This is a genomic window from Mycobacterium sp. NGS34, assembly GCF_059812845.1.
The window spans coordinates 899605-953941 of the sequence record NZ_JCALDM010000001.1; the positions used below are offsets into that span (position 1 = coordinate 899605).

56 protein-coding genes, 2 pseudogenes and 2 riboswitches (2 of these 60 running past the window's edge) are annotated in these 54337 nt (G+C 70.6%); of the genes and pseudogenes, 28 read left to right on the forward strand and 30 right to left on the reverse strand.

Features of this window, described 5'->3' with window-relative positions; translation table 11 throughout:
• On the reverse strand, positions 1 to 203 hold the start of the coding sequence (locus AC5Y7V_RS04345; protein WP_499878789.1) for a DUF1800 domain-containing protein. 1126 nt of this gene lie to the left of the window's left edge; the window shows 203 of its 1329 coding nt (coding positions 1-203); its start codon is at positions 201 to 203; its stop codon lies beyond the left edge, outside the window.
• 187 nt (positions 204 to 390) lie between these two features.
• On the opposite strand from AC5Y7V_RS04345, the gene AC5Y7V_RS04350 reads away from it, so the two are divergent.
• Complete coding sequence (locus AC5Y7V_RS04350) at positions 391 to 1248, forward strand: putative endonuclease domain-containing protein (protein ID WP_499878790.1); 858 nt, start codon at positions 391 to 393, stop codon at positions 1246 to 1248.
• 157 nt (positions 1249 to 1405) lie between these two features.
• Here AC5Y7V_RS04350 and AC5Y7V_RS04355 read toward each other — a convergent pair whose 3' ends face one another.
• The 3 genes from AC5Y7V_RS04355 to glnX are packed head-to-tail and all read right to left on the reverse strand — an operon-like array spanning position 1406 to position 5936.
• Positions 1406 to 3658: a serine/threonine-protein kinase PknG gene (locus AC5Y7V_RS04355; RefSeq protein ID WP_499878924.1), complete on the reverse strand. Its 2253-nt coding sequence runs from the start codon at positions 3656 to 3658 to the stop codon at positions 1406 to 1408.
• The gene (locus AC5Y7V_RS04360) at positions 3658 to 4620 is read right to left on the reverse strand and encodes a glutamate ABC transporter substrate-binding protein (protein WP_499878791.1); all 963 of its coding nucleotides are present in this window, start codon (positions 4618 to 4620) and stop codon (positions 3658 to 3660) included. The genes AC5Y7V_RS04355 and AC5Y7V_RS04360 overlap by 1 nt, the downstream gene beginning before the upstream one ends.
• Positions 4617 to 5936 (reverse strand): protein kinase G-activating protein GlnX, encoded by a 1320-nt coding sequence (gene glnX / locus AC5Y7V_RS04365; RefSeq protein WP_499878792.1) that lies wholly within the window; start codon positions 5934 to 5936, stop codon positions 4617 to 4619. Before glnX ends, AC5Y7V_RS04360 begins: the two co-directional genes overlap by 4 nt.
• Positions 5937 to 6059: 123 nt before the next feature.
• On the opposite strand from glnX, the gene AC5Y7V_RS04370 reads away from it, so the two are divergent.
• Positions 6060 to 6701, forward strand: coding sequence for an NUDIX hydrolase (locus tag AC5Y7V_RS04370; protein ID WP_499878793.1), 642 nt, complete (start codon positions 6060 to 6062; stop codon positions 6699 to 6701).
• Here AC5Y7V_RS04370 and thiE read toward each other — a convergent pair.
• On the reverse strand, positions 6673 to 7341 hold the full coding sequence (thiE, locus tag AC5Y7V_RS04375) for a thiamine phosphate synthase (RefSeq protein ID WP_499878794.1): 669 nt from the start codon (positions 7339 to 7341) through the stop codon (positions 6673 to 6675). The two genes, AC5Y7V_RS04370 and thiE, sit on opposite strands and share 29 nt — an antisense overlap.
• Before the next feature lie 28 nt (positions 7342 to 7369).
• A riboswitch (TPP riboswitch) is annotated at positions 7370 to 7480 on the forward strand.
• On the opposite strand from thiE, the gene thiO reads away from it, so the two are divergent.
• The 4 genes from thiO (at position 7471) to AC5Y7V_RS04395 (ending at position 10199) form a co-directional block, all read left to right on the forward strand.
• Positions 7471 to 8478, forward strand: coding sequence for a glycine oxidase ThiO (gene thiO / locus AC5Y7V_RS04380; RefSeq protein WP_499878795.1), 1008 nt, complete (start codon positions 7471 to 7473; stop codon positions 8476 to 8478). (Overlaps the previous riboswitch by 10 nt.)
• The gene (gene thiS, locus AC5Y7V_RS04385) at positions 8475 to 8684 is read left to right on the forward strand and encodes a sulfur carrier protein ThiS (protein WP_499878796.1); all 210 of its coding nucleotides are present in this window, start codon (positions 8475 to 8477) and stop codon (positions 8682 to 8684) included. Before thiO ends, thiS begins: the two co-directional genes overlap by 4 nt.
• Positions 8677 to 9435: a thiazole synthase gene (locus AC5Y7V_RS04390; protein WP_499878797.1), complete on the forward strand. Its 759-nt coding sequence runs from the start codon at positions 8677 to 8679 to the stop codon at positions 9433 to 9435. Before thiS ends, AC5Y7V_RS04390 begins: the two co-directional genes overlap by 8 nt.
• On the forward strand, positions 9432 to 10199 hold the full coding sequence (locus tag AC5Y7V_RS04395) for an SGNH/GDSL hydrolase family protein (RefSeq protein WP_499878798.1): 768 nt from the start codon (positions 9432 to 9434) through the stop codon (positions 10197 to 10199). The genes AC5Y7V_RS04390 and AC5Y7V_RS04395 overlap by 4 nt, the downstream gene beginning before the upstream one ends.
• A 1-nt stretch (position 10200) precedes the next feature.
• Here AC5Y7V_RS04395 and AC5Y7V_RS04400 read toward each other — a convergent pair whose 3' ends face one another.
• From AC5Y7V_RS04400 to AC5Y7V_RS04410, 3 genes are read right to left on the reverse strand one after another with little or no spacing between them, the layout of a single operon-like run.
• Positions 10201 to 10743, reverse strand: a complete 543-nt coding sequence (locus AC5Y7V_RS04400) for a serine/threonine protein kinase (RefSeq protein ID WP_499878799.1) — start codon at positions 10741 to 10743, stop codon at positions 10201 to 10203.
• Entirely contained in the window at positions 10736 to 11260 is a 525-nt protein-coding gene (locus tag AC5Y7V_RS04405; RefSeq protein ID WP_499878800.1) for a serine/threonine protein kinase, read from the reverse strand. The genes AC5Y7V_RS04400 and AC5Y7V_RS04405 overlap by 8 nt, the downstream gene beginning before the upstream one ends.
• A gap of 53 nt (positions 11261 to 11313) precedes the next feature.
• Positions 11314 to 11841: a serine/threonine protein kinase gene (locus AC5Y7V_RS04410; protein ID WP_499878801.1), complete on the reverse strand. Its 528-nt coding sequence runs from the start codon at positions 11839 to 11841 to the stop codon at positions 11314 to 11316.
• 346 nt (positions 11842 to 12187) lie between these two features.
• Here AC5Y7V_RS04410 and AC5Y7V_RS04415 point away from each other — a divergent pair, with 346 nt between their 5' ends.
• The 6 genes from AC5Y7V_RS04415 to AC5Y7V_RS04440 all read left to right on the forward strand — a co-directional run bounded on the left by AC5Y7V_RS04415 (position 12188) and on the right by AC5Y7V_RS04440 (position 18998).
• Entirely contained in the window at positions 12188 to 12511 is a 324-nt protein-coding gene (locus AC5Y7V_RS04415; protein WP_499878802.1) for a CD225/dispanin family protein, read from the forward strand.
• A 15-nt stretch (positions 12512 to 12526) separates the two neighbouring features.
• A complete protein-coding gene (locus tag AC5Y7V_RS04420) occupies positions 12527 to 12952 on the forward strand; it encodes a DUF2752 domain-containing protein (RefSeq protein ID WP_499878803.1) in 426 nt (141 codons plus the stop codon).
• Positions 12945 to 14432 (forward strand): M28 family metallopeptidase, encoded by a 1488-nt coding sequence (locus tag AC5Y7V_RS04425; protein WP_499878804.1) that lies wholly within the window; start codon positions 12945 to 12947, stop codon positions 14430 to 14432. Before AC5Y7V_RS04420 ends, AC5Y7V_RS04425 begins: the two co-directional genes overlap by 8 nt.
• Positions 14429 to 15898 (forward strand): M28 family peptidase, encoded by a 1470-nt coding sequence (locus AC5Y7V_RS04430; protein ID WP_499878805.1) that lies wholly within the window; start codon positions 14429 to 14431, stop codon positions 15896 to 15898. The genes AC5Y7V_RS04425 and AC5Y7V_RS04430 overlap by 4 nt, the downstream gene beginning before the upstream one ends.
• A 42-nt stretch (positions 15899 to 15940) precedes the next feature.
• A complete protein-coding gene (locus AC5Y7V_RS04435; protein WP_499878806.1) occupies positions 15941 to 17401 on the forward strand; it encodes an HNH endonuclease signature motif containing protein in 1461 nt (486 codons plus the stop codon).
• Positions 17402 to 17540: 139 nt separating this feature from the next.
• On the forward strand, positions 17541 to 18998 hold the full coding sequence (locus AC5Y7V_RS04440; RefSeq protein WP_499878807.1) for a neutral zinc metallopeptidase: 1458 nt from the start codon (positions 17541 to 17543) through the stop codon (positions 18996 to 18998).
• 2 nt (positions 18999 to 19000) lie between these two features.
• On the opposite strand, the gene AC5Y7V_RS04445 is transcribed toward AC5Y7V_RS04440, so the two are convergent.
• From AC5Y7V_RS04445 to thiC, 6 genes are all read right to left on the reverse strand, one after another.
• The gene (locus tag AC5Y7V_RS04445; protein ID WP_499878808.1) at positions 19001 to 19870 is read right to left on the reverse strand and encodes an LLM class F420-dependent oxidoreductase; all 870 of its coding nucleotides are present in this window, start codon (positions 19868 to 19870) and stop codon (positions 19001 to 19003) included.
• A 20-nt stretch (positions 19871 to 19890) separates the two neighbouring features.
• Positions 19891 to 20325 carry a MarR family transcriptional regulator gene (locus AC5Y7V_RS04450; protein WP_499878809.1) on the reverse strand — a complete coding sequence of 145 codons (435 nt, stop codon included), beginning with the start codon at positions 20323 to 20325 and terminating at the stop codon, positions 19891 to 19893.
• Between the two features lie 55 nt (positions 20326 to 20380).
• Positions 20381 to 20605, reverse strand: a complete 225-nt coding sequence (locus AC5Y7V_RS04455; protein ID WP_499878810.1) for a hypothetical protein — start codon at positions 20603 to 20605, stop codon at positions 20381 to 20383.
• A gap of 9 nt (positions 20606 to 20614) precedes the next feature.
• Positions 20615 to 21238, reverse strand: coding sequence for an alpha/beta hydrolase family protein (locus tag AC5Y7V_RS04460; RefSeq protein ID WP_499878811.1), 624 nt, complete (start codon positions 21236 to 21238; stop codon positions 20615 to 20617).
• Positions 21235 to 22071, reverse strand: coding sequence for a bifunctional hydroxymethylpyrimidine kinase/phosphomethylpyrimidine kinase (gene thiD / locus AC5Y7V_RS04465; protein ID WP_499878812.1), 837 nt, complete (start codon positions 22069 to 22071; stop codon positions 21235 to 21237). The genes AC5Y7V_RS04460 and thiD overlap by 4 nt, the downstream gene beginning before the upstream one ends.
• Complete coding sequence (thiC, locus tag AC5Y7V_RS04470; RefSeq protein WP_499878813.1) at positions 22068 to 23684, reverse strand: phosphomethylpyrimidine synthase ThiC; 1617 nt, start codon at positions 23682 to 23684, stop codon at positions 22068 to 22070. Before thiC ends, thiD begins: the two co-directional genes overlap by 4 nt.
• A riboswitch (TPP riboswitch) is annotated at positions 23676 to 23786 on the reverse strand. Its footprint overlaps the gene before it by 9 nt.
• Positions 23787 to 23893: 107 nt before the next feature.
• Here thiC and AC5Y7V_RS04475 point away from each other — a divergent pair.
• From AC5Y7V_RS04475 to AC5Y7V_RS04485, 3 genes are all read left to right on the forward strand, one after another.
• Positions 23894 to 24535, forward strand: a complete 642-nt coding sequence (locus AC5Y7V_RS04475) for a PAS and ANTAR domain-containing protein (protein WP_499878925.1) — start codon at positions 23894 to 23896, stop codon at positions 24533 to 24535.
• 101 nt (positions 24536 to 24636) lie between these two features.
• Positions 24637 to 24999 carry an STAS domain-containing protein gene (locus AC5Y7V_RS04480; RefSeq protein ID WP_499878926.1) on the forward strand — a complete coding sequence of 121 codons (363 nt, stop codon included), beginning with the start codon at positions 24637 to 24639 and terminating at the stop codon, positions 24997 to 24999.
• Positions 24996 to 28802, forward strand: a complete 3807-nt coding sequence (locus AC5Y7V_RS04485) for a SpoIIE family protein phosphatase (RefSeq protein ID WP_499878814.1) — start codon at positions 24996 to 24998, stop codon at positions 28800 to 28802. Before AC5Y7V_RS04480 ends, AC5Y7V_RS04485 begins: the two co-directional genes overlap by 4 nt.
• A 10-nt stretch (positions 28803 to 28812) precedes the next feature.
• On the opposite strand, the gene AC5Y7V_RS04490 is transcribed toward AC5Y7V_RS04485, so the two are convergent.
• Positions 28813 to 29088, reverse strand: coding sequence for a hypothetical protein (locus tag AC5Y7V_RS04490; RefSeq protein ID WP_499878815.1), 276 nt, complete (start codon positions 29086 to 29088; stop codon positions 28813 to 28815).
• A 63-nt stretch (positions 29089 to 29151) separates the two neighbouring features.
• Between AC5Y7V_RS04490 and AC5Y7V_RS04495 the strand changes: the two genes are divergently transcribed.
• A complete protein-coding gene (locus AC5Y7V_RS04495) occupies positions 29152 to 29448 on the forward strand; it encodes an Rv1535 domain-containing protein (protein ID WP_499878927.1) in 297 nt (98 codons plus the stop codon).
• Here the strand turns inward: AC5Y7V_RS04495 and AC5Y7V_RS04500 are convergent.
• The 5 genes and pseudogenes from AC5Y7V_RS04500 to AC5Y7V_RS04520 form a co-directional block, all read right to left on the reverse strand.
• Positions 29414 to 32962, reverse strand: a pseudogene (locus AC5Y7V_RS04500) (cation-translocating P-type ATPase); the annotation flags it as partial. The gene AC5Y7V_RS04495 and the pseudogene AC5Y7V_RS04500 sit on opposite strands and share 35 nt — an antisense overlap.
• A 643-nt stretch (positions 32963 to 33605) precedes the next feature.
• Positions 33606 to 34046, reverse strand: a complete 441-nt coding sequence (locus AC5Y7V_RS04505; protein ID WP_499878816.1) for a hypothetical protein — start codon at positions 34044 to 34046, stop codon at positions 33606 to 33608.
• 177 nt (positions 34047 to 34223) lie between these two features.
• Entirely contained in the window at positions 34224 to 35030 is an 807-nt protein-coding gene (locus tag AC5Y7V_RS04510; protein ID WP_499878928.1) for an exodeoxyribonuclease III, read from the reverse strand.
• Between the two features lie 47 nt (positions 35031 to 35077).
• Positions 35078 to 35653: pseudogene (locus tag AC5Y7V_RS04515) on the reverse strand (GNAT family N-acetyltransferase, cg3035/Rv0428c family); the annotation flags it as partial.
• Complete coding sequence (locus AC5Y7V_RS04520; protein ID WP_499878817.1) at positions 35653 to 36246, reverse strand: peptide deformylase; 594 nt, start codon at positions 36244 to 36246, stop codon at positions 35653 to 35655. The pseudogene AC5Y7V_RS04515 and the gene AC5Y7V_RS04520, both read right to left, overlap by 1 nt.
• A 205-nt stretch (positions 36247 to 36451) precedes the next feature.
• On the opposite strand from AC5Y7V_RS04520, the gene napA reads away from it, so the two are divergent.
• Genes napA through AC5Y7V_RS04550 form a run of 6 tightly spaced genes read left to right on the forward strand, consistent with a single transcriptional unit; the run spans position 36452 to position 40587 of the window.
• A complete protein-coding gene (gene napA / locus AC5Y7V_RS04525) occupies positions 36452 to 36760 on the forward strand; it encodes a nucleoid-associated protein NapA (RefSeq protein WP_066931013.1) in 309 nt (102 codons plus the stop codon).
• Positions 36761 to 36779: 19 nt separating this feature from the next.
• Complete coding sequence (locus AC5Y7V_RS04530; protein ID WP_499878818.1) at positions 36780 to 37253, forward strand: LytR C-terminal domain-containing protein; 474 nt, start codon at positions 36780 to 36782, stop codon at positions 37251 to 37253.
• A 47-nt stretch (positions 37254 to 37300) separates the two neighbouring features.
• The gene (sodC, locus tag AC5Y7V_RS04535; protein WP_499878819.1) at positions 37301 to 37996 is read left to right on the forward strand and encodes a superoxide dismutase[Cu-Zn]; all 696 of its coding nucleotides are present in this window, start codon (positions 37301 to 37303) and stop codon (positions 37994 to 37996) included.
• Entirely contained in the window at positions 37986 to 39116 is a 1131-nt protein-coding gene (locus tag AC5Y7V_RS04540) for a glutamate--cysteine ligase (RefSeq protein ID WP_499878820.1), read from the forward strand. Before sodC ends, AC5Y7V_RS04540 begins: the two co-directional genes overlap by 11 nt.
• Positions 39116 to 39757 carry an LON peptidase substrate-binding domain-containing protein gene (locus AC5Y7V_RS04545; RefSeq protein WP_499878821.1) on the forward strand — a complete coding sequence of 214 codons (642 nt, stop codon included), beginning with the start codon at positions 39116 to 39118 and terminating at the stop codon, positions 39755 to 39757. The genes AC5Y7V_RS04540 and AC5Y7V_RS04545 overlap by 1 nt, the downstream gene beginning before the upstream one ends.
• 11 nt (positions 39758 to 39768) lie before the next feature.
• Positions 39769 to 40587: an enoyl-CoA hydratase-related protein gene (locus AC5Y7V_RS04550; RefSeq protein ID WP_499878822.1), complete on the forward strand. Its 819-nt coding sequence runs from the start codon at positions 39769 to 39771 to the stop codon at positions 40585 to 40587.
• Between the two features lie 33 nt (positions 40588 to 40620).
• On the opposite strand, the gene AC5Y7V_RS04555 is transcribed toward AC5Y7V_RS04550, so the two are convergent.
• The gene (locus tag AC5Y7V_RS04555) at positions 40621 to 41094 is read right to left on the reverse strand and encodes a methyltransferase family protein (RefSeq protein WP_499878823.1); all 474 of its coding nucleotides are present in this window, start codon (positions 41092 to 41094) and stop codon (positions 40621 to 40623) included.
• Positions 41095 to 41229: 135 nt separating this feature from the next.
• On the opposite strand from AC5Y7V_RS04555, the gene AC5Y7V_RS04560 reads away from it, so the two are divergent.
• A complete protein-coding gene (locus AC5Y7V_RS04560) occupies positions 41230 to 41655 on the forward strand; it encodes a MarR family winged helix-turn-helix transcriptional regulator (RefSeq protein ID WP_499878929.1) in 426 nt (141 codons plus the stop codon).
• Between the two features lie 23 nt (positions 41656 to 41678).
• Here AC5Y7V_RS04560 and AC5Y7V_RS04565 read toward each other — a convergent pair whose 3' ends face one another.
• The 3 genes from AC5Y7V_RS04565 to AC5Y7V_RS04575 form a co-directional block, all read right to left on the reverse strand.
• Positions 41679 to 42611 (reverse strand): SDR family NAD(P)-dependent oxidoreductase, encoded by a 933-nt coding sequence (locus AC5Y7V_RS04565; protein WP_499878824.1) that lies wholly within the window; start codon positions 42609 to 42611, stop codon positions 41679 to 41681.
• A gap of 17 nt (positions 42612 to 42628) precedes the next feature.
• Positions 42629 to 44035: an MFS transporter gene (locus AC5Y7V_RS04570; protein WP_499878825.1), complete on the reverse strand. Its 1407-nt coding sequence runs from the start codon at positions 44033 to 44035 to the stop codon at positions 42629 to 42631.
• Positions 44036 to 44128: 93 nt separating this feature from the next.
• The gene (locus AC5Y7V_RS04575) at positions 44129 to 44908 is read right to left on the reverse strand and encodes a DUF2867 domain-containing protein (protein WP_499878826.1); all 780 of its coding nucleotides are present in this window, start codon (positions 44906 to 44908) and stop codon (positions 44129 to 44131) included.
• Positions 44909 to 44929: 21 nt separating this feature from the next.
• Between AC5Y7V_RS04575 and AC5Y7V_RS04580 the strand changes: the two genes are divergently transcribed.
• Positions 44930 to 45526: a helix-turn-helix domain-containing protein gene (locus tag AC5Y7V_RS04580; protein WP_499878827.1), complete on the forward strand. Its 597-nt coding sequence runs from the start codon at positions 44930 to 44932 to the stop codon at positions 45524 to 45526.
• Here AC5Y7V_RS04580 and AC5Y7V_RS04585 read toward each other — a convergent pair.
• The 4 genes from AC5Y7V_RS04585 to moeA are packed head-to-tail and all read right to left on the reverse strand — an operon-like array spanning position 45500 to position 50479.
• On the reverse strand, positions 45500 to 47665 hold the full coding sequence (locus tag AC5Y7V_RS04585; protein WP_499878828.1) for an AAA family ATPase: 2166 nt from the start codon (positions 47663 to 47665) through the stop codon (positions 45500 to 45502). The genes AC5Y7V_RS04580 and AC5Y7V_RS04585 overlap by 27 nt on opposite strands.
• Positions 47662 to 48525, reverse strand: a complete 864-nt coding sequence (gene pssA / locus AC5Y7V_RS04590; protein WP_499878829.1) for a CDP-diacylglycerol--serine O-phosphatidyltransferase — start codon at positions 48523 to 48525, stop codon at positions 47662 to 47664. Before pssA ends, AC5Y7V_RS04585 begins: the two co-directional genes overlap by 4 nt.
• A complete protein-coding gene (locus AC5Y7V_RS04595; protein ID WP_499878830.1) occupies positions 48522 to 49256 on the reverse strand; it encodes a phosphatidylserine decarboxylase in 735 nt (244 codons plus the stop codon). Before AC5Y7V_RS04595 ends, pssA begins: the two co-directional genes overlap by 4 nt.
• Before the next feature lie 17 nt (positions 49257 to 49273).
• A complete protein-coding gene (moeA, locus tag AC5Y7V_RS04600) occupies positions 49274 to 50479 on the reverse strand; it encodes a molybdopterin molybdotransferase MoeA (protein ID WP_499878831.1) in 1206 nt (401 codons plus the stop codon).
• Between the two features lie 53 nt (positions 50480 to 50532).
• Here moeA and AC5Y7V_RS04605 point away from each other — a divergent pair, with 53 nt between their 5' ends.
• The 3 genes from AC5Y7V_RS04605 (at position 50533) to AC5Y7V_RS04615 (ending at position 52735) form a co-directional block, all read left to right on the forward strand.
• Positions 50533 to 51006 (forward strand): VOC family protein, encoded by a 474-nt coding sequence (locus tag AC5Y7V_RS04605; RefSeq protein WP_499878832.1) that lies wholly within the window; start codon positions 50533 to 50535, stop codon positions 51004 to 51006.
• Positions 50997 to 52439 (forward strand): flavin-containing monooxygenase, encoded by a 1443-nt coding sequence (locus tag AC5Y7V_RS04610; RefSeq protein ID WP_499878833.1) that lies wholly within the window; start codon positions 50997 to 50999, stop codon positions 52437 to 52439. The genes AC5Y7V_RS04605 and AC5Y7V_RS04610 overlap by 10 nt, the downstream gene beginning before the upstream one ends.
• 128 nt (positions 52440 to 52567) lie before the next feature.
• Entirely contained in the window at positions 52568 to 52735 is a 168-nt protein-coding gene (locus AC5Y7V_RS04615; RefSeq protein WP_499878834.1) for a hypothetical protein, read from the forward strand.
• A gap of 5 nt (positions 52736 to 52740) precedes the next feature.
• Here AC5Y7V_RS04615 and AC5Y7V_RS04620 read toward each other — a convergent pair whose 3' ends face one another.
• A complete protein-coding gene (locus AC5Y7V_RS04620) occupies positions 52741 to 53235 on the reverse strand; it encodes a cupin domain-containing protein (protein WP_499878835.1) in 495 nt (164 codons plus the stop codon).
• Positions 53236 to 53262: 27 nt separating this feature from the next.
• Positions 53263 to 54177, reverse strand: coding sequence for an SDR family NAD(P)-dependent oxidoreductase (locus AC5Y7V_RS04625; RefSeq protein WP_499878836.1), 915 nt, complete (start codon positions 54175 to 54177; stop codon positions 53263 to 53265).
• Between the two features lie 103 nt (positions 54178 to 54280).
• Here AC5Y7V_RS04625 and AC5Y7V_RS04630 point away from each other — a divergent pair, with 103 nt between their 5' ends.
• Positions 54281 to 54337: the 5' end (the start) of a TetR/AcrR family transcriptional regulator gene (locus AC5Y7V_RS04630; protein WP_499878837.1), read on the forward strand. The gene runs 510 nt beyond the window's last position; only the first 57 of its 567 coding nucleotides appear in the window; its start codon is at positions 54281 to 54283; its stop codon lies beyond the right edge, outside the window.

Consider the following 54337-nt stretch of genomic DNA (forward strand, 5'->3'; position numbering starts at 1 on the left):
CCGGGCGCGTGCGGAACCTCCAGGGCGGGCATCGGGGTTGCCGCGGCGCCGGGGTCCGCGTCGGGGTCGGCGGCCAGGATGGCGTCGACGTGGTCCGGCCAGTCCCGGGCGGCGACCGCGTCGACCTCGGGCCCCGTCACGCCGAACCCGGCCCGGCGCAGCGCGCGGGCCGTGGTGATCCACCGCGTGGACTGCCCCGGCATGCCCATAACTGTGCGGCACCAACCTATGTCTGCGCTGTGCGTGTGCCTGTGGCTTTGCGTGTGAACCTGTGGCGGGATAGCGGCCGGTTTCCCGCCCTCGAGTCACCCGGAAAGCCACCAGTTCACACCCAACCGCCCTGTGGATAGCTGTAAACACCGTCACCCATCGGCGTGCGACCGTTCCGGCATGGAATTGGGGAAACCGTTTATCGGCAGCAAGGCGTTGGCATCGGGGGCGTTGAGCCGGCATCAACTGCGGACCCGTTATCGTGCGGTCTTCCCGAACGTATACCTGTCCAACGGCGCTCAGCTTTCGCTCGAGCGCCGGATCTCCGCCGCCTGGCTGTGGTCTGGAGGGAGGGCGACGATCGTGGGGGCGGCCGCCGCGGCGCTGCACGGGTCCAAGTGGATTCCCGACGACGTGCCGATAGAGCTGAACCACTCCAACACCCGCCCGCCCCGCGGCGTGCTGACGCGGCGCGATGCGCTGGCGGACTGCGAGACACAGGTGATCGACGGGCGCAGGGTCACCACACCCGAGCGGACGGCCTTCGACATCGGCCGCCGCGGCGCCATCCGCTCGGCGGTCGTTCGGCTCGACGCGCTCGCGCGCGCAACGGGTTTTAAGGTCGACGACGTGCTACGCATCGCGAGATGCCATCCCCAAACGCCCGGGCTCCGGCGGCTGGAGACCGCGCTGGAGCTGGTCGACCCTGGCTCCGCGTCGCCGAGGGAAAGCTATCTGCGGCTGTTGCTCATCGATGCCGGATTCCCGTGGCCGCAGACCCAGATCCCGGTGCTCGGCGTGGACGGCATGCCAGTCGCTCACATCGACCTGGGCTGGGAGGAGTACCTGGTGGGCATTGAATACGAGGGCGATCAACACCAGACCGACCGTCGGCGGTACGTCTACGACATCCAGCGCTTGGAGACGCTCGAGCGAATGGGCTGGATCATCGTCCGAGTCGTCGCGGAGGACCCTCGCGCCAGCATCGTGCGCCGCGTCCGGGCGGCGCTGGTCGAACGCGGTTGGGTTGCCGGTTGACTCATTCTGTGTGAGGTGACGGCTTTGAGTGTGCGCCTGAGGCTTTGAGTGTGAGCCGGTGGCGGGATCTGAGCGATTCTCCCGCCCACGATTCACACGCAAAGCCCACGATTCACACGCAGAGCCCAGGATTCACACGCCGAACGCGGCCAACGAACTAGAACGTGCTCGTGGGGCGCACCTTGTTCGCCATGTCCACCAGCGTGTAGCGGTGCCGTTGCGTGGGGGCGACGCGGGCCAGGCTGCGCAGCGACGCCTCGACGCCCAGTCGCAGGCCGTGTTCGGTGAACGGGAAGCCGAGGATGTGATTGGTGCTGGCCTCGTTGTCCTGCAGCCAGTCCATCGCTCCGCCCAGCACCAGGGCCCGGATCTGCAGCACGCGCGGCTCGGTGGGCGGCAGGGCCTCGACACGGCGGGCGGCGTCGCGGATCTGCGCCTCGGTGACCTCGCGGGTGGAGCGGCCGGACATCAGCGTCACCGCGCTGGTCAGCCGCGCGGTGGTGAAATGCCTTGAGGTGGGCGGCACCTCGTCCAGCGTGTTCACCGCGTCCTCGCGATTGCCTTCGGCCGACAGGGATCTGGCCAGCCCGAAGGCGGCGGAGATCACGCCGTCGTTGGTCTTCCACACCGTCTCGTAGAACTTGTGCTCGTCGGGGTTACCGGCCAGCTCGGCGGTGGCGGCCAGCGCCAGCTTGGGCGCAAGCTCGCCGGGGAAGGTGTCCAGCACCTCGGTGAAATGCTTTGTGGCCGACTCGTAGTCGCCGGTCAGCAGCTCGGAGACGGCCCGGTACCACACCAGCCGCCACCGCCAGCCGACCCGCTCGGCGAGGTCTTCGAGCTTGCGGGTGGCCTTGGCCACGTCGCCCAGGTCCAGCAGCGCGCGGACCTCCATCAGCGGCAGCTCGATCGACTCGGCCACCTCGATGCCGTCGGCGTCCAGCGAACCGTGCCGCGCCGCGCGCAACGAGTCCAGCGTCTGCACCGGCTGGGAGAGCACCGTCGCCTGCAGCACCGGGGCGGCGACGTCGGCCGGATCGACCAGCGGCACCGGCAGGGCGGTCACGATCTCCCGGGCGGTCAGCTTCTCCGAGTGGACCTGGCCGTCCAGGTATACGTCGGTGTGCGCCACCAGCAGGTCGACCCCGAACGTCGAACGGCTCGGCGAAAAGATCGTCGACAGGCCGGGCCGCGGGATCCGGGTGTCCTGGGCGACCACCTCGCGCAGCACGCCCATCAGCTGGGCCGACATCTCCTCGGCGGTGGAGAACCGGCGCCGCGGATCGGGGTCGGTCGCGCGGCGCAGCAGCCGGCCGAACGAGTCGTAGTTCTTCAGCACCGGATCGTCGTCCGGCAGCCCGTCCACGTAGCGGCCGTTGCGGGTGCGCAGGTTCAGCGTCAGCGCCGCCAGCGTGCGGCCGACCGTGTAGATGTCGGTGGCTATCGTCGGGCCGGTCCGCACGATCTCGGGCGCCTGGAAACCAGGTGTGCCGTAAAGGTATCCGAACGAGTTGATCCGCGACACCGCGCCCAGGTCGATCAGCTTGAGCTGCTCCTCGGTGAGCATGATGTTCTCCGGCTTGAGGTCGTTGTAGACCAGGCCGATGGAATGCAGGTAGCTCAGCGCGGGCATGATCTCGAGCAGGTAGGCGATGGCCTCGGAGACCGGAAGCTTCTCGGATTTCCCGTGTTTGAGGTTGCGCCGCAGCGACTGCCCGCCGATGTACTCCATGACGATGTAGCCGACCGGCTCCCCGTGCCGGTCGGTGTGCTCGACGAAGTTGAAGATCTGCACGATCTGCGGGTGCACCACCTCGGCGAGGAACTGCCGCTCGGCCATCGCGATCGCCTGCGCCTCCGCGTCGCCGGAATGCACCAGGCCCTTGAGCACCACCGGGCGGTCGTTGACGTTGTGGTCGACGGCCAGGTACACCCAGCCCAGCCCGCCGTGCGCGATGCAGCCCTTCACCTCGTACTGGCCCGCGACCGTGTCCCCCGGATTCAGCTGCGGCAGAAACGAATACGGGCTCCCGCAGGCGGGGCACCAGCCCTCCGACGCGCCCTTGCCCTCGGAGCCGGAGCGGCCGACGGGCTTTCCGCAGTTCCAGCAGAAGCGCTTGGACTCCGGCACCACCGGGTTGGTCATCAGCGCCTCGAGCGGATCGATGTCGCGCACGCGCGGGATCTCGACCAGCCCGCCGCCGAGCTGCCGGGTCGGCGGCAGCACCCGCGTGGCCACCGTCATCCGCTCCGGCGCCTCGGTGTCTATGCCGGGGATGAGGAAGTCGTCGTCGTCATCGTCGTCGAAGTCGGGACGGAACAGCGCCTGCGTGGCCTGCGGCCGCGACTCCGCGGCCGCGCCCGTCTGCACGTCCGGCGGCCGGGACTCTTCGGCATCCATCGGCTCGGCCATCAGTCCACGTACCTCGGCGTGGGTGGGGCGGGCGCCGGCCCCAAGACCGTCAACCACTTGCGGTACAACGTGTTCCACGTCCCGTCGCGGCGGATGCGTTCCAGCGTGCCGTTGACGAACCGGACCAGTCCGGGGTTGTTCAGGTTGACCCCGATGCCGTAGGGCTGGGTGGCCATGTTCGGCCCGACGATGTGCAGGTACGGGTCTTCCTCCACCAGCCCGGCCAGGATCGAGTCGTCGGTGCTGACGGCGTCGATCTCGCGCTGCTGCATGGCCACCAGGCAGTCGGCCCAGTTCACCACCGACACGATGACCGGCGCCGGGTCGATCTGCTGGATCCGGTGCAGCGACGTGGTGCCCCGGGCGACGCAGACGCGCTTGCCGGACAGGTCGGCCGCCCTGGCGATCGGCGAGTCGCGCGGGGCCAGGATGCGCTGGTTGGCGTCGAGGTAGACGGTGGAGAAGTTCACCAGCTTGCGCCGCTCGCAGGTGATGGTCATGGTCTTGACGACGACGTCGACCTCCGAGCGCTGCAGCGCGGTGACCCGCTCGTCCGACGACAGGATGCGGTACTCGACGTGCGAGGGGGCGCCGAAGATGTCGCGCGCGATCTCGCCGGCGATGTCGACGTCGAAGCCGGTGATCTCGCCGGTGATCGGGTCGCGGAAGCTGAACAGGTTGCTGCCGATGTCGAGCCCGACGATCAGCCTGCCGCGGGCGCGGATGTCGGCGACGGCGGCGTCGGCCTCGGCCTTGTTCGGGAAGGGGCGCAGGCTGGCCGTCAGGTCGCAGCCCTGACTCGGGTCGTCCGGCGGCAGCGCCGGCTCCGGGGGCAGCTGCTGCATGCCGACCGGCGTGGGCGGCGGCAGGGTCGGCGCGGTGGCCACGGTCAGCGACTCGGTGTGGCCGCAGCCCGCGAGCAGGCCGACCGCGGCGAGCGCCCCGAGGCAGCGCCTGATCACCGGTACTCCTTGAGCCGCGGCCACAGGCCCAGCGCGACGGCGATGGCGGCACCGAGGGACAGCACCACGCCGCCGACCTGGGCGCCGGACAGCCCGCTGCGCGCGTTGATCACGTCGTTGCGCAGGTGGGTGCGGCTCTGGTCCATGGCCTTGCCGAGCTGATCCTCGAGCTTGTCGAACGCCGGGGTGGAGTCGTCCTCGCCGCTGCCCAGCGCGACCTGCGTGGCGGCGCGGTAGTTGCCCACCGAGATGTAGGAGTTGATCCGGTCGTTGGCCTGCCGCCAGCGCAGCAGCAGCTGATCGGCGCCCTGCAGGTCGGGCTTGTCGACGGCGTCGCTGCGCGACATGTACTGGTCGAGCTGTTCGTGCATGGAGTCGATGCGCTGGTAGAACGACTGCTTGCGCATCTCCTCGTCGCCGCGGCGGATCAGCGACAGCGTCTCGTCGGCCCGCGCCTGCTGCGCGGTGATGGCGACGTTGGTGACGGTCCGCAGGGACTCCGCGGCGGTGTCCTTGGCGCTGCGACTCGCGGCCGTCGAGATGGTCAGCGCGGTTCCCACCCATACCACCATGACGAGGATACCGAGGGCGCCGACGACCAGCCCCGGGTTTATTCGGCGCCGGGTGCGGCGGGCCAGCCAGCGATGCGAGAACGCGCCGAAGACCACCGTGCTGGCGACGACGAGGATCACCGGCGCGGGGAAGTGGGTAGACGCCGTGGTTTCGCTGTCCACCCGATCGGTGGTCGCCTGGTACAGCTGCGCCGCGTCGGGCAGGATGCGCGACTGCATAAGCCCGGAGGCCTCCGACAGGTACGACGACCCGACCGGATTGCCCTCCCGGTTGTTGGTCCGCGCGATCTCGATCAGCCCGGTGTAGACGGCCAACTCGGCGTTGATCCGGCCGAGTAACTGCACCAGCGGTTCGTCGGTCAGCCCGCTCGACGCCCGCGTCACGGCCACCGCGGCGTCGGTGATCGCCTGCTCGTAGCGCTGCCGGACCGGGCGCGGCTCGGCCTGCGCGATGAACGCCGTGGCCGCCGCGGCGTCGGCCACCGACAGCGTGGTGTAGAGCCGTCCCGCGGCGAACGACAGCGGCTCGGTGTGGTTGAGCACCGTCGACAGCACCTGCTGGCGGTGGTTGATCGTCGTCGACGTCGCGAAGGCGCTGGAGACGCCGAGGGCCGCCAGCACGATCCCGATCGTGAGGATGAGCCCCGGCGTCGTGGAGATGAACCACCAGCGGGGATGGGCCGGTTCGGCCGGCGACCGCGACCCCTTCGGTTCGGTCGACGGGTGCGCCAGCTCAACCGTCACGTCTGATCAGCCCTCATAACTTTCGGCCCACGAACCCGGATAAAGGAATTCTAAGAGAATGTTCGGGCGGATGGGGGGAGGCGAGTCAATTGACCGCCGGGGTCGCCTGCATATCCTGATCACGTGCACGGCGACGGTGACGGATGGGTGGTCTCCGACAGCGGCGCCCACTACTGGGGCCGCTTCGGCGCGGCCGGCCTGCTGTTGCGCGCGCCGCGCCCCGACGGCACGCCCGCGGTGCTGCTGCAGCACCGGGCGGTGTGGAGCCATCAGGGCGGGACGTGGGGTCTGCCGGGCGGCGCCCGGGACAGCCACGAGACGCCGGAGCAGACCGCCGTCCGCGAAGCGCACGAGGAGGCCGGCCTGCCGGCCGAGCGGCTCGCCGTGCGCGCCACGGTCGTCACCGCCGAGGTGGCCGGGCTCGGCGGCACCGCCTGGACCTACACCACCGTCGTCGCCGACGCGGCCGAGCTGCTGGACACCGTGCCCAACCGGGAAAGCGCCGAGATGCGCTGGGTCGCCGAGAGCGAGGTGGCCGAGCTGCCGCTGCATCCCGGCTTCGCGGCCAGCTGGCAGCGGTTGCGCACGGAGCCGGCGCTGTTGCCGCTGGACCACGGCGACGAGCGGCGCCATCACCTTCCGCGCACCCTCGAGGTCGAGGCCGGGGTCTTCGTCTGGTGCATGCCGGGCGATCCTTCTCAGGCCGACGGGGAGCCGTCGCACCTGAGCCGGCTGATCAGCTCGCTGCTGCAAGCGCCGACCTGAGCGCCGCGGCCGCCGCCCGCGGATCCTGCGCCGCGGTGATCGCCCGCACCACGACGACGCGGCGCGCGCCGGCGCCGAGCACCTCCGGCAGCCGCTGCGCGTCGATGCCGCCGATCGCGAACCACGGCGTGTCCCCGGGCAGTTCGGCCGCGGCACGCACCAGGTCCAGGCCGGGCGCCGGGCGGCCGGGCTTGGTCGGGGTGGGCCAGCAGGGCCCGACGCAGAAGTAATCGCCCTCGGCGGCGGCAGCGGCGGCCTCGTTACGGTCGTGGCTGGACAGGCCGATCAGCGTCTCCGGCCCGACGATGTCGCGGGCAACCGCCGGCGGCAGGTCGCCCTGGCCCAGGTGCAGCACGTCGGCGCCGGCCGCGCGGGCGATGTCGGCGCGGTCGTTGACCGCGAACAGGGCGCCGTGCCGGCGGGCCGCGTCGGCGAGGATCTCGCACGCGGCCAGCTCGTCGCGGGCCTCTAGGGGACCGAACCGCTGTTCACCCACCGAACCCTTGTCGCGCAGCTGGACGATGTCGACCCCACCGGCCAGGGCGGCGTCGACGAACTCGGCCAGGTCGCCGCGCTCGCGGCGCGCGTCGGTACACAGATACAGCCTCGCCGACGCGAGACGGGTGGACTGTTGGTGCACACCGCGACGCTAGCGCGCTAGCGTGGAACCCGAAGAGCACGGGAGTCCCAGCGACCGGGGGCTGAGAGTGGGCGCGCGCGCCCTTACCGTCACACCTGATCCGGGTCATGCCGGCGAAGGGAGCAAAGGATGCCGGACTCACTGGCCGTTGTAGGCGGCGGCGTGATCGGGCTGTCCGTGGCGCGCCACGCGGCGCGGGCCGGATGGTCGGTGGTGGTGCACCACACCGGCGAGCCGGGCGCGTCCTGGGTGGCCGGCGGCATGCTCGCCCCGCACAGCGAGGGCTGGCCCGGCGAGGAGCGGCTGCTGCGGCTGGGCCTGGAGTCGCTGCGGCTGTGGCGCGAGGGCGGCTTCACCGACGGCTGGCCGTCGGGGGTGATCACCGCCCGCGAGTCGCTGGTGGTGGCCGTCGACCGCGCCGACGTCGCGGACCTGCGCACCGTCGCCGACTGGTTGTCCGGGCAAGGCCATCCGGTGGTGTGGGAGCCGGCCGCCCGCGACGTCGAACCGCTGCTGGCGCAGGGCATCCGCCATGGCTTTCGGGCGCCCACCGAGCTGGCGGTGGACAACCGCGCCGTCCTCGACGCGCTGGGCAGCGACTGCGAACGCCTGGGGGTGCGGCGGGCGGGGCCGGTGACCGACCTCGCGCGGGTCGAGGCCGACGCGGTGGTGATCGCCAACGGCATCGACGCGCCGGCGCTGTGGCCGGGCCTGCCGGTGCGGCCGGTGAAGGGCGAGGTGCTGCGGCTGCGCTGGCGAAAGGGATGTATGCCGTTGCCGCAGCGGGTGATTCGCGCCCGCGTGCACGGGCGGCAGGTGTATCTGGTGCCGCGCCCGGACGGGGTGGTCGTCGGCGCCACCCAATACGAGCACGGGCGCGACACGGCGCCGGCGGTGTCGGGGGTGCGGGACCTGCTCGACGACGCGTGCGCGGTGCTGCCGGCGCTGGGCGAGTACGAGCTGGCCGAGTGCGCCGCCGGGCTGCGCCCGATGACACCCGATAACCTGCCCATCGTGGCGCGCGTGGACGAGCGAACCCTGGTGGCGGTGGGCCACGGCCGGTCCGGGTTCCTGCTGGCGCCGTGGACCGCCGAACAGATTGTGGCGGAGCTGAGCCCGGTCGGAGCGCGGTCATGATCGTGACGGTCAACAAGAAACCGGTCGAGGTCGACGAGCGCACCACCGTCGCCGCGCTGCTGGAATCGCTGGGCTTTCCCGCCCGCGGCATCGCGGTGGCGATGGACGACGCAGTGCTCCCGCGATCCGGCTGGACGGCAAGGCTTTCTGAGCTTTCCGGTGCTCCCGTGCGACTCGAGGTGGTGACGGCGGTGCAGGGTGGCTGATTCGAAACTGACGATCGCGGATCGCAGCTTTGCCTCGCGGCTCATCATGGGCACCGGCGGGGCGACGAACCTGGCGGTGCTGGAAGAGGCGCTGATCGCGTCGGGCACCGAGCTGACCACCGTGGCGATCCGGCGTGTCGACGCCGAGGGCGGCACCGGACTGCTGGACCTGCTCAACCGGCTGGGCATCACGCCGCTGCCCAACACCGCGGGCTGCCGCGGCGCGGCCGAGGCGGTGCTCACCGCGCAGCTTGCCCGCGAGGCGCTGGACACCAACTGGGTCAAGCTCGAGGTGATCGCCGACGAACGCACGCTGCTGCCCGACGGTGTCGAATTAGTCCGCGCGGCAGAACAATTGGTCGACGACGGGTTCGTCGTGCTGCCCTATACCAACGATGACCCGGCGCTGGCCCGCCGGCTCGAAGACGCCGGCTGCGCGGCGGTGATGCCGCTGGGCGCCCCCATCGGCACCGGCCTGGGCATCACCAACCCGCACAACATCGAGATGATCGTCGCGCGGGCCGGCGTCCCGGTCGTGCTCGACGCCGGCATCGGCACCGCGAGCGACGCCGCGCTGGCGATGGAATTGGGTTGCGACGCCGTGCTGTTGGCCACCGCGGTCACCCGCGCCGCCGACCCGCCGGCGATGGCCGCCGCCATGGCCGCGGCCGTCACCGCCGGATACCTGGCGCGGCGGGCCGGGCGGATCCCCAAACGATTCTGGGCGCAGGCGTCCTCGCCCGAACGATGAAACGTTATGTCGCGCTGGGCAGTTCGATGGCCGCCGGCCCCGGCATCCGGCCCCGGGCCGCGGACGCCCCGCGGTTCTCGGGCCGCTCGGCCCGCAACTATGCGCACCTGGTCGCCGAGCGGTTGAGCCTCGAACTGGTCGACGTAACCTTTTCCGGCGCCACCACCGCCCACGTCCTCGCCGAGCGCCAGCACGGCCGGCCGCCACAGATCACCGCCCTGGACGGCTCCGAGGCCATCGTCACGGTGACCGTCGGCGGCAACGACGTCGGCTACGTCCCGCTGTTGATGGCCGCGTCACTGCCGCCCGCTGCGCGGCGCCTGCCGCTGCTGGGCGGGCTGATATCCGAACTGCTGGACCGCGACACGCGCGATCGGGCGCTGGCCGCCGTGTTCGATTCGCTGTGCGCGGTCGGGACCGCCCTGCGGCAGCGCGCGCCGAAGGCCCGGATCGTTTTCGTCGACTACCTGACCATCCTGCCGCCCGCGGGTACGCCGGCCCCGCCGCTGTCGCAGGCGGACGCCGACCTCGGGCGGCACGTCGCCGCGAGCCTGGAACGCCGCACCGCCGACGCGGCCGCGGCGACCGGATGCGAGGTGGTGGGCGCCGCCGCGGCCAGCCGGGAGCACCATGCCTGGTCGGCCGAGCCGTGGACGACAACCCCGGCGCGCTATGTCGTGTCGCTGCCGGGCCGGCCGGCCCCGCTGCACCCCAACGAGGCCGGGATGCGCGCGGTCGCGGATCTACTTGCCGCGCAACTGTAGGTCAGCCGTTGGACTGCCACCATTTGTAGAGCGGGCCGACGTCACTGCCGCGCCCGACTATTTGGCCCAACACCTTCTTGCTGTCGGTGGTCCAATGCACCCCCGCGGCGTTCTGGGTGGTGAGGCACGCCAGCTGTCCACCGGTCTGGCCGTTTTGGGACCATGTCGTGGGTGACGGACGGGTGTCTGCGCTGCAGGTGACCGCCGTGGCGTTCTTGAGGGCGTCGGTGAACGTGGCGGCCATGTCGGTGGCATTGGAGAAGAGGGCGTATTGGGCGTTGACCGGTCCGCTGGAGTCGGGACTTTCCCCGCATTCGATCTCGGCCAGTGCACCCTTGTCGGTCACCGGTTGCGCTTTGCAGTTGTTGAGCCCGTAGCCCTTCGACAGCGACCCGGCCAGGGTGTTGATGTCCGCCGAGCTGCCGGTGTTCGGGTCCGCGGACGCCGGCGCCGCGCCCGCGACCGCGAAGCCGGCCACCAGCGCCGCGGCCGACGCGGCGCGCAGCGCTCCGGCGAGCCGAGACGCCGTGCACCCCTTAGCCATTGGTACGCCACCACTGGTAGAGCGCGTTGACGTCGGTGTTGGACGCGCGGATGTGGCTCAACACGTTCTTGGCGTCGGTGGTCCAGGTGATGACCGCCGCGTTCTTGTAGGTCCCGCACGCCACCTGTCCCGCCGTCGCGCCGGTGCTGCCCGTGTGCCAGGTGCCGGGCGACTGGCCGTTGTCCCCGCAGGGGCTGAGCGAGACGCCGTTGATGCCGCCGGTGAACGCGGCGCCGAGGTCGCTGCCGTTGCTGAAGAGCTGGTAGACGCCGGCGGCCGGGCCGTTGGGGTCGGGGCTCTGCCCGCAGTCGAGCTCGGCCAGGATCGGCCCGGACAGCGGGGCCGGCTGGCAATTGTTGAGGCCGTAGCCCTTCGACAGATTGGCGGCCAGGGTGTTGACGTCCGCCGAGCTACCCGTGCCGGGGTCCGCGGTCGCCGTGGCGGTGCCGACGATGACCGACGCGCCCATCAGCGCCGCACCCGACGCCGCCCGCAGCGCCTTGGTCAGAGGGGACATTCTGAACTCCTTCGTCGAGTTGGAAAACCAAGCAGCCGAGCCCCTTTCGGGCGTCAGCCGTTCGCGCGCCACCATTGGTAAAGCGCCGGGACATCGTTGTTCGCCCCACGAATGAGGCTCAGGACGTTTTTGGCGTCCGTGGTCCAGATGATCTCTGCGGCATTCTGATAGGTCCCGCACGCCACCGATCCGGAGTTGGCGTTGTTGCTGCCCTGGTGCCAGGTCGTGGGCGACTGGCCGGCGTCGCCGCAGGCGGTCAGCACGTCGTCCTTGATGCTGGTCTTGAACGAGCCGGCCAGGTTGTCGGAGTTGTTGAACAGGATGTACCTGGCCTGGACCGGTCCGCCGGGGTCGGGGCTCTGCCCGCAGGTGAGTACGGCGAGTTCACCTGCGTCGAGGTTCCCGGCGGTGCAGTTGTTGAGGCCGTAGCCCTTCGACAGCACGGCGGCCAGCGTGTTGATGTCCGACGAGCTACCGGTATTGGTCGGGTCCGCGGCCGCCGTGGCGGCACCGGCGAACGCGCAACCGCTCGCGGCCACTATGGCGGCCGCGGCGCGCAGCGCCTTGCTGAGATGAGACATCTTTGGCTCCTAACGGTGCGTCGCTCACCGGAAATAGTGCATCCGCTAAAGGGATCGTAGGGCTATGTCCTGTCCATGCAACACATTCCGCTGGAAATTATCTGTGTGGTCATCATTGCCGGCGCCTTCGGTCAAAGGTAGGCGATCGGGAAAGCGGTTGGCAGTGCGCGACTTTCGAACTGCCCGGGGCCCGGTCGCCGCGGTGGCGGCAACGCAGGCGAGGCCGGTGGATCCGTCGCGGCGCCGGCGGAAACGGCGAATTTCGCGGAGATAGTGCCCTCGCGGGCCCGCTCCGGTATGGTAAGCACCGCTCGACGCCAGCTAACTCGCCTCGACTGGAGATTCCATGACACAGCCGCCCCCTCCGCCCGGATACCCGCCACAGCAACCTGCCGGGCAACCGCCGAACAACTACTTGGTGTGGTCGATTCTGGTGACGCTCTTCTGCTGTCTGCCCTTCGGGATTGTGGCAATCGTCAAATCCAGCCAGGTCAATGGTTTGTGGGCGCAGGGCCAATACGCGGAGGCCCAGGCGTCCGCCGACAGCGCCAAGAAATGGGTGATCTGGTCGGTAGTCGCCGGTGTGGTCGTGGGCGTCATCTACGGCATCCTGATGGCGGTTGGTGCGCTGAACGTGAACACGAACACCGCGCTCGCCGCGATGTTCTAAGCCGGCATTGCGATCATGGTGACCCGCCACGGGTCGGCGCGCCTCGGTCTTGGCGCGCCGCTCCTGGTGGCGGCGTCCACCACCCTGGTCTGCGCCGCCACCTGGGTGGGTGATCCGACGACCCCGGGCGGGCCACTGCCGGTGTGCCCCACCAAGGCCCTGTTGGGCATCGACTGCCCGGGGTGTGGCAGCGCCCGGATGTTGTATTCCCTTATGCACGGCAACGTGTCGGCGGCCGTCAGGTTCAACGCGCTGGGCCTGGTCGCGCTGGTGTTGTTGGTGTGGGCGTATGGGGCGTGGACCTACGGCCGGCTGACGGGCCGGCCAGTCCGGGGCTGGCAGCACCAGCGCTGGGCGGCGGCCGTGACGCTGGCGCTGGTCATGGCCTGGTTTGTGGTGCGCAATCTGCCGTTTGCGCCATTCAGCGCGCTGTATGTCTAGCCTGCGGGCGGTGCTCGTCGTCGTCGCCCTGACCGCGTCTCTGACCGGGTGCCATCATCACCGCGACAACTCGCAGCAGGCCACCGGCGACCCCGCCGCGGCCGATTTCGCCAACGCCCTGCACAACAAGGTCACGGCCGACGCGATGATGGCGCACCTAACGAAGCTCCAGGACATCGCCAACGCCAACAACGGCACCCGCGCGGTGGGCACTCCCGGCTACGAAGCCAGCGTCGACTACGTGGTTAACACGTTGCGCAACAGCGGCTTTGACGTCCAGACGCCCGAGTTCTCGGCGAGGGTGTTTCACGGTGACAAGCCGACCGTGACGGTCGGCGGGGTGGCCGTCGAGGCGCGGCCGTTGGACTTCAGCCGCGGCACCCCGCCCGATGGGGTGAGCGGGCCGCTGGTGGCGGTGCCCCCGGCGAACAGCGCGGCCTGCGGCCCCGCCGACTTCGACGGGCTTCGCGTGCAGGGCGCGGTGGTGCTGGTGGACCGCGGCACCTGCCCGTTCGCGCAGAAGGAGGACGCCGCCGTGCAGCGCGGCGCCGTGGCGATGATCGTCGCCGACAACGTCGACGAGCAGCAGATGGGCGGCACCCTGGGCCCCGACACCGACGTGAAGATCCCGGTGGTGAGCGTCACCAAGTCGACCGGATTGCAGCTGCGCGGTCAGCCCGGGCCGACCACCATCAAGCTCAACGCCAGCGTCCAAACCTTCAAGGCCCGCAACATCATCGCCCAGACCAAGACCGGGTCGCCCACCGACGTGGTGATGGCCGGTGCGCACCTGGACAGCGTGCCCGAGGGGCCGGGCATCAACGACAACGGGTCCGGAGTCGCCGCCATCCTGGAAACCGCGGTGCAGCTTGGGAACTCACCGCCGGTGCACAACGCGGTGCGGTTTGGCTTCTGGGGGGCCGAGGAACTCGGGCTGATCGGGTCGCGCAACTACGTCGAGTCGCTGAATCTCGACGGGCTCAAAGACATTGCGCTGTACCTGAACTTCGACATGCTCGCATCGCCGAACCCCGGCTACTTCACCTATGACGGGGACCAGTCGCTGCCCGCGGACGCCCGCGGCCAGCCGGTGGTGCCGGAAGGCTCGGCCGGCATCGAGCGCACCCTGGTCGCCTACCTCAAGTCCGCGGGCAAGACCGCGCAGGACACCTCGTTCGACGGGCGTTCGGACTACGACGGATTCACGCTGGCCGGCATCCCGGCGGGCGGCCTGTTCTCGGGCGCCGAGACCAAGATGTCCGCCGATCAGGCCAAGCTCTGGGGCGGAAACGCGGACCAGCCGTTCGACCCCAACTACCACCAGAAGACCGACACCCTCGACCACATCGACCGCACCTCGCTGGGCATCAACGGTGGCGGCGTGGCCTACGCGGTGGCCCTCTACGCGCAGAACCTCGGCGGCCGAAATGGCGTGCCGGTGCTGGCCGATCGCACCCGCCACACGATCAACAAGCCATGATCCGCCGGCTGGCCGCGGCGCTGACGCTGATCGGGCTGGTGGCGGGGTGCTCGCCGTCACGGCCCGCGCCGCAGGCGGCGCCCCCGGACCTGGCCCGGGGACTGGCGGCAAAAGTGACCTCGGACCGGATGCTCGCGCACCTGCGCGCGCTGCAGGCCGTCGCCAACGCCAACCACGGGAACCGCGCCGACGGCACGCCGGGCTTCGACGCCAGCGTCGACTACGTGGCGAAGGCGTTGCGGGACAGGGGCTTTAAGGTCACGACCCCGCAGTTCGATCGGCTCTACAACGTCTCACCGGGTAAGCCGACGCTGGCGGTGGCCGGCCGCACCTATCCGGTCGACCAGGCGTCGATGCTGGTCCGAACGCCGCCCGGCGGCCTGACCGGGCCGCCGGTCCACCCGGCGCGGCCGTCGGGCTGCGCCGCCGGCGATTACCCGGCCGCCCTGCCCGCCGGCGCGATCGCCGTCGTCGACGACGCGGGCTGCTCGGTGGTCGACAAGCAGAACAGCGCCGTGGCCAAGGGAGCGGCGGGGCTGATCGTGGAGAGCGCGCCCAACGGGCAGGGCGCCCCGCCGGCGCTGTTCGGCCCCGGCTATTTCAAGCAGCTGACCGTGCCGGTCGCCGTCGTCGGCGCCAACGGCGCCGCGGCGCTCGCCCATGACACCGCGCCGGTGCGCCTGGTGCTGGACGCCGAGAACCGCACGATCTCGTCGCGAAACGTGTTGGCGCAGACCGAAACCGGCTCACCGCACGATGCCGTCGTGGTCGGCGCGCATCTGGACGGCCCGCGCGACGGTCCGGGCATCAACGACGACGGGACCGGCGTCGCCGCGGTGCTGGAAACCGCGCTGCAGCTGGGGCCGCTGGCCGCGGTCAACAACGCCGTGCGATTCGTGTTCTGGGGCGCCGACGAGGACGGCATCAACGGCGCGATCGACTACGTCTTCGGGATGGACGGCGATCAGCTCAACGACATCGCGATGTACCTCGACTTCAACATCCTCGGCTCGCCGAACGCCGGCTTCTTCACCGACGACGGCGACCAGTCCGGTCCGCCGTCGCCCGGCATCGCATTCGGCGACGTGCCCGACGGCTCGGCGGGCATCGAGCGCACCCTGGGCGGCTACCTCAACCTGGCCGGCAAGCGGCCCGCCGACATGCCGTTGGGCACCATGACGGACTACCACCCCTTCATGGTCGCGGGCGTGCCCGTCGGGGGACTGACCGCCGGCGCCTCGCAGCTCAAGACCACGGTGCAGGCGCGGCTGTGGGGCGGTCAGGCCGGCGCCCCTTTCGACCCCAACTTCCAGAGCCCGCGGGACACCGTCGACGCCGTCAACCGGGACGCGTTGGCGGTCATGGGTTCTGGCGCGGCGTTCGCGGTGGGCACTTACGCCGAGTCGATCGGCGGCGTCAACGGCGTCCCGCCGCACGACAAGCGGCATCGCACGCGGGTGCCGTAGCGGTTCGGGGGATTGTCAGACCCCCGTTTTATACTCGAACACATGTTCGATACTCGGCTTCATGGGTACTGGGAGCCCCCGGCCACGGAGCGCTCGGCGGCGCTGATCGCGCGCATGTGTGGGGCGGGGCGGGCCGAGGCGCGGGCGGCGGCGGATCGGTTGGACGCGGTCGGGGAGTTGTTCGAGCTGCGCCGCACCCAGCGCGGGGAAGAAGCCGATTGGGCGGTGGACACCTGGGCGGCGGTCGGCGCCGAAGTGGCCGCGGCGTTTCGCACCAGCCTGGCCATGGCGGGCAGCTATCTGCGGTACGCGTTGGCGATGCGCGAGCGGCTCCCGCAGGTGGCCGCAGTCTTTCGGGCCGGCGATATCGATTACCGGATGCTTCAGACGCTGGTGTATCGCACCGATCTGATCACCGACCCAAAGGTCTTGTCCCGGGTGGATGCCCAGTTGGCGGTGCGCGCGCCGCGCTGGCCGTCGATGACGCGGGGCCGGCTGGCCGGAGAGATCGATCGGGTGGTCGCGGTGGCGGACCCGGATGCCGTGCGCCGCAACAAGGACCGCATCAAGCGGCGCGAGGTGTCGATCTGGGAAACCGAGCCGGGGATGTCGGAGATCTACGGCCGGCTGTTCAGCACCGACGCCAACGCGCTCGAGCAGCGGCTGGCTGCCCTGGCCGCCAGTGTGTGCGAGGCCGATCCGCGCACTCGTGATCAGCGGCGCGCCGATGCGCTGGGGGCACTGGCCACCGGGGCCGATCGGCTGGGCTGCCGGTGCGGGACGGCCGATTGCGCCGCGGGTGGGCGTGTCCCGGGTCCGGTGGTGATCCATGTCGTCGCCGAGCGGGCCGCCGTCGAGGGCCGCGGGTCGACGCCGGGGGCCATTTTGGGCGCCGAGGAGCTGATTCCCGCCGAGTTGGTCGCCGAACTGGCCAAAACCGCCACGCTGAGGCCACTTTTCGCCCCGACCGATCCGGAGCCCGGCTACACCCCGTCGACCAAGCTGGCCGATTTCGTGCGCTGCAGGGATCTGACGTGCCGGGCCCCGGGCTGTGATCGCCCCGCCATCGACTGCGACATCGACCACACCATCCCCTACGCGGATGGCGGCGCCACGCACGCCTCGAACCTGAAATGCCTTTGCCGGCTTCATCATTTGCTAAAGACTTTCTGGGGCTGGCGCGAGCAACAGTTGCCCGACGGCACCGTCATCTGGGGGCTACCCGGCGGACACACCTATGTCACCACCCCCGGCAGCGCGCTGCTGTTTCCCGGCCTGTGCGCGCCGACCCCGGCCTGCCACCGGGGCGCATCCGCCGAGCGGCGCGGCGAGCGCACCGCGAAGATGCCGTTGCGCGCCACGACCCGCGCCCAAAACCGGGCGCGTTACGTGGCCACCGAACGCCGACACAACCGCGACGCCCGCGCCGCCCGCCGCGCCGAAACCTGGAGCTACACCGGACCCGCCCCACCCACCGACGACGACGAACCCCCGCCCTTTTAAGGCGCATTCGCGACACCGGGAATTTACGGGATGAATACCGCCCGGCCCGTTTAAATTTGGGCTGTCAGAGTTAGCCAGGCGATCTAGAATGAGATCCCTTTGATGCTGCCCTGCAGCCCGGTCGGGATAGAGGTCTTTCATGAGTGTGCGCGGGCGGGTTCGACGTCTGAAGGCGGCAATCGCCTGCGCGGGGGCGGTGCTCGTGGTGGCGGGCTGCACCACGTTCACCGACGGGCGGGCCCTGTCCATGCTCAACGACCCCTTCCGGGTGGGCGGCCTGCCCGCGACCAGCGGCCCCAGCGGAATCCGCGCCAACGCGCCGGAACCCACCGGCACGGTGGTCAACACCGACAACGGGCCGATCGACAAGCTGTCCCTGCTCTCGATCAACGACATCGAGGACTACTGGAAGTCGGTGTACAGCGAATCGCTGAAGGGGACGTTCATCCCGGTCGCCAAGATGGTGTCCTACGACTCCGACAATCCGAACAGCCCCATCGTTTGCCACAGCGAGACCTACAAGCTCGTCAACGCCTTTTTCACGTCGCGCTGCAACCTCATCGCCTGGGACCGCGGCGTGTTCATGGCCATCGCGCAACGCTATTTCGGTGACATGTCCGTGAACGGCGTGTTGGCGCACGAATTCGGCCACGCATTGCAGCAGATGGCGAAATTGGTGACCAGAACGGACCCGACCATCGTCCGCGAACAGCAGGCCGATTGCTTCGCGGGCGTGTATCTGTTCTGGGTGGCCGACGGCAAGTCGCCGCGCTTCACGCTCAGCACCGCCGACGGGCTCGACCACGTGCTGGCCGGGATCATCACCACCCGCGACCCGGTCCTGGACGCCGACACCACCAACGACGACGAACACGGGTCGGCCCTGGACCGGATCAGCGCCTTCCAGATGGGCTTCATCAACGGTGCCTCGGCGTGCGCGGCGATCAACAAGCAGGAAATCGCCCAGCGCCGCGGCGACCTGCCGACCGCCCTACGGACCGACTCCAGCGGCGATCCCGAGACCGGCGAGGTCCCGATCAACGAGGACACGTTGTCCACGCTGATGGAGCTGCTGGGAAAGATCTTCTCCCCCAAGAGCCCGCCGACGCTGTCCTACAAGCCGGCCGATTGCCCCGACGCCAAGGCCAGCCCGCCGGCGTCGTACTGTCCGGCGACCAACACCATCGTGATCGACCTGCCGGGGCTGGCGAAGGCGGGCAAGGTCGCCGCCGAGAACGAGCACACCCTGCCGCAGGGCGACGACACCGCGCTGTCGATGGTGATGTCGAGGTACGCGCTGGCGGTGCAACACGAACGCGGCCTGCCGATGCAGAGCCCGTGGACCGCGCTGCGCACCGCGTGCCTGACCGGCGTGGTGCATCGCAAGATGGCCGAACCCATCGAGCTGCCGTCCCAGAAGCAGCTGGTGCTGACGGCCGGCGATCTCGACGAGGCCGTCTCCGGCCTGCTGATCAACCACCTGGTCGCCAGTGACGCCGACGGCACCAGCGTGCCGGCCGGCTTCACCCGGATCGCGGCGTTCCGCGGCGGCGTGGCCGGCAACATGGACGCCTGCTACTCGCGCTATCCGGGCTAGTATCAGGCGATTTCGGCGATCCGGGGAATCACCTCGTCGCCGAGCCGGCGGATGAAGCCGACCGGGTCGGGGTTGCCGGGCACGGGACCGGTGTTGATCATCTCGAACCCGAGCGAGGCATAACGCTCGACCGCCTTCAGGTACGCGTCGGTGTCGGTGAACGGATCGTCGAAAAAGCCGACGGTCTTGCGGATCTCGCCGGGATCGCGGCCCACCGCGTCGCAGTGCCGGTTCAGCACGCCGAGCTTGTGCTTCAGCGCCTCGACGTCGGTCGTCGTGCTGTTCCAGACGTCGGCGTATTGGGCGACCATCCGCAGCGTCTTCTTCTCGCCGTCGCCGCCGATCAGGATCGGCGGCCGCCGAATCGGTTGCGGCACACAGATCGTCTCGGCCAGCCGGTAGTGCGCGCCGCTGTAGGGCCCGTCGTTGTCGCTCCACATCTGCAGGCAGATCTGCAGCGTCTCTTCCAGCATCTCGAACCGCGCGCCGAGCGGCGGATACGGAACGCCGAGGCCGGCGTGTTCGCGGTCGTACCACGCCGCGCCGAGGCCCAGCATGGACCGGCCCGCCGACAGCACGTCCAGCGTCGTCACCGTCTTGGCCAGCAGGCCCGGGTAGCGGTAGGTGACCCCGGTGACCAGCAGGGTTAGGTCGATGGTCGTGGTCTGCCCGGCCAGGAACCCCAGCGACGTATAGCCCTCGAGAAACGGATCCTCTGCTCGCCCAACGGCTTCCATCTGAAAGAAGTGGTCGGCCAGGGTGAACAGCGTTGCCCCGCCCTGCTCGGCGGCCCTGGCCGCGTCGGCCAGCGTCGGGCCCAGCTTCGCCGGATCCCCCGGCAGGAAGTCGATGAAGTGAACGCCCAATTCCATTGCGGTTTCCCCTCGTCTCGTCAGTCGGTCAGTCGCTCGAGCAGTGACAGCGCGTCGAGGATGACGCGGCGCTCCCGCTCGGAATACCGCTCCTGGATGGCGCGCGCCAGCCATTCCTCGCGCAACCGACGGTCGCTCTCGGCGCGCCGGCGGCCCTTGACGGTTAACGAAACCACCTGGCGGCGGCCGTCTTCGGGATCGGGCGTGCGGTCGACGAGCCCGCGCTGCTCGAGCGCGGCCACGATCGTGGCCATCGACTGCGGTCGCACCCGTTCGGCGCCGGCCAGCGCGCTGGCCGACGACGCTCCCTCTTTCCAGAGCCGGGTGAGCACCGCGGTCTGGGACGGCGTGAGGTCCTCGTCGACCCCCACACTCCGCAGCCGGCGCCGCAGCCGGCTGAACAGCACCCGCAGATCGCGGGCGGCCGCCACGGCCGAGTCGCTGATGCCGTCCATGACCCAACCATAAATTAGACAGTCAAAACTGTCCAGTTGTAACTGGCTAAATCAGTCACGTCATGCAGACGTTGGCGAAGATCAGGACCGGCCACGACACGATCGATCCCAGGAAGGACACCGCCAGGTCGACGCCCTGCATCTGATGCAGATGCTCGGTGTGGGTCGTCGACCAGATGGTCCCCACCAACAGGTAGGGGGTGCCGAGGATGAGCCCGATCGCCATCAGCTGGGCGATGCTCAGCCGGTATTCGAGCACTCGGCGAAGTTTCTCCAACATGGTTCGAGATTATGGCAATCGAACCAGCCGCAGCGCGGCCTCGACCGCGAGCGCGGGCACGTCGAGGGTCTTGGAGCGCAGGTCGTGGCGCGCGCCGGTGATCTCGACGACCTCGGTCGGCGCGGCGATCAGCGCGGCGGCGTCGCGCAGTTCGTCGGGCGTGCCGAACGGGTCGGATGTCCCGTGGGTGAAGACGGTGGGCACCCGGATGTTCCGAAGGTGCTCGGTGCGCGTGCGCTCCGGCTTGCCCGGGGGGTGAACCGGATACGAGAACAGCGTCAGGACGTCCACCGCGGCCTCGCCGGCCGCCGCCACCATGGACGTCTGCCGGCCGCCGTAGGAATGCCCGCCGGCGATCAGCGGGCCGCCGGAAAGGCCGCGGCACAACGTGATCGCCTCGACGATGCCCTCGCGGTCGCCGGCCGCCGAACCGGACGGCGGGCCCTTGGGCCGGCGGCGGCGGTACGGCAGGTTGTAGCGCACCGCGAGCCAGCCGCGCCGGGCCCATTCGTCGCAAACCTGTTGCAGTAAAAGCGATTCGCGGTCGCCGCCGGCTCCGTGCGTCAGCACCACGACACCAGTCGGTGATCCGTCGGGTTCATGCGCGACGCCCGCGATCCCGTCGAGGTTCATGTGCCCTCCGACAGCCTGAACAGGGGCGAGACGGGGCCGTGGCCACCGCCCAGCGGATAGGACGCGCGCAGGGATTCGGTGACCCAGCGCTTACCGAACCCGACCGCGTCGGGCACGGTGAAGCCGTGCGCCAGCGCGCACGCGACCGCGGCCGCGAGCGTGTCGCCGCCGCCGTGGTCGTTGCCGGTGGGCAGCCGCGGCGAGTCGAACTCGTGGAAGTCGGCGCCGTCATAGAGCAGGTCGCAGCTGCGCTCCGATGAGCGCAGGTGGCCGCCCTTGACCAGCACCCAGCGCGGGCCCAGCGCGTGCAGCGCCTTGGCCGCCGCGCGCTGCGACGCGGCGTCGGTCACCTCGATGTCCACCAGCAGCCGCACCTCGTCGAGGTTCGGTGTCACCAGCGTCGCGAGCGGAAACAATTGGCCGCGCAGCGAATCCAGGGCTGAGGACGCCATAAGCGCGTCGCCGTGCATGGACGCGCACACCGGGTCGACGACGAGCGGCACCGTCAACCCGAGGCGGCGCCAGGTGGCGGCCACCGCCGCGATGATGCCCGACGACGCGAGCATCCCGGTCTTGGCCGCCTGGATGCCGATGTCGGTGACCACGGCCTCGATCTGGCCGGCGACGACGTCGTCGGGAACCTCGTGAAAGCTATTGACCCCCAACGTGTTCTGCACGGTGACCGCGGTGACCGCAACGCAGGCGTGCACGCCCAGCAGCGCCATGGTGCGCATGTCGGCCTGGATGCCCGCGCCGCCGCCGGAGTCCGAGCCGGCGATGGTCAGCACGCGGAACGGCGTGGTGCCGGGCGGCGGCACCGGCAGATAATTCACTGGGTGATCGGCAGATACACCCGATTGCCGTGCTCGGCGAACTCCTGCGACTTTTCCGCCATGGCGGCCTCGATCGCCTCCTCGCTGTCGAGGCCGTGCGCGGCCGCGTAGTCGCGGACATCCTGGGTGATGCGCATCGAGCAGAACTTCGGCCCGCACATCGAGCAGAAGTGCGCGGTCTTGGCGGGCTCGGCCGGCAGCGTCTCGTCGTGGAATTCCCGCGCGGTGTCGGGATCCAGCGACAGCGCGAACTGGTCGTTCCAGCGGAACTCGAAACGCGCTGTGCTCAAAGCGTTGTCGCGCTCCTGGGCGCGGGGGTGCCCCTTGGCCAGGTCCGCCGAGTGGGCGGCGATCTTGTAGGCGATCACGCCGTCCTTGACGTCCTTGCGGTCCGGCAGGCCCAGGTGCTCCTTGGGCGTCACGTAGCACAGCATCGCGGTGCCGGCCTGGGCGATGATCGCCGCGCCGATCGCCGAGGTGATGTGGTCGTAGGCCGGCGCGATGTCGGTGGCCAGCGGGCCCAGCGTGTAGAACGGGGCCTCCTCGCACAGCTCCTCTTCCAGCCGCACGTTCTCGACGATCTTGTGCATCGGGACGTGGCCGGGGCCCTCGATCATCACCTGCGCGCCATGGGCTTTCGCGATCTTGGTCAGCTCGCCCAGGGTGCGTAGCTCGGCGAACTGGGCGGCGTCGTTGGCGTCGGCGATCGAGCCCGGCCGCAGCCCGTCGCCGAGCGAGAAGGTGACGTCGTAGCGCGCGAAGATGTCGCACAGCTCGGCAAAGTTGGTGTACAGGAACGATTCCTGGTGATGGGCCAGGCACCAGGCCGCCATGATCGACCCGCCGCGGGACACGATGCCGGTGACGCGCTTGGCGGTCAGCGGCACATACCGCAGCAGCACGCCGGCGTGCACGGTCATGTAGTCCACGCCCTGCTCGCACTGCTCGATCACGGTGTCGCGGTAGATCTCCCAGGTGAGTTCGGTCGGATCGCCGTTGACCTTCTCCAGCGCCTGGTAGATCGGCACCGTGCCCACCGGCACCGGCGAATTGCGCAGGATCCACTCGCGGGTCTCGTGAATGTTCTTGCCGGTGGACAGGTCCATGATGGTGTCGGCGCCCCAGCGGGTGGCCCACACCATCTTGTCGACCTCCTCGGCGATCGACGACGTCACCGCCGAATTGCCGATGTTGGCGTTGACCTTGACCGCGAACGCCTTGCCGATGATCATCGGCTCGATCTCGGGGTGGTTGTGGTTGGCGGGGATCACCGCGCGGCCCCGGGCGACCTCGTCGCGCACCAGCTCGGCGGGCATGCCCTCGCGGGCCGCGATGAACGCCATCTCGGCCGTGATCTCCCCGGCGCGGGCCCGCTGCAGCTGGGTGCCGCGGTCGCGCACCACGCCGGGCCGCGCCGGCAGCCCGGCCGTCAGGTCGATCGCCACGTCGGGATCGGTGTAGGGCCCGGACGTGTCGTAGAGGTCGAAGTGGTCGCCGGTGGACAGGTTGACCCGGCGGAAGGGCACCCGCGCGCCGCCGTCGATCTCGCGGTAGGCCTTGCTGCTGCCCCAGATGGGTCCGGTGGTGACGGACGGTTCGATAGTGGTGGTCATTTTTCGTCTCCCTACGCCGGCATTACCCGGTCAGGTTCGTACGGTCGACGGCCCCGAGCCGTCCTCTCAGCGCACTCGGCGTGCGCTCCCGCGTCTGATGGATTGGTCCGTCCGCGACGTTACCCCCTGAGCGGTAGCCGCGAGTACCCACCTGGTGGGAGGATGCAAACGTGCAACCCGCCGAGAGCCCGACGCAGCCGACCGGTGCAATCGAGGCCGCGACCAGGTACCTGAACGTCGGCGCCTTCCGCTTCTGGTTCGTCGGTCAGCGCTGGGAGTGGTCCGACGAAGTGGCCAGGATGCACGGCTACGAACCCGGCCAGGTGGTGCCGACGACCGAACTGCTGCTGTCGCACAAGCATCCCGACGACCGGGCCCACGTCCAGGACCTGCTGGACTACGCCCTGCGGTCCGAGGAGTCGTTTTCCAGCCGCCACCGCTTCCTCGACACCGCGGGCAACGTGCACGACGCGATCGTGGTCGCCGACCGCATGCTGAACGACTCCGGCGCCGTGGTGGGCACGGCCGGGTATTACATCGACCTCACCGACACCTTCGACGAGGCGCGCCAGGAAGTGCTCGACGAGGCGCTGCCGGACCTGTTCGAGAACCGCGCGGCCATCGAACAGGCCAAGGGCGTGCTGATGTACGTGTACCGCGTCAGCGCCGAGCAGGCCTTCCGCGTGCTGCAGTGGCGCTCGCAGGAGACCAATGTGAAGCTGCGCTCGCTGGCAAAGCAATTGCTCACCGAGGTCCCGACGCTGCCCGCCCCCAGCGCCGCCACCCAAAGCCAGTTCGACCATTTGCTGCTGACGGTGCACGAACGCATTCCGCCGGAGACTTCCGGGTAATCGCTAGGCTTCGAAACACTCTTTCCTGGGCATGCTGCTGATTCGGGACGTCGCAGCGACGCCCAGGGAAGGTCGTCGGCTTGCTCGAGGTGGTGAAAGGCATGGAGTTGTTGGCGGTTGACCACGAGGCCCGGGAGGACGCTGTACTCGTTCGCGTGAAAGGCGATGTCGATTCCAGCACCGTCGACCAGCTCACCCCCCATCTGGTCGCCGCGCTGCAGGTGGCCGCGAAGCACCCGGCCCGATTGGTGATCGTCGACCTGCAACCGGTGACCTTCTTCGGAAGCGCGGCGTTGAACGCGGTTCTCGATTGCCACGAGGGCGGGAAGGAAGCCGGCACGTCGGTGCGACTGGTGGCCGACAACGACCAGGTGCTGCGGCCGATCCAGGTCACCGAGCTCGATCGCATCCTCGAGGTTTACCCGACGCTTTCCGACGCGCTGCAACGCGAACGCCGGCAATGAACCCGCTGCCGGCCGACCTCGCGGCCGCGGTCGCCCTGGGCGGCGAGATGGGCCGCCGGTTTGCCGAGTTCGATTGGGCCGCACACCCTTTGGGGTCGCCGCAGGGGTGGCCTTCCGAGTTCCGCGCGGCGACGGTGACGGCGCTGACGTCGCGGTTCCCGATCGTGCTGTGGCTGGGGGCGCAGGATCTGTTTCTGGTTTACAACGACGCGTACATCTCGGCGCTGTCCGACAAGCACCCGTCCGCGCTGGGCCGGCCCGGCCGCGAAGTGTGGTGGGACATCTGGGAACCGATCAGCCCCATGCTGGAAAGCGTCGTCGCGACGGGCAAGGCCACCTGGTCCGACGACCTGCTGCTGACGATGGTGGTGGAGGGTCGGCGGCTGGATCGGTATTTCACCTTCACGTACGGCCCGTTGATCGGCGACGGCGGCGACGTCTCCGGGATTTTCTGCGCGGTGAACGAAACGACCGAGCGGGTGTTGGGGGAGCGGCGCCTGCACCTGCTCAACGAAGTGGCATCCGCCGCCATGGGCACCCAGAGCATCGACGACGCCGTGAGCGCGGCCGCCGCGGTGTGCGCGGCACAGCCCGCCGACGTGCCGTTCATGGCCGCCTACGGCGCGGGTGCGGACGGCGAGCTCGCCCTGCGGGGCGCGACGCCGTCGGTGCTGCCGGTCCTGCCGCGATCGCTTCGGGCGCTGACCGATTCGGGGTCGAAGTCGGAGATCGGCGACGTCGCGGCGGCCGTTCCCGGAATCGAGGCGATTCTCGGCGGCGACTGTCCGGAGCGGGCGCTGGTGTTGCCGCTGGGCGAGGGCGCCGGCGCCGGGGCGCTGGTGGTCGGGGTCAATCCGCGCTGCCCGCTCGACGACCAGTACCGCGGCTTCTGCCAGCTGCTGGCCGACCAGCTGTCGGCGACATTCGCGCGGATCAACTCCTACGAACAGCAGCGGCTGCGGGCCGACGCGCTCGCCGAGTTGGACCGCGCCAAGACGGCGTTTTTGACGAACGTCAGCCACGAATTCCGCACGCCGCTAACGCTTTTGCTGGGCCCGCTGGAGGACGCGCTAGCCGATGCGCCACCCCAGAGCACGCTGGAGGATCGGTTGACCACGGCGGCGCGCAACACGCGGCGCCTGCAGCGCCTGGTCGACTCGTTGCTCGATTTCTCCCGCATCGAGGCGGGCCGGGCGAACGCGAAACTGGTGTGCACCGACGTCGGCGCGCTCACCGAGCACATCGCGTCGTCGTTCGTCGAGCTGTGCCAGCGGGCGGGCCTGGACCTCGTATTGGACTGCGGCCCCGCGCTTGCCGACGTCGACCCGGGCATGTGGGAAACCATCGTGCTCAACCTGCTTTCCAACGCCGTCAAGTACACGTTGCGCGGCTCGATCACGGTCGAGGTGCGCGCCGAGCCCGCGGATTGCCGAATCACATTGCGGGACACCGGTGTCGGGATCGGCCCGGAGGACCTGGACCGCCTGTTCGAGCGCTTCTACCGGGCCGACAACATGCGCGGCCGCAGCGTGGAGGGCGCCGGCATCGGGCTGTCGCTGGTGCGCGGCCTCGTCGAGCTGCAACGCGGAACGGTGGAGATCGAGAGCGAGCCGGATCGCGGAACCATGGTCACCATCCGGCTGCCGCGGTCGGTCGCGGGCGCGCCGGTCGAGCCGTTGCCCGACGGGACGCCGGACCCGGGCAACCCGTACGTGGCCGATGCGCGGCAGTGGCTGACGGCCGTCGCGGACCCGGCGGCGTCGCCCGCCGCGCCCGACGGGCCGCGCCAATTGGTGCTTGTCGCCGACGACAACGCCGACATGCGGGCCCACCTAGAACGCGTGCTATCACCCCATTGGCAAACGGTTTTGGTCGCCGACGGGCAGTCGGCGCTGGCCGCGGCGCGGGAGCTGCGCCCGGACGCGATCGTGACCGACATCATGATGCCGGGCCTCAGCGGCTTCGACCTGGTGGCGGCGATTCGGGCGGATCCGGCGCTGGCGGCCACGCCGGTCCTGATGCTCTCGGCGCGGGCCGGCGCGGAGGCCGTCGACGAGGGCTTCGCCGGTGGGGCCGACGACTACCTGCCCAAGCCGTTCCGGTCGCAGGAGCTGGTCGACCGGGTGGCGTCGCGGTTGTCCGCGGTCGCCCGCGAGCGTGACCGTATGCGGCGCGAGGCGCCGCTCGACCTGGCGCCGCTCGACTCCGCGCTGCAGGCGACCGACTCGGTGGCCGGGATTTTGCGCGCGCTGATCGACGCGGGCCCCGGTCCGGCGGATGCCGCGGCCGTGACGATCGGGTTGTTCGACGGCGAGCGCCACGTCCGGTTCGAGTACGACGGCGACGTGCCCGCCGAGGTCCGCGACCGCTACCACGTCGCCGCGCTCGACGCCCCGCTGGTCGGGGTCGACGTGGTGAACACCGGAGAGCCGATGGTCGTCGCCGACACCTTCGACCTGCCCCCGCGCTACGAGCACGCGGTGCGCGACACGGCGGCAAGCGTCCGCGCGTGCGTCGCTCATCCGTTGCGGGACAACGGCGGTCGCGTCATCGGCGTGCTGGCGCTGCTGTGGCCGGCGCCGCGCCAGTTCGACGCGGCCGAACTCGACACGTTCCACCGGATGGCGGTGCTCACCCAGTCGGCGGTGGACCGGGTGCGCGTCATGGCGCGCGAGCACCGGATCGCCGTCGACTTCCAGGAGCACCTGCTCGACCTGGATCGCGGCTCGACCGCGGCCGTCGTGGCGGCCGTCTACCAGCCGGCCGGGGAGGCGATGCGCGTCGGCGGCGACTGGTACTCGGTCACCCCGCTGGGCCGCGCCGGCCAGATCGGCATATCGGTCGGCGACGTCGTCGGGCACGGCCTGGCCGCCGCGATCGTGATGAGCAGGCTGCGCGCCGCGGTGGCGGCCTCGGCGCTCAGCGCGGCCGAGCCGGCCGCGGTGCTGGGCGCGCTGGACCGCTACGCCGCCAGCGTCACGGGCGCCCGCTGCGCGACGGTGGCCTACGCCCTGGTCGATGTCGGCGCGGGCGGCGCCACCGTCAGCTACAGCTGCGCCGGGCACCCGTACCCGTTGCTCGTTCCCCCCGACGGTGATCCGGTCTACCTCGAGTCGGGCCGGCGGCCGCCGGTGGCCGTTGCGGACAGTGGCTCGGACTCCGCCCACGACGCCGCGACGGCCGAGCTGGCGCCGGGCAGCCTGATCCTGCTCTATACCGACGGGCTCATCGAGCGCGCCGGGGAGACGCTCGACGACGGGTTCGCCCGTCTGAAGGCAGCGGCCGCCCTATGCGCCGATCTGCCGGTCGAATCGGTGTGTGCCGAGCTGCTGGCGCGGATGACCCCGCCGGCGGGCTATCACGACGACGTGGTGGTGCTCGCCCTGCGCCCGAGCCACACCGGCGCGCGCAGCTTCGCCACCGTGCTGCCGGCGGTGCCGGCGCAGATCCCCGTCGCGCGCCGCCAGCTGCGGGGGTGGCTGGACAGCATCGCCACGGTGCCGCGCCGCGAGGAGGACATCCTGCTGGCGACCGGGGAGGCGGTCACCAACGCGATCGAACACGGCAGCCGCTGCGAGCCGCGCCGGACGGTGTCCGTCGAGGCCTTCGCGCACGGGGAGACCGTCGTGATCACCGTCAGCGACTCCGGGAGTTGGGTCGGCGATTCGTCCGCCAGCCTGCGCAGCCGCCGGCGCGGGCGCGGGCTCACCCTGATCGGTGGGCTGGCCGACCGCGTCGCGACCGTCCGCACCCCGGGAGGCACCCGGGTCACGCTGGAATTCGAGCACGCGGTGGCCGACTAGACGTGGCCGGCTAGACCTCTTCCATGGCCTCGCCGAGCTCCTCGAGGAGCCGGTTGTGGTGGTTGCTCGCCAGCACGTGGCCGGCGGCGATGACCAGCGCGACCGGCCAGTCGATGAGTTCAAACGCCGCCAGGGCGGCCAGGCCGCCGTAGTAGGCCAGCTGCTCCGGGCGCGGGATTTCCACCTGGCCCACCACCGGCACGTTCACCACGAACGTTTCGCCCTCGCGGATCTTCTCCACGGCGTCGCGCTGCGAGGTCCCCTTGCGCGATTTCTTTTCGGCCATGATTCGCCTTTCGGTAACGAAGGGTTTGCCGCCCCGCCGGGTACTCGGACCAACGTCGGACTTATGTCGACGACCGACTCCGTGTCCGACCCCCTGGTTTCGTCGATCGCTTTGGTGCTGAAGGTGCCCCTGGTGGAACTCTATGCGCTGCTGTGGCGGGTCGGGGTGGTCGAGATTCGGCAGTCCGATCGGCCGGCTCGGCGTTCGTCGAGTCAGGTCCTGGTGGCAGCGTGTGCGGCGTGCCCCAACCGTCCGAAACCCGGTTCAGAACGGCTATCGCGACGGTCGCCCCGGCGGCTGCCCCCAGAGCCTGTCCCCAGCCGATCGGACCAAGCGGTGTGCAGCCGAGCAACTGGCTGACCACCGGGATGCTGATCAGCGTTCCCATCGCGCCGAGCGAGCCCACCGCCGTCAGCACCACCAGCGGGGCGTGAGAATCCAGCAGCGTCTGGCCCAGCTCCGCGCCGACTAGCGCGACCAGCGCCACCGTCGAGGCCCGCTGCGGGCGCCCGGTGACGCTGGCCATCGCCCACGCCACCGTCGTCGCCGCCGCCGTCGTGACGCCGCGGATGGCCACGGCGCGCCACAGCGCGGGCTGGTCGGGGCCTCGAACGCCCGGGTCGATCGGGGTGCTCGGCTCGCTGACCGCCAGGGCGGCGGCCGGCAGCGCGTCGGTCATCATGTTCACCAGCAGCAGTTGCCGGGTGTTCAGCGGCGACGTGCCGGTGATCGCGGCACCGATGACGGCGAACAGCACCTCGCCGGCGTTGCCGCCGAGCAGCACGGACACCGCCGCCTGCACCCGCTGCCAGAGCTGGCGCCCCTCCTCGATGGCCTGCACCAGCGCCTCGATGCGGGCGTCCACCAGCACCACGTCGGCCGCCATGTGGGCCGGGTCGCTGCCCCCAGACACGACGCCGATGCCGACGGTGGCGGCCCGGATGGCGGCCGCGTCATTCGAGCCGTCGCCGACCATCGCGCACAGCACGCCCGCACCCTCCAGCGTCTGGACGACCTGCACCTTGTTCTCGGGCGTCATCCGCGCGAAGATCACCCGCTCGGTCACGACCCGCTCCTGGTCCTTGCGCGACAGCGCGTCCCACTCGGAGCCGCTGATGACCTGCTCGTCGGTCACCGACAGGCCCAGCTCCCGGGCGATGGCCAGCGCGGTGATGGGGTGGTCGCCTGTGATCAGCTTCACGCCGACCCCCTGCCGGCGCAGGTTCGCGAGGAGGCCGACCGCCTCGGGGCGCGGCGTGTCGGACAGGCCGAGGAATCCCGTGAGTGTCAGGCCGTCGCGGCAGAAGTCCGCGATGTCGTCCGGGTCGTCCCGGATCGCCTCGGCCTGTTGCGCCGTCAGCCGGCGCTGCGCCACCGCGATCACCCGCAGGCCGCCGGCGGCCAGTTCGCCGACCGCTTTCTGGATCTTCGGGCCGGTGTTCTCGCAGGCGGCCAGCACCACTTCGGGCGCGCCCTTGACGGTCAGCTCCGTGCCGGTGACCGAGGCCGAGAACGACCGACCGGAGCGGAAGGGCAGGTGCGCGTCCGCCTCCCCGCTGGGGGCCGAGCCGTCGAGCGAACGCAGCGCCGCCTCGACGATGGCCGCGTCGGTGGCGTGCGCCTGCGGGCTGCCGTTGGCGGCCGGGGCGGCGTGCGCGGCGTGGCGCAGCACCTCCTCGGGGGAGTGGCCCGGCGCCGGGCGGACCTCCGCCACCCGCAGGCGGTTCTCGCTGAGGGTTCCGGTCTTGTCGAAGCAGACGACGTCGATGCGGCCCAGCGCCTCGACCGAGCGCGGAACGCGGACCAGCGCGCCGTACTTGGTCAGCCGCCGCGCCGACGCCGACTGCGCCAGCGTCGCCACCAGCGGCATCCCTTCGGGGACCGCGGCGACGGCGATGGCGATGCCGCTGGCCACCGCCTGGCGCAGGCCGGTTCCGCGCAGCAGCCCCAGCCCGCCGACCAGCGCGCCGCCGGTGACGCTGACGGGGAACGCCCGGTTGGTGAGCTGGCTGAGCTGGTGCTGCAGGCCGATGTCGGACGAGGTGTCGCCGGACACCAGTTCGGCGGCGCGGCGCTCCTGGGTGTCGGCCCCGACCGCGGTCACCACGGCGACCGCGGTGCCCGCGACGACGGTGGTCCCGGCGTAGAGCATGCAGCGGCGCTCGGCGAGCTCGGCGCCCGGCGTGGCGTCGACCTGCTTCTCCACCGACAGCGACTCGCCGGTCAGCGTCGACTCATCGACCTCGACGTCGACCTCCTCGAGAATCCGGGCGTCGGCGGGCACCACCTCGTGCGTCCGGATTTCGATGACGTCGCCGGGCCGCAATTCCGCCGCGATGACGTCGGTGTATGTGCGCTCGCCGTCCGGGCCCGTGTCGACCCGGCGGGCCGGCGGGATCTGCTGCGCGAGCAGGCGGTCGAGGCGGTTCTCGGCGCGCAGCCGCTGGCTGGCCGCCAGGATCGAGTTGCCGGTCAGGACCGAAAACACCAGGACGGCGTCGACGGGCGACCCGAGCACCGCGCTGGCGGCGGACCCGAGCGCCAGCACCGGGGTCAGCGGGTCGGTCAGCTCGGCGCGGACGGCCTTGAGGAGCTGCCAGACCGGGTTGGGCGGGGCCGGGGCAGGCCCCGCGGGCGAGGCGTCCGCCTCCGACGGGGGCGGTGGCAGGGCCTTGCGCACCTGCTCGACCGACATCGCGTGCCATTCGTGAACGGCCGCCGGCCGCGGCGCGTCCGCGGTCATGATGCCGCGCGCCAGCAGGTAGCCGGACAGCGCGCCCGCCGCCGCGCCAGTGGTGACCGGGCCGGGCCCGAGGCCGCGGACGCCCGGGATCATCAGCAGCGATCCCATGGCCGTCGCACCGGCCGAAATCCCGACCCCGCGCTGGGTGGCGGCCTTGGCGGCCGGAAGCGCGTGCAGGACCCGCCAGGCGGCCGCCAGGTCGGGCAGCAGGAGGTCCGCGCACCAGGGCGGCGCCCCGGCGCCGGGCCGCGGCAGCACGCCCAGCGCCACGTCCGCGGACGAAAGCGCTTGTGCGCCAGCCGATGACAGCACGGCGACCGTGTGACCCGCCCGTTGCAGCTCGGCGACTGCGCGGGCGAGGGCGTCGTCGATCGAGCCGTGGCCGAGCGGGGTGATCTCGTCGAAGGCGGGCCGCAGCTCGCCCAGCGAATCGACGTCGACCGACACCAGGTCCGCCCCGGTGCGATGCGCCTCGGCGACCACGGCGGACGCCAACGGGTCGTGCGACGGGCGGAAAAGCGCCTCGACCGCCGCGTGTGGCTCGCTGGCCGACATCCCGGGCACCCGGTGCCAGCCCGGCCGCTGGCCGTTGTTCTGCAGCACCAGCTGGGCGCGGTTCCACGCCGCGGACAGCTCGCGCTCGTCGGCGCCGCGGATGCGCGCCACCCGCATGCCGCTGGTGCACAACACCCGGGGGTCGATGACGATCGCGTCGACGCGGTCGAGGCGGCGCAGCGCGTCCGGCCGCAGCGACAGGACGGCGTGCCGGTCGGCCAGGCCGCGTCCCAGGGCGGCGGCGAACGCCTCCGGGGTGGTGCGGCTGGCCTTGGGGGCCGTCACCAGCACGGCGGTGGCGGTCATGTTCGGGTTGCGGGTGGTGACGGCGACCAGCCCGGCGCCGAGCGCCTGGACGAGCGCGAAGCGGCCCGCGCTGCGTTCCACCACCCGCGCCCGCGGCGGCCGCGGCGACGACGCGTCGGTGGGCGGTTGGTCGGCGTGGCGAGCCAGCTCGGGTTCGTGCCGGCGCCAGGCCCGGGCCTCGGCGCGGCATTCAGCGGCCTTCATCGATTGCATCAGCAGACCCACCGACAGCGAAGCCGGTGCGAGGGTGACGGTTTCGGCGGCCGCCATGGCCAGCGTCAGCACGGTGTCCGTCGCGGGCCCGCCGATGCGGTCTTCGATCAGGCGCCGCAACCAGGGCTGGTAGTCGATCGCCACGATGGGCGCCTGGACGCCGATCGGCAACCGCGGCCAGTGCAGCGCGCGCCCGGCCAGCGCGATGCCGAGCCCGGCCGCGTTGGCGGCCACCGTCACGGCCCGCGTCGCCGCCACCACGCCGTCGCCCGGCAAAGCCGTTGCGGGCGCCTTGTTGGTTGAGCGGCAACGCTTTTCGGCGTCGTCGACGACGCGGCACAGGTCACGCAGCGAGGCGTCCGGATCGCCGAGGGTGACGACGACGCGCGACAGGGGATGGTTCAGGCTCACCGACGTGACGCCGGGGTGGTCGCGCAGGCCGTCGAGCACGGCCCGGCCCAGCGCATCCGAGCTCGCGTCCTCGAGGCCGCGCACCTCGATCCAGGCGCGGTCCGGGCCGCGCCAACAGCGCCGGCTCAGCGTTTCGGCGGGAAGGTCGCCGGTGAGCGCCCTGGCGCCCTCGCGCAGCGGAATCGCCGCGATGTGAAGCGCCTCTTGTGCCAGTCCGGTGAGAGCCCGCAGCGGCGTCGATCGTGGTAACGACGTGACAATGCTCAAGGGCTCCCCGGACGATTCTTAGTTAGTTGGTGCTGCGCAATGCGGCGGAACCGGCCCGACGCCCGGCCGTCTTCTTGGCCGCGGGTTTGCTGGCGGCCTTTTGCGGCACCGCCTTTTTCGACGGCTCGGACGGGACCGGCTTGAGGTTCGCCTTCGGCGCCGCGCCGTTGCCGGGCTTGCGATTCATCCTGTGCAACAGGAGCGCCCCGCCCCCGACGGCCAGCAGCACCGGCCACTCGACCAGGCCGGCGACGCCGATCGCGCCGAGCGCCAGCGCGGCCGCCGGCGTCGAGTGACTGCCGCTGCTGATCCCGCGCTTCACGCCCTCAGCGGCTCCCGTGACACCGCCGACGATTCCGTTGACCGCGGCGCCACCCACGGCGCCCGCGGCCGCCGTGGTCGCGTCGGCCGCGCGACCCACCGTTTTGCCCACGCTGCGTACTGCCCCACCGACGACACCCATGATCACTCCCTGGTATCTCATCGCTCTCACTGGGAACCGCGTGGCAACCCGTGTACCCGTTGAACGCGAGGTTAACAGCAACAACGAAATTGTTCTCTGCATCTATAAGGCGAAAGCCTGCCACGTTACAAACGCGCGTACAACGAGCAACTTCTTAAAACCGGGCTCACATGGATCTTAAACCTGGCTCACATCGATCAGCACCGGCGCGTGGTCGCTCGGGGCCTTGCCCTTGCGTTCGTCGCGGACGATCTGCGCGCCGGTCACACGGGCGGCCAGCGCCGGCGATGCGAGGATGAAATCGATGCGCATGCCCCGATTCTTCGGGAACCGCAGCTGGGTGTAGTCCCAGTAGGTGTAGACGGCCGGGCCCGGCGTGAAAGGCCTTACCACGTCGGTGAATTGCGCGTCGACGATCGCGTCGAACGCGCGGCGCTCCGGCTCGGAGACGTGGGTGGCGCCGGCATAGAATTCGGTGCTCCACACGTCCTCGTCCGTCGGGGCGATGTTCCAGTCCCCGACCAGCGCGATCGGTGCCGCGGGGTCGTCGCGCAGCCAACCTTGCGCCGCATCCCGCAGCGCGGCAAGCCAATTCAGCTTGTAGGTGTAATGCGGGTCGCCGACGGCGCGGCCGTTGGGCACGTACAGGCTCCACACCCGCACCCCGCCGCAGGTGGCGCCCAGCGCGCGGGCCTCCGCCGTGGCGGCGACCTCCGGTTTGGACGTCCAGGTGGGCTGGCCGTCGAAGCCGATCGCGACGTCGTCGAGGCCGACGCGCGAGGCGATGGCCACGCCGTTCCACTGGTTGAAGCCGGCGTGCGCGACCTCGTAGCCGAGTTCGAAGAACGGCAGGCTGGGGAACTGTCCGTCGGCGCACTTGGTTTCCTGCATGGCGAGCACGTCAACGTCGGCGCGGGCCAGCCAGTCGAGGACGCGGTCCAGGCGCGTGCGAATCGAATTCACGTTCCAGGTGGCCAGCCGCACCGTCCCGTCGGGCATGGCTAGACGGTATCGATCGCGCGGACGTAGCGGCGGCGGTGGTGCAGCCGGAAGCCGAGGGACGCGGCGAGCGCGACGTTGTCGGCGTCGTCGTCGCCGACCAGCAGCACCTCGCCGGAGAGGTCGCGCACGAGGACCTGCTCGGGGCGTTCGCTGCGCACCCCGGGCGGGAGCCTCAGCAGGCGGTCGGGGATGGCCAGCCAGGGTTCGAGGTTTCGCTCCCGGTACCAGTCGATGATCGCGGGGACGGCGCTCAATTGAGCCGAGATATCAAGCGGCACAGCCGAATTGGTGGATAACCCGGCCCCCGGCTCGGCGCGCAGCAGCCAGCCCTCCACCCAAGCGCTTTCGGCGCCGGGCCAGGCCGCGGCGGCCGCGTGCTCGAGCGCCCGGATGTCGGAGGTGCGCACGGGCGCGTCGGTCAGCGCCCGCAGCGCGACGACGTCGGCGGGCGCGAACTGCACCACCGCGCCCGTTTTCGTGCGCACCCGCACCAGCGGGTCGACGGCCAGCAGGTGGCCGACGGCGTCGGTCAGCGGCGGGACCGATCCGGCGGGGAGCCGGTAGCGAACCGTCACCCGCGTTCCCAGGTCCGGCCACGAGACCATCAGTGACCGAACGGGTCCGGCCCCTCGCCCGGCAGCCACGACAGCCCGGGAACGCCCCAGCCGTGTGACTTCACGGCCCGTTTCGCGGCGCGCGCGTGCCGGCCGATGAGGTGATCCAGGTACAGGAAGCCGTCCAGGTGGCCGGTTTCGTGCTGCAGCATCCGCGCGAACAGCCCGGTGCCCTCGATGGTGATCGGGCTGCCGTCGGCGTCGAGGCCGGTCACCCGCGCCCACTTCGCCCGGCCGGTGGGGAACGACTCGCCGGGGACCGACAGGCAGCCCTCGTCGTCGTCGCCTGGGTCGGGCATGGTTTCGGGGATCTCGGAGGTTTCCAGCACCGGGTTGATGACGACGCCGCGGCGGCGGTCGGTCAGGCCGCGGTCCTCGGAGCAGTCGTAGACGAACAGCCGCAGGCCGTAGCCGATCTGGTTGGCGGCGAGCCCGACGCCGTGCGCGGCGTCCATGGTGTCGTACATCGTGGCGATCAGCTCGGGCAGGTCGGCCGGCAGCGAACCGTCGGCGCCGACGGCCACCGGCGTCGTCGGGGCGTGCAGGACGGGATCTCCGACGATGCGTATGGGTACGACTGCCATGATCGGCTAGCTTATTCGGGGCGACGATGCACGCCGGGGGGAGCCGGGCAATCACAGCCAATCGGCCGACTCGCGGGTCTGGATTACGGCTTGAGGGTTCGCGGCGTGGTTCAATATTCGCGCGCAACATGCCCTTGAAACGCCTATGTAAGTCATGTCATTCGAGCACGTTGAGAATCGCCGGAAGGGTCCAGGGGAAGCGGATATGGACAGCGCCATGGCGCGGGCAAATCGATCGGGGGACGACGCTGAAATCGCCGATGGCCTCACCCGTCGCGAACACGACATCCTGGCGTTCGAGCGCCAGTGGTGGAAGTACGCCGGGGTAAAAGAGGACGCCATCAAGGAGCTGTTCTCGATGTCGGCGACGCGGTACTACCAGGTGCTCAACGCGCTGGTCGATCGGCCCGAGGCGCTGGCCGCCGACCCGATGCTGGTGAAACGGCTGCGGCGGCTGCGCGCGAGCCGGCAGAAGGCGCGGGCCGCCCGCCGACTCGGCTTCGAGGTGACCTGACTCGCTACAGTGGGGCTCGATGAAAGAGCGTGTGCCCGACTCCACGGGCCTTCCCCTTCGGGCCATGGTGATGGTGCTGTTGTTCCTTGGCGTCATCTTCCTGCTGCTCGGGTGGCAGGCGCTCAGTTCCTCCGGCAAGTCCGATGACGAGTCGTCGTCGGCGGCATCCAGCGTCACCAGCACCGCCACCACGTCGGCCGCGACCAGCAGCGCCCCCGCGAACCAGGCCGAGGTGCACATCTACAACATCTCGTCCAAAGAGGGCGTCGCCGCAAAGACCAAGGATCAGCTGACGGCCGCCGGGTTCAAGGTGACCGACGTCGGAAACCTGACGATCCCCGACGTCACCGCCACGACGGTGTACTTCACCGACGCCGAGGGCGAGCACGCCACCGCGGACGCGGTGGGCCAGAAGCTGGGAGCGCCCGTCCAGCCGCGGATTCCGGCGCTCAAGGACCAGCCGCCCGGCGTCATCGTCCTGGTGACGGGCTGAGGACCGCTGCTCGGAGATTCGCCGATGCTCGGGATAGGCTTCTCGCTATGTCCAAGCACCGCAATGCCGCTGCCGCCGCCGTGTCCGCAATCGCATTGGTGGCGGGGTGCGCATCGCCCCAACACGCCTCGACCGTCCCCGGCACCACGCCCGCGGTGTGGACCGGGTCGAGCGCGCCGACGGCGGGCGCGGGCACCGAGGGCGATCAGCAGCAGCAGCCCGCGGGGCGCAGCATCACGACCCTGCTGAAGGGGCCCGACGGCGTCGAGGTGGCGACCGCGAAGTTCGACTTCAGCAACGGCTACGCCACCATCACGATCGCGACGAGCGGCCCCGGCCACCTCTCGCCCGGGTTCCACGGCGTGCACATCCACAAGGTCGGCAAGTGCGAGGCCAATTCGACGGCCCCGACCGGCGGCGCGCCCGGCGACTTTTTGTCCGCCGGCGGGCACTTCCAGTCGCCCGGGCATTCCTCCGAGCCCGCCAGCGGCGACCTGACCTCTCTTCAGGTTCGCAAGGACGGGGTCGGCATGCTGGTGACGACCACGGACGCCTTCGCGATGGAGGACCTGATGACCGGCGAGAAGACCGCGATCGTCATCCACGCCGGCGCCGACAACTTCGCCAACATCCCGTCCGATCGGTACAACCAGGCCAACGGAACGCCGGGCCCCGACCAGATGACGATGACGACGGGTGACGCCGGCAAGCGGGTGGCGTGCGGTGTCATCGGTGCCGGCTAGCAGGTCCCGCGCTCACATCGATTTCGCCCGCTCGCCGCGGCCGACGATCGGCGTGGAGTGGGAGTTCGCGCTCATCGACGCGAAGACCCGCGACCTGAGCAACGAAGCGCCCGCGGTGATCGCCGAGATCGGCCAAAACCCGCGCGTGCACAAGGAGTTGCTGCGCAACACCGTCGAGGTGGTCAGCGGCATCTGTGACTGCGCCGCGCAGGCGATGGAGGATCTGCGCGAAACCCTGGGCCCCGCGCGCAGGATCGTCCGGGACCGCGGCATGGAGCTGTTCTGCGCCGGCACGCACCCGTTCGCCAAGTGGTCGTCGCAGAAGCTCACCGACGCGCCGCGCTACGCCGAGCTGATCAAGCGCACCCAGTGGTGGGGACGGCAGATGCTGATCTGGGGAGTGCATGTGCACGTGGGCATCTCGTCGGCCAACAAGGTGATGCCGATCATGACCTCGCTGCTCAACTACTACCCGCACCTGCTGGCGCTGTCGGCGTCGTCGCCGTGGTGGGCCGGGGAGGACACCGGCTACGCGAGCAATCGCGCGATGATGTTCCAACAGCTGCCGACCGCCGGGCTGCCGTTTCACTTTCAGACCTGGGCGGAGTTCGAAGGCTTCGTCTACGACCAGAAGAAGACCGGCATCATCGATCACATGGACGAGATCCGTTGGGACATCAGGCCGTCGCCGCACCTGGGCACGCTCGAGGTGCGGGTGTGCGACGGCGTGCCCAACCTGCGTGAGCTCGGCGCGCTGGTCGCCCTGACGCATTGCCTGGTCGTGGACCTGGACCGCCGGCTGGACGCCGGCGACTCGCTGCCGATCATGCCGCCCTGGCATGTCCAGGAAAACAAGTGGCGCGCAGCGCGATACGGCCTGGACGCGGTGATCATCCTGGACGCCGAGAGCAACGAGCGGCTGGTCACCGAGGACCTCGACGACGTGTTGAACCGGCTGGAGCCGATCGCCAAGTCGTTGCATTGCGTCGACGAACTGGCCGCGGTTTCCGACATCTACCGCGGCGGCGCGTCGTATCAGCGGCAGCGGCGGGTGGCCGAGGAGCACGACGGCGACCTGCGCGCGGTCGTCGACGCGCTGGTGGCCGAGCTGGACGTCTGATGGGTGACACCGAACCCCTTGAGCGGGCGATGTTTCCGCTCGAGTCGGCGCAGCTGCCCGGGCAGGAGCTGCCGCTGCGCATCTTCGAGCCGCGCTACGGCGCGCTGGTGCGGCGCTGCCTCGACCGCGACGAGCCGTTCGGCGTCGTGCTGATCGCGCAGGGCCGCGAGGTCGGCGGCGGCGACGCGCGTTGCGACGTCGGCGTCCTGTCGCGGATCGATGAACACGCCGACCTCGGCGCCGGCCGGTACGCGCTGCGCTGCCACACCGCCGAACGGATCCGGGTGTGCCAGTGGCTGCCCGACGACCCGTATCCGCGTGCGACCGTGACGCTTTGGCCCGACGACCCGGGTGAGCCGGTCACCGGCGCGCAGCTGCTTGACCTCGAGGATCGGGTGATCGCCCTGTTCGAACGGATCGCGCAGGCGCGTGACGTGCGGCTGCCGGAGCGCGACGTCCTGCTGGGCCCGCGCGAATCCGATCCCGGACAACGCCTGTTCGCGTTGGCATCTCGCATCCCGATCGGCGCCGCCGACCGGTACTCCGTGCTGTCGGCGCCGTCGGCCGCCGATCGCTTCACCGCGCTGAGCGAGGCCGTGGACGCGCTTGCCGACATGGTGGAGTTCCAGCTGTCCGAATAGGAGGCTATGCGATGAGCGCCGACGTGACGATCGACATCGACGGGGGCGTGGCGGTCCTGACGCTGAATCGCCCCGAACACCTCAACGCCTACACCGCCGAGATGGGCCGGCTGCTGAGCCGGGCGTACCGCGACTGCGACGGCGACGACGACGTCCGCGCCATCGTGGTAACCGGTGCGGGCAGCGCCTTTTGCGTCGGGGCGGATTTCTCGGGCAACATCTCGCCGTTCGACGCTCCGGCGGACGACAGCGCGTTCTCGGCGTCGCCGATCGACCCGCCCGCCTTCGAGCTGCGCACGCCGGTGATCGCCGCGCTCAACGGTCACGCGATCGGGATCGGCCTGACGATCGCCCTGCAGGCCGACATCCGCGTGGTCGCCGAGGACGCCAAATACGGTGTGGTGCAGGTGCGCCGGGGTGTGATACCCGACTGCATGTCGCACTGGACGCTGGCGCACCTGGCCACCCTGGGGGTGGCCGCCGAGGTGCTCCTGACGGGGCGCACCTTCACGGGCGCCGAGGCGGTGGCGCTCGGCATCGCCAACCGGGCGCTGCCGGCCGAGCGGGTGCTCGACCACGCGGTGGAGATTGCCCGCGACATCGCGGCCCACGTGGCGCCGATGTCCGCCGCGCTGTGCAAGCGACTGCTGTGGGACAGTGCCATCCACGACTACACCCCGCGACAGGTGGCGTCGCTGGAAACTCAGCTGCACCACCGCGTGATGGGCACCGCGGACGCCCGCGAGGGGGTCAGCGCCTTCCTGGATCGCCGGGCGCCGCGGTTCAGCTCACGGGTGTCGGCCGACTGGACGCCGCTGCCTGAACCCTGATCGATAGCGATCGGGTTGGCTCAAGCCGCGCTCCTATAGCCACCTGCGGACGCTGGTCCGGTAGGCCTCGTAATCGGCGCCGAACTTCGCTGCGAGGTAATGCTCCTCGGGGCCGATCGCACCCCAGCGCAGCGCAGCAACACCCAGGGGGAGGAACACCAACGCCCACACGGACGGCGTGAGCAGAGCTAGCCCAGCGTCAAGCGCGATCAGCCCGAGATAGAGCGGATTGCGACTGACCCGGAAGGGCCCGGACCGCAGTACGCCGTTGGTCGAACCGCCGGGCAGGATCGCCGTGCGGTTCGCCGCCATAACCAACAGCGTCCATCCGTTCCAAATCGCGAACATCGATATGAGCGCTGCGCCGGTCAATTGTGGAACCGGGTACGGCATCGTGACCGGATCCCCCAGGGTTGCTGTCAGCGTCCACCCGCACACAAGCGGAACTCCGAGCGCGATTGGTGGCCACACGCGGAACGTCGGTGCGTCTGTCTTGCGGATTCTCATCGAGGGCCCCTTCTGACCTTTTGGCCGGCGTCGTTATACGCAGGATTCCTGCGTATTATTGCGCATGCATCCTGCGTAATGTCAAATGATCAGATGGCGGTTCCGAAGCGGACGCGAGGCGTGCCCTTGATCGCGGTGGTCCGATCGGTCGCGCGACTCATGATCGATGAGCTCATCGCCGGCCTACACGCCGCGGGATATACCGACATGACTGCCGCGCAGCATGTTGTCTTCGAGAACCTCGACCCCGAAGGCACACGATTGACGACGCTTGCTCAGCGTGCCGACATGACGCGACAAGCGATGACTGAGTTGGTCGACGGTTTGCGCCGCAACGGTTACCTCGAGCTCCGGCCTGACCCCTCCGACGGCAGGGCCCGTTTGGTGCACCTGACGAGGAAAGGCAAGGCCGCGGTGCGCGCTGCGATCTCCGAGATCGCGACGATAGAAGCCCGCTGGCAGGAAACCGCCACTCGTGCCGGGTTGACGGTCAACCTGCGACAGTTCTTCGAGGACCTAGAAAATCAACTCAGAGCACACGAGATCCGACAAAGTCGCTGACAGTGCTCGATTGCACACTCGATTCACGCTCTGTCGCATAGCTTTTCGGACAACAGCCACCAGTCCGCGGCGCGCTGCTCATCGCGCGCGTAGGGCGCGACCGCGTCGCTGATCCGGCAGTCTTCCAAATACAGCGCGCCCCGGTCCGCCAGCTCCGGGCTGACCGCGGCCCACACCTGGGTGGCCGCGCCCTGCTCGGGCGTGGTGAGGTCCAGGCCGCCGTCGGACGCCTCGCCGCGGGCGGCGGCTCGGGCGGCCACCATCGTGCGTAGCTCGGAAAAGTCCGCGCGGGACATGTAGCGCGCCAGCGAGGTGGCCACGGTGCCCGGATGGACGGCGTAGGCGCGGATGCCCGAGCCGCGCAGCCGCCTGTCGGCTTCCACCGCGTGCAGGATGTTCGCCGTCTTGGACGCGCCGTACGCGACGAACTTGTCGTACTGGCGGGTCTCCCAGTTGGGGTCGTCGAAGTCGACGTCACCCATGACGTGGCCGCCGGAGGACAGGGTGACGATGCGGGCCCGCCCGGCGGCCGCCAGTTGCGGGAGGAGCAGCCTGGTGAGCTCGAAGTGGCCGAAATGGTTTGTGCCGATTTGCGTTTCGAAGCCATCGGAGGTCCGGCCGAACGGCGTGAACATGACACCGGCGTTGTTCATCAAGACGTCGATCGCCGGCGCGATGTCGCGGATCGCGCCCGCCGCGGCCCGGACGCCGGCCAGCGCAGTCAGGTCGAGCGCCACCGTCGAGGCCCTCGCGCCCGGCACCTCGGCCGCTATCCACTCGGCCGTCTGCGCCAGGGCGTCGGGGTTGCGGGCGGCCAGGACGACGTGCGCGCCGGCGTGGGCGAGCGCGCGTGCGGACTCGCGGCCCAGCCCGGACGACGCACCGGTGATCACACATGTCTTGCCGGACAGGTCGATTCCCTCGACCACCTGCAGGGCGGTGCGGCGTTCGGTCATGCTCGATGACAGTAGCGTTAGCGCGCGGGGTTGAGCTCCATCGGGATGTCGGCGCCGAGCTCGGCCGGCGCGTGCCCGTTCCGGATGGCGAGGCCGCCGACGGCGGCGCCGACGAAGAACAGCGCCGCGCTGACGACGATGAGCCGGGCGAAGCTGGCATCCGTGAGCCGGTTGGCGGTGATCACCCCGACGCAGGCCACCGCGATCAGCGCGGAGGTGCGCCCCGTCGCGTTCTGGATCGCGGCCGCGATCCCGCTGTGCGCGGACTTGACGGCGGACAGATTGACCACGGTCAGGGGCGTGACGGCGAGGACCATGCCGACGGCCAGCACGATCCGGCCCGGCAACACGTCGGTGACGGCGTGCATGCCGTGCGCGGTCGGGCGGATGAGCAGCAGCCCGAGCCCGGCCAGCGCGGGACCCGCCATCAGGAAGATGCGCGGTCCGATCCAGGCGGCCAGTCCGCCGACGCCGCGGGAGAACAGCAACGACATGATCGGGCTGGGCAGCGTGATCAGGCCCGAGGCGGTGGCCGAATACCCCGCGACCTCCTGCAGGTACAGCGCGATCGCCAGCGAACCCATCGTGATGCCGCCGTAGACGAACGCGGTGACGAGGTTGGCCCCGGCGAAGTTGCGCGCCGCGAACAGGCTCAGCGGCACCATCGGGTGGGGCGCGCGGCGCTGCCAGGCCACGAACGCCAGCAGCGCCGCGATGCCCACCGCCAGCGCCACCCGGACCAGTAGGTCGGCCCAGCCCCGCCGGCCCTGTTCGATCAGCGCGTACACCGTGGCGGCCAGCCCGAGCGCCGACAGCGCGGCGCCGACGACGTCGAGCGGGGCGCGTCCGGAGGGTCCGGGGATGCCGCGCAGCCAGTACGTCAGCGCAAAACCGACGGCCATGGGGAGCGCGGACAGGACGTAGATCCAGCGCCAGCCCAGGAAGTCGACGGCCAGCCCGCCCAGCAGCGGCCCCACCGCGAAGGCGGTGCCGGTCCACGCCGTCCAGGATCCGATCGCGGCGGCCCGGTTGCCGGGCGCGAACGTCGAATTGATCAGGGCCAGCGAACCGGGCACCAGGAACGCGCCGCCCAACCCCTGGACGAGGCGCCCGGTGATCAGCATCGACGGGGTGCCCGCGGTGGCCGCCATCGCCGAGCCCAACCCGAAGGCCGCCAGCCCGACGCGCATCACCGGTATCCGCCCGAACAGGTCGGAGATGGCGCCGCCGGGCAGGACCATGGCCGCCACGGCCAACAGGTAGCCGTCGACGACCCACTGCTGGGTGCACATGCCCCCGCCGATGTCGCGCTGCGTGGCCGGCAAGGCCAGGTTCACGACGGTGCCGTCGAGGAACACGACCATCGAGACCATGATCGCCACCGTCATGGCCCGCGTCGTCGGGGCGACATCAGGGAACTTCACGAAACCGGTCCTGCTCTGCTGGGTGAATGTCGGATGCTGGTTAGTAGCCAACCGGGTTACAGCAGTTCCTCACGAGCCGGCGAGCCGAACGGTTCACGCGTGTGCCGCAATGCGTTTCACGAGCCCCGGTGCCACGGCCCGATGCACGGGGCCGACGACGGCCCACACCGTTCGGGCGGCGATCCGGTTGTAGTGCACGCCGGTGATGAGCATGGTGCGACCGTCCCGGCGCCGCAGCGTCAGCCGGCCCCGCATCAGCGGCCCGCCCGACGTCAGCACGATCTCGTCGTCATCCGAGCGGGTGATCGGCCAGCCGATGATGTGATCCGGCGAGGAGTACGGGCCCAGGCGAAGTCGCAGCACGTGGCGGTGGACCCACACGACCAGGCTTCCGCCCGCACCCGGCTTTCGACCCACCGCGTCGCGCAGCGCCCGTTCCGCGGTGCGCGAATCACCTTGCGGGATGGGAACTTCGAAGACGTCCGTGTAGTCGTCTCCGGCCCCGGCGAGCGCCGCCGCCGCGATGCGTCGCAGCATCCCGCGCACCACGATCCGGTGTCCGCGGGTTCCGATGACCAGCGCGCGATAGGCCTTGCCGTGGAGGCCGGGGAAGGCTGCCCACGTCTGGGCGCGCACCCGGGTGCCGGGTGCCACGTCGTCCAACTCGAACACCAGCCGGTAGACCGCGAACGGGTGGCGGCCCTTGAGCGCGAACAGCTCCGGGCGCCGCGCCCGGTCCAGGACGAAACCCGTCGGCACGGTCGACGGGTCGTTCGGGTCCCGGCACATCACCCGCAGCAGCGCCGACCACGTGTCGTCGCGATTCGCGCCCACGGTTATGGCATGCTCATCGATATAGGGTAATCGTTCCATATAGAAGGAATGTACTAGATCATGGCGCCGCCGCGGAAGCATGAAACCGATGTGATCCTCGACGCAGCCCGCGCCCTGGTGCTCGACGGGGGACCGCGGGCGGCCAGCGTCGCGGCGATCTCGCAGGCGAGCGGCGCGCCCGCCGGCACGCTGTACCACCGGTTCGGCAACCGCGACGGCATCCTGACGGCGGCATGGCTGCGGGCGCTCGAACGCTTCCAGTCGCGGGCGCTGGCCGCCGAGGCCGGCACGGCCGTCGACACGGCGGTGGCGATGGCCGTCGCCGCCGTCGGCTTCGCCCGCGAGCTCCCCGCGGACGCCCGGTTGCTGTTGACGATCCGGCCCACCGACCTGCTCGACGACGAGCCCGACGCGGCCTTCCGGGAGACGCTCGCCGCGATGAACGCGCCCCTGACCGACCGGCTTTCGGCCCTGGCGAAGCAGCTCTACGGAAAACGCGATCGGCGATCGGTCGACGCCGTCGCGCGCGCGGTGGCCGACCTGCCGTATGCCGTCGTCCGGCGCCACGCGCACGACGAGCCGATGCCACCCTGGCTCGAGGCCGACGTCGCGGCGTCGGCGCGCGCGGTGCTAGAGAGCTTTGCCGAACGCGCGTAAGGACTCCACCTGCGCGGGGTCCAGCGACGGGCGGACGGTCTTGCGGGCCGCGTCGAGGTCGGCGGCCGTCACGTCGGAGGCGTCGATGGATCGCCGCATGGCGGTAAGCGCGGCCTCCCGCAGCAGCGCGACGCAGTCGGCGGCGCTGTAGCCGTCGAGCGAGGCGGCCACCGAGTCGATGTCGACGTCGTCGCTGAGCGGCATGGATTTGCCAGCGGTGCGCAGGATTTCGCCGCGGGCGGCGGCGTCCGGCGGTTCGACGAACACCAGGCGCTCCAGCCGGCCCGGGCGCAGCAGCGCCGGGTCGATCAGGTCGGGCCGGTTGGTGGCGCCCAGCACCACGACGTCGCGCAGCGGGTCGATGCCGTCGAGCTCGGTCAGCAGCGCGGCCACCACCCGGTCGGTCACGCCGGAGTCGAAGCTCTGCCCGCGCCGGGGCGCCAGCGCGTCCACCTCGTCGAGGAACACCAGCGACGGCGCCGAATCGCGCGCGCGCCGAAACAGTTCGCGCACCGCCTTTTCCGAGCTGCCCACCCACTTGTCCATCAGCTCGGAGCCCTTGACCGCGTGCACGGACAGCTGCCCGGTGCTGGCCAGCGCGCGGACGATGAACGTCTTGCCGCAGCCGGGCGGGCCGTAAAGCAGCACGCCGCGCGGCGGATCCACGCCGAGCCGCGCGAAGGTGTCCGGATGCTGCAGCGGCCACAACACCGCTTCGGTCAGGGCCTGGCGGGCCTCGGCCATGTCGCCGACGTCGTCGAGGGTCACGTTGCCGACGGTCAGCTCCGCGCTGGCCGAGCGGGACAGCGGCCGGATGACGGTCAGCGCACCGACGAGGTCGTCCTGGGTCAGCTTCGGTGGTTGCCCGTCGGCGCTGGCCCGTGAGGCCGCCCGCAGCGCGGCCTCGCGCACCAGCGCGGCGAGGTCGGCGACGACGAAACCCGGTGTGCGGCTGGCGATCTCGTCGAGGTCCAGATCGCCGGTGGGCACCGGCTTGAGCAGCGCCTCGAGCAGCGCCTTGCGGACGGCGGCATCGGGCAGCGGCAGGCCCAGCTCGCGGTCGCACAGGTCGGGGGCGCGCAGCCGGGCATCGAGCTGGTCGGGGTGTGCGGAGGTGGCGATCAACGCGACGCCGCCGGTGGCGACGGCGGCGCGCAGCTCGCCGAGGATCAGGGCGGCCACCGGCTCGGCGGTGGCCGGCAGCAGCGCGTCGACGTCAGCGATCAGCAGGACACCGCCCCCGTCGCGCACCTTCTTAACCGCCGCGGCAACGGTTTTCAGCCGGTCGTCGGCGGCCAGCGCGCCCACCTCCGGCCCGTCGAGTTCGACCAGCCTGCGCCCGTCGCACACCGCGCGCACCAGCGTCACCTTGCCCACCCCGGGCGGGCCCGACACCAGCACACCGAGGTTGGTGGTCGCACCCAGGCTCTCGAGCAGGTGCGGCTCGTCGAGCGAGAGCTTGAGCCATTCGGCGAGTTTGGCGGCCTGCGGCTGCGAGCCCTTGAGCTCCTCGACGAGGATCTCCGGGGTGCCGGTGGGCAGCTCTTCGCGCGGCCCGGCCACCGCCGGGACCCCGGTTCCCCAGCTGACCAACGAGTTCGGCTGCACGCTGACCGGCCCCTGCGGGTCGACGTCGGTGACGGTCAGCAGCTCCGAGGTCCAGCTGATCCCGACCGAGGAGGTTAGCGCCCGGGTGGCCTCGGACGTCGAGAACGGCGGACCCAGGTCGCGCGGCAGCAGCGACACGGCGTCGCCGACCGTCATCACCTTGCCCAGCAACGCCTGCCGCAGGGTGACCGGCGTGATCGAGGCGGCGGCCATCGACGAGCCGGACAGCGTCACCGACCGCGCGCCGTAGACGGTGACGGCACTGACGATCACCGTGGTGCCCTCGCGCAGCCCGGCGTTGGACAGCGTCACGTCGTCGAGCAGCACGATGCCGACCGGGGCGTCCGGGCCGGCCAGGCCGACGACGGCCGCGGTGGTCCGCGACCCGGTCAGCGAGACCGCGTCCCACTCCCGGATGCCAAGGGCAGCAACGGCATTCGGGTGTATTCGGACGACGCCGCGGCGGGAGTCGACGGCGGAGGTGTTCAGCCTGGCGGTGAGCGTGAGCTGACTGCCGGAGGCCGGGATCATCGCAGGCGCCCGCTCGGCTTCCGCAGCCCCAGCCGCGTCATCGACCGGCGGTTCGGCTGCGCCCGGCGGTTCGCGCGCCGCACGGCGCGGCGCTGCTTGGGCTTGTCGTCCCAGACCTCCGGGTGCTTGTCGAGCCAGCGCTTGGTGCGCACCGCGAACGGGACGTGGCACAGGTAGGCGATGATGATGACCCAGATCAGGATGTAGGGCTCCAGCACCGCGGCCGCCGCGACGGCCGCGAGCACCGCCAGCAGGGGGACCGCCCAGTTCGGCGGAATCGCCACGGTGTGCAGCTTCTTCATCGGGATCGCGCTGACCATCAGCATCGACGTGCCGGTGATCCAGATCGCGAGGAACCACACCGACGTCCACCAGCCCTCGCCGAACTGCAGCTTGAGGCCGATGGTGCCGATCATGGAGACCGCGCCCGCCGGCGCGGGCATCCCGACGAAGAATTCGTGCTGGTAGGCGAGCTGGGTTTCGTCGTCCTGCTGGGCGTTGTACCGGGCCAGCCGGAGCACGACGCACACCGCGTACAGCAGCACCACCGCCCAGCCGACCGGCCACTTCGACAGCAGCATCACGTAGACCACCAGGGCGGGTGTCACCCCGAAGTTCACCGCGTCGGCCAGGGAGTCGATCTCGGCGCCGAGCCGCGACTGGGCGCCCAGGATGCGGGCCACCCGTCCGTCCAGCGCGTCCAGGATCGCCGCCGCGGCAATCAGCGCCATCGCGGGTATCGGCTTGCCGTCGAGGGCGAATTTGATCGACGTCATGCCGGCGCAGATGGACAGCACCGTCATCGCGCTGGGCAAAAGTTGCAGGCTCGCGGTTCGCCTATCCCGGCGCTTGTCGGTCATCGCAGTTCGGCCAGCACGGTCTCGCCGCCGACGGCGCGCTGGCCCACCTTCACCAGCGGCTCCGTCCCGGGCGGGAGGTAGGTGTCCAGCCGGGACCCGAACCGGATCAGGCCGTAGGTGTCGCCGATCGACAGCTTGTCCCCGACGCGGGCGTCGCAGATGATGCGGCGCGCGAGCAGCCCGGCGATCTGCACCGCCACCACGTCGGCGCCGGTGTCGGTCCGGATCCGCAGGCTGGTGCGCTCGTTCTCGGTGCTCGCCGCGGCCAGGTCGGCCGACCCGAAGCGGCCCGGCCGGTGTTGCACGTCAATCACCTCGCCGCTCACCGGGGCCCGCTGCACGTGGGCGTCCAGCAGCGACAGGAAGATGCTGACCCGCGGCAGCGGCGCGTCGCCCATGCCGAGCTCGGCCGGCGGGGCGGCCGCGTCGATCACGCAGATCTCGCCGTCGGCGGGGGCGACGACGGCGCCGGGCCGGGAGGGCGGCACCCGCGGGGGATGGCGGAAGAACCCGGCGCAGGCGCCGGCGGCCAGCAGGCCCGCCCGGCGCAGCCAGCGGTGGTTGCGCCCGAGCAGGGCCGCGCCCAGGCCGGCGGCGATGAACGGCCGCCCGGCCGGGTGAACCGGCGGAATGGCGGAGCGCACCAACTCGAGGGCGTGCTGCGGGCTGAAGGCCGGAGCATCGAAGGCCGGGCCTTCCTGACAAGAAGGGCTGCGGGGGCGTCTTGCCACGGCGGCCATCTTACGGACTAGGTCAGGTCCCAGACTTGCAGCTCGGTCCCCGCGGGCACCTCGACGACGTCCTCCGGGATGTCCAGCAGCCCGTTCGCCGACGCCAGCCACCGCAGATGGTGCGAGGCCGGCGGCCCGTAGCTGGTGACGCTGCCGGCGTCGGTGTCGAGGATCGCCCGCCGGAACTGGCGTTTGCCCCGCGGCGAGGTCAGCGATTCGGCCAGGACCGCGGGCCGGTGCGGCCGCTCCGGGTCGGGCAGGCCCATCGCGCGGCGCAGCGCGGGGCGGATGAAGACCTCGAAGGACACCAGCGCGCTGACCGGGTTGCCCGGCAGCGTCACGATGGTCGCGCCGGCCACCCGCCCGATGCCCTGCGGCATGCCCGGCTGCATCGCCACCTTGACGAACTCCACCCCCTGGTCGCCGTCCCGCCCGAACGCGTCCTTGACGACCTCGTAGGCGCCGGCGCTGACGCCGCCGCTGGTGATGATCAGGTCGCAGCCGGCCGCGTGGCGATCGAGGATCGAAGTGAACTGTGCGACATCGTCTTCGGCGGTCGCGACGGCGATCACCTCGGCGCCGGCGTCGCGCACCGCCCCGGCCAGCATGATCGAGTTGGACTCGTAGATCTGCCCGGGCCGCAGCGGCGCGCCGGGCGCCACCAGCTCCGAGCCGGTGGACATCACCAGGACCCGTTGGCGCGGAATGACTTTCAGTTCCGCCATGCCCAGCGCCGACGCCAGGCCGAGCACCGCCGGCGTGACCACCTGGCCCTTGCGCAGGACGGTGGTGCCGGGCGCGACGTCCTCGCCGGCCCGCCGGATGTGGGCGCCCTCCGGGCGCGGCGCCCGGATCGTCACGGATTCGACGCCGCCGTCGGTGTCCTCGACCGGCACCACGGCCGTCGCGCCGGCCGGCAGGGGCGCGCCGGTCATGATGCGGTGCGCGGTTTTCGGTTGCAGGGCCAGCTCGTCGATGCGCCCGGCCGGAATGTCCTCGGCGACTTCCAGCACCACCGGGTGTTCGGGCGTGGCGCCCGCGACGTCCTCGGCGCGCACCGCGTATCCGTCCATCGCGGAGTTGTCGAACACCGGCAGCGCCAGCGACGCCACCACTTCGTCGGCCAGCACCAGCCCCTGGGCCTCGGCCAGCGCGACCGCGACCGCCGGGCGGGCGCGGATCATCTCCGCTACGACTCGCTGATGCTCTTCGACTGAACGCACCCGGCCATTATCGGCCCTCCCCGTTCGGCGGCCTGGAACGTAAGGTTGAGAACGTGATTACCGGGTTGGCCCACACCGGGGTGTGCGTGCCCGACTGCGAAGCCGCAGTGGCGTACTACCGGGACGTATTGGGCCTGCGTGTGCTCTCGCCGCCGTACGTCATGAGCGGTAACGCCATTCGCGAGGACATGGGCGAGCTGGTCGCCGACCCGAGCATGAAGGCGGCCATCGTCGGGTTCGGCGACGACGGCGACCGGGTGCTGGAGGTCATCGAATACCTCAACGTCGACGGCTCGAGTGCCGAGCGCGCCCTGACCGACCACGGGCTCTCGCACGTGGGCCTGATCTGCGAGGACCTCGACGCCACGCGCGCCGAACTGGAGAGCAAAGGGGTGCGCTTCCTGGTCAGCGGGATCGCCGACGTCGCGCGGGTGCGCACCACCTGGTTCGTCGACCCCTTCGGCGTGGTGTTCATCCTGGTGGAAAAGAGCCGCCCCGAGCGACCGTACTTCGCGCAATGGGGGTGAAGCCGCGCGTCGGGATCATCGGCGCGGGTGCCGGCGGCATCGCGATGGGCATCCAACTCGCCCAGGGCGGTTACGACTTCACCATCTTCGACCGGGCCGACGGGTTCGGCGGGACCTGGCGGCACAACACGTTTCCGGGCGCGGCCTGCGACGTGCCGTCGCACCTGTACTCGTATTCGTTCGCGCCCAACCCGCGCTGGAGCAAGACCTACGCCAACCAGCCCGAGATCCTGGCCTATCTGGAGAAGGTCGCCGCCGACCATCAGCTGGCACCGCATCTGCGCGCCCACACCGAGATCACCACGGTGCGCTGGTCGGACGCCGAGCGGCGGTGGACGCTCGGCACCGGCGACGGCGCCGAGCACCACTTCGACGTCGTGGTCAGCGCCGTCGGGATGCTCGACGTGCCCCACGTCCCCGACATTCCCGGCGCGCGGCGGTTCCGCGGGCGCCAATTCCATTCGGCGCGTTGGGATCACAGCAAGCCGACGGCCGGGGAGCGGGTCGCGTCCATCGGAACGGGCGCCAGCGCCATCCAGTACGTGCCCGCGATCGCGCGAGAAGCCGCGCACCTCACCGTGTTTCAGCGGACCCCGATCTGGATCGCGCCGCGGTTCGACTTCCCGTTCACCCCCGAGCAGCACGCGGAGTTCGAGCGCCACCCTGAGACGGCGCGCAAGCTGCGCGACGAGGCGTTCGACGCCTACGAGACATCCGACTTCGACGTCGACGCCGCGCAGACGCGCGAGGCGACCGAGCTGGCCCGCAGCTACTTGATGCGCAAGGTCGCCGATCCCGAGCTGCGCGCCAAGCTGACACCGGACTATCCCGTCGGCTGCAAGCGGCCGCTGATGTCGCGCGAGTGGTACCCGACGTTCGCCCTGCCCAACGTGAGCCTGGAGACGACCGCCATCGCCGAGCTGACCGAGCGCGGGGTGCGCACCGTCGACGGCGTCGAGCACCGCGTCGACACCGTCATCTACGGCACCGGGTTCAAGGCCGCCGACTACTTGGCGAGTATCGACGTGTACGGGTCGGGCGGCCGCCACCTCCGCGACGAGTGGAGCGGGGGCGCCGAGGCCTACCTCGGCACGCTGATCGCCGGGTATCCGAACTTCTTCACGCTGTACGGCCCGAACACCAACGGCGTCAACTCGATCCTGTACATCCACGAGGCGCAGACCACGTTCGTCCGCCACATCCTCGACGTCATGGGCGATCGCGGCGCGCGCACCATCGAGGTCACGGCCGCGGCGCAGCGCCGCTACAACGACGAGATCCAGGCCGCCATGGTGGGCAAGGTCTGGCTCGCCTGCACCAACTACTTCCGGCACCCCAGCGGCAAGGTCGTCACCCAGTTGCCCTACAGCGGCCGGACGTTCTTCGAGCGGACGCGCGAGCTGGTCGACGGCGACTACCGATTCGCTGGCTAGCGGCCGGCGCGGCGCGGTGGCGGCGAATGATGCGCACCCCTCGCTCGCCGCGGTGCCGGGCCGGAGCCCCAGTTCTGGCTTGCCGCAATATGGTTGGCGACGGCGGCCGGCTGCCCTGCCGCAGCCGAGTGACCCGCTCCGCGGCCCTGATCGGGGCGCTGCGCGCCATCTCGATTTTGGTCCGCGCCCACGCGGCTTCCCGCTTTGACTGCGGCTTCTTGGCCTGCACGGCCAAACCCTACGTCGCGGCCCGGCCGGTCATCGCCGCTCAACACCGAATGTTCGCCCAGCATTAACCCGGCTACTGCACCCAATAGTTGTCGTGGCGGATGAACCACTCCCGGCGTTCGTCGTCGGTCATGTCGGCCAGCGCCGCGAAGCCCTCGAAGTAGGCCTCCCGCGGCGCGCCGGGCGCGAACAGCATCAGGACCGACGCCGGTGCGTCCGCCTCGTTGCGGAATCCGTGCACGCCGCCGGGTGGGACGTAGAGGAAGTCGCCCTGGTGGCCGTCGAGCCACTCGTTGCCGTCGAAGAGCTTCACCGTCCCGGACAGGACGAAGAACGCCTCGGACATCGCCCGGTGATAGTGCGCCGGCGGACCGCCGCCTGCCGGGGCGATGTCGACCCGGTACAGGCCGTAGTCGCCGTCGGTGGCCTGCTGGTTGGCCAGGTAGTGGTACTTGGTCCCGAACGTCTCGTAGTCGGGCGGCTGGTCGGCGCGCTTGAGCCACGCGCTGATTTCCGGTTCGTCCTTGGTGTAGCGGGGCGGCGGGTACGGGGGCACAACAAGGGACATGTTTTCCAGTGTGCCCCCGCGCGCCGGTCAGTCGAACGGATAGACGACCCCGGTGAGCTCCTCGGAGACCGCCCACAGCCGCCGCTGCGCGTCGACGTTGTGCGACTTCTTGCTGGACGCAACGATTTTCGGGTAGCCGCGCGTCTCGGCGAAGCCGTCCGGGCCGTAGTACTGGCCGCCGAGCACGCCGGGGTCCGTGGCCGCGCGCAGCGTGGGAAGAGCGCCCATGGCGGCGTCCTGCGCAATCACGTTGAAGAACACGTTGACGAGCGGCCGGAACGCCGCGGGTGTGTAGCGGCCCAGCTCGGTGTTCGACCCGCCGGGGTGGGCCGCGGCGGCGATCGTCGTCCCGTGTGGCGCGAGCCGCCGCTGCAGCTCGTAGGTGAAGAGCAGGTTGGCGAGCTTGGCCTGCCCGTAGGCCGCCACGCGGTTGTAGCCGCGCTCCCACTGCAGGTCGTCGAAGTGGATGTCGGCCAGGATGCGGTGGCCCATGCTGCTGACCGTCACGACCCGTGAACCGGCCACCGGCAGCAGCCGGTCCAGCAGCAGGCCGGTGAGCGCGAAGTGGCCGAGGTGGTTGGTGCCGAACTGCATCTCGAAGCCGTCTTTGGTGGTTTCCTTCGGCGTGTACATGACGCCGGCGTTGTTGATCAGCAGGTCGATGCGGTCGTGCGCGGAGCGCAGCTGCTCGGCCGCGGCGCGGACCGAGTCCAGCGACGTCAGGTCCAGCTCCTGCAGCGCGACGTCGGCCTGCGGGCTCCTGGCGGCGATCCGGGCCGCGGCGTCCTTGCCCTTCTCCAGGTTGCGCACCGCGAGCACGACGTGGGCGCCGTGGTCGGCGAGCGCCAGGGCGGTCTCGTAACCGAGGCCGGTGTTGGCCCCGGTGATGACGGCGACCCTGTCGGTCTGGTCGGGAATGTCCGATGCGGTCCACTTGGCCATGGGAAGCTCCTGAGCTAGTAAGGTAAACGGGGCGAGCGCTCCGGTTGCCTCCAGACTATACGGAACGCACGCCCCGCTTTGTCAACCTCGAGGTGGTGAACAGTTGGCGCAACCCGCACGGCCGCTGCGGGCCGACGCGGCGCGCAACCGCGCGCGGGTG

What these genes read in the sequence shown, in the direction of transcription:
- AC5Y7V_RS04350 (WP_499878790.1), top strand. Translation starts at nt 391, where the DNA reads ATGGAATTGGGGAAACCGTTTATCGGCAGCAAGGCGTTGGCATCGGGG.
- AC5Y7V_RS04355 (WP_499878924.1), bottom strand. Translation starts at nt 3,658, where the DNA reads ATGGCCGAGCCGATGGATGCCGAAGAGTCCCGGCCGCCGGACGTGCAG.
- thiO (WP_499878795.1), top strand. Translation starts at nt 7,471, where the DNA reads ATGCCGGACTCACTGGCCGTTGTAGGCGGCGGCGTGATCGGGCTGTCC.
- thiS (WP_499878796.1), top strand. Translation starts at nt 8,475, where the DNA reads ATGATCGTGACGGTCAACAAGAAACCGGTCGAGGTCGACGAGCGCACC.
- AC5Y7V_RS04395 (WP_499878798.1), top strand. Translation starts at nt 9,432, where the DNA reads ATGAAACGTTATGTCGCGCTGGGCAGTTCGATGGCCGCCGGCCCCGGC.
- AC5Y7V_RS04400 (WP_499878799.1), bottom strand. Translation starts at nt 10,743, where the DNA reads ATGGCTAAGGGGTGCACGGCGTCTCGGCTCGCCGGAGCGCTGCGCGCC.
- AC5Y7V_RS04405 (WP_499878800.1), bottom strand. Translation starts at nt 11,260, where the DNA reads ATGTCCCCTCTGACCAAGGCGCTGCGGGCGGCGTCGGGTGCGGCGCTG.
- AC5Y7V_RS04410 (WP_499878801.1), bottom strand. Translation starts at nt 11,841, where the DNA reads ATGTCTCATCTCAGCAAGGCGCTGCGCGCCGCGGCCGCCATAGTGGCC.
- AC5Y7V_RS04415 (WP_499878802.1), top strand. Translation starts at nt 12,188, where the DNA reads ATGACACAGCCGCCCCCTCCGCCCGGATACCCGCCACAGCAACCTGCC.
- AC5Y7V_RS04420 (WP_499878803.1), top strand. Translation starts at nt 12,527, where the DNA reads ATGGTGACCCGCCACGGGTCGGCGCGCCTCGGTCTTGGCGCGCCGCTC.
- AC5Y7V_RS04425 (WP_499878804.1), top strand. Translation starts at nt 12,945, where the DNA reads ATGTCTAGCCTGCGGGCGGTGCTCGTCGTCGTCGCCCTGACCGCGTCT.
- AC5Y7V_RS04430 (WP_499878805.1), top strand. Translation starts at nt 14,429, where the DNA reads ATGATCCGCCGGCTGGCCGCGGCGCTGACGCTGATCGGGCTGGTGGCG.
- AC5Y7V_RS04435 (WP_499878806.1), top strand. Translation starts at nt 15,941, where the DNA reads ATGTTCGATACTCGGCTTCATGGGTACTGGGAGCCCCCGGCCACGGAG.
- AC5Y7V_RS04440 (WP_499878807.1), top strand. Translation starts at nt 17,541, where the DNA reads ATGAGTGTGCGCGGGCGGGTTCGACGTCTGAAGGCGGCAATCGCCTGC.
- AC5Y7V_RS04445 (WP_499878808.1), bottom strand. Translation starts at nt 19,870, where the DNA reads ATGGAATTGGGCGTTCACTTCATCGACTTCCTGCCGGGGGATCCGGCG.
- AC5Y7V_RS04450 (WP_499878809.1), bottom strand. Translation starts at nt 20,325, where the DNA reads ATGGACGGCATCAGCGACTCGGCCGTGGCGGCCGCCCGCGATCTGCGG.
- AC5Y7V_RS04455 (WP_499878810.1), bottom strand. Translation starts at nt 20,605, where the DNA reads ATGTTGGAGAAACTTCGCCGAGTGCTCGAATACCGGCTGAGCATCGCC.
- AC5Y7V_RS04460 (WP_499878811.1), bottom strand. Translation starts at nt 21,238, where the DNA reads ATGAACCTCGACGGGATCGCGGGCGTCGCGCATGAACCCGACGGATCA.
- thiC (WP_499878813.1), bottom strand. Translation starts at nt 23,684, where the DNA reads ATGACCACCACTATCGAACCGTCCGTCACCACCGGACCCATCTGGGGC.
- AC5Y7V_RS04480 (WP_499878926.1), top strand. Translation starts at nt 24,637, where the DNA reads ATGGAGTTGTTGGCGGTTGACCACGAGGCCCGGGAGGACGCTGTACTC.
- AC5Y7V_RS04485 (WP_499878814.1), top strand. Translation starts at nt 24,996, where the DNA reads ATGAACCCGCTGCCGGCCGACCTCGCGGCCGCGGTCGCCCTGGGCGGC.
- AC5Y7V_RS04490 (WP_499878815.1), bottom strand. Translation starts at nt 29,088, where the DNA reads ATGGCCGAAAAGAAATCGCGCAAGGGGACCTCGCAGCGCGACGCCGTG.
- AC5Y7V_RS04495 (WP_499878927.1), top strand. Translation starts at nt 29,152, where the DNA reads ATGTCGACGACCGACTCCGTGTCCGACCCCCTGGTTTCGTCGATCGCT.
- AC5Y7V_RS04505 (WP_499878816.1), bottom strand. Translation starts at nt 34,046, where the DNA reads ATGGGTGTCGTCGGTGGGGCAGTACGCAGCGTGGGCAAAACGGTGGGT.
- AC5Y7V_RS04520 (WP_499878817.1), bottom strand. Translation starts at nt 36,246, where the DNA reads ATGGCAGTCGTACCCATACGCATCGTCGGAGATCCCGTCCTGCACGCC.
- napA (WP_066931013.1), top strand. Translation starts at nt 36,452, where the DNA reads ATGGACAGCGCCATGGCGCGGGCAAATCGATCGGGGGACGACGCTGAA.
- AC5Y7V_RS04530 (WP_499878818.1), top strand. Translation starts at nt 36,780, where the DNA reads ATGAAAGAGCGTGTGCCCGACTCCACGGGCCTTCCCCTTCGGGCCATG.
- sodC (WP_499878819.1), top strand. Translation starts at nt 37,301, where the DNA reads ATGTCCAAGCACCGCAATGCCGCTGCCGCCGCCGTGTCCGCAATCGCA.
- AC5Y7V_RS04545 (WP_499878821.1), top strand. Translation starts at nt 39,116, where the DNA reads ATGGGTGACACCGAACCCCTTGAGCGGGCGATGTTTCCGCTCGAGTCG.
- AC5Y7V_RS04550 (WP_499878822.1), top strand. Translation starts at nt 39,769, where the DNA reads ATGAGCGCCGACGTGACGATCGACATCGACGGGGGCGTGGCGGTCCTG.
- AC5Y7V_RS04555 (WP_499878823.1), bottom strand. Translation starts at nt 41,094, where the DNA reads ATGAGAATCCGCAAGACAGACGCACCGACGTTCCGCGTGTGGCCACCA.
- AC5Y7V_RS04565 (WP_499878824.1), bottom strand. Translation starts at nt 42,611, where the DNA reads ATGACCGAACGCCGCACCGCCCTGCAGGTGGTCGAGGGAATCGACCTG.
- AC5Y7V_RS04575 (WP_499878826.1), bottom strand. Translation starts at nt 44,908, where the DNA reads ATGGAACGATTACCCTATATCGATGAGCATGCCATAACCGTGGGCGCG.
- AC5Y7V_RS04580 (WP_499878827.1), top strand. Translation starts at nt 44,930, where the DNA reads ATGGCGCCGCCGCGGAAGCATGAAACCGATGTGATCCTCGACGCAGCC.
- AC5Y7V_RS04585 (WP_499878828.1), bottom strand. Translation starts at nt 47,665, where the DNA reads ATGATCCCGGCCTCCGGCAGTCAGCTCACGCTCACCGCCAGGCTGAAC.
- pssA (WP_499878829.1), bottom strand. Translation starts at nt 48,525, where the DNA reads ATGACCGACAAGCGCCGGGATAGGCGAACCGCGAGCCTGCAACTTTTG.
- AC5Y7V_RS04610 (WP_499878833.1), top strand. Translation starts at nt 50,997, where the DNA reads ATGGGGGTGAAGCCGCGCGTCGGGATCATCGGCGCGGGTGCCGGCGGC.
- AC5Y7V_RS04620 (WP_499878835.1), bottom strand. Translation starts at nt 53,235, where the DNA reads ATGTCCCTTGTTGTGCCCCCGTACCCGCCGCCCCGCTACACCAAGGAC.
- AC5Y7V_RS04625 (WP_499878836.1), bottom strand. Translation starts at nt 54,177, where the DNA reads ATGGCCAAGTGGACCGCATCGGACATTCCCGACCAGACCGACAGGGTC.